Raw genomic sequence first — 49,988 nt, forward strand, 5'->3', positions numbered from 1 at the left:
CCCTGCTTCTTCATGTAGGGCGCGGCGTGCTTCATCCCGAGCATGACGCTGCGCACCAGCGTCGCCATTGCCGCATCGAACCGCTCGGCCTCGAGGCCTTCGATGCCGCCGGTCTGCGCCGGCCCGCCGGCATTGTTGAACAGGCAATCGATCCTGCCGAATTTATCCACTGCGATCGCGATCAGCGCCTGCATCTGCGCTTCGACCGTGACATCGGTCTGACGGAAGATGCAGTTGGCTCCGAGCTGCTTCGCCAGCGCCTCGCCTTCCGGTAGACGCCGCCCAGCGATCACAATTTTGGCACCTTCGGCAACGAAGACTTCCGCAGTGCGCAATCCGATCCCGCTGGTCGCGCCCGTGATCACCGCAACCTTGCCGTCCAGCCTGCCCATGAGATGTTCCTGTTTTGAGCGATTGATGTCGAGTGACGAATGTCGGCCATCGCCAGAGCAACCACTATCCCTGTCCGCGTCCGCCAAGGCAAGCTATGCTTGTGCAGGCGGCATGCGTAACATCCTCACGGGCCGCCCGATTTTCGAACGCCTCTCGCGAGCGGGCTGCGCATGGGGAAGCTGATCGAAGAGTTTCGCAAAGGCTGGCAGGGCGCCGCACCGCCCTCGCTCGGTTTGAGCATCTCCTTTGCGGTGATCTGCCTGTTGGGCGCGACCCTGGTGCGCTGGGGTCTCGCTCATGTACGCCCCGACATCTACTTTACGCCGTACTTCCCGGCCGTCTTCTTTGCCGCTGCGCTAGGCGGATTCCGTATCGGCGTGGTGACGGCGCTGGTCGGCGGCGTGCTCGGAGTCGTCCTGAATTTCGGTGATGCCTTTGCCGATCGTGCGCGGTTCGCTCTGCTCGCGCTTTACTGGGCCGTCTGCGCGATGACCATCTGGGGAGTCGAGCACTATCGCACCATGCTGGCTGAGCAGCGCCGGATCTCCAAACGCCTGATCGAGGAGGAAGAGTATCGCAAGCTGCTGGTCGACGAGCTTCAGCACCGCTTGAAGAACAAGCTGTCGACGGTGCATGCCGTGCTGCATCAGGTCCTGCACGACCAGCCGCAGGTCTGGGCGCGGATCGATCCCCGGCTGCGCTCGCTGGCCGCAACCGACGATTTGATCTCGCGGATCGACAAGGCCGGCTGCGACATCCGCGACCTCCTGATCTCCGAGCTCGGCCCTTACGGCCATGTCCGCTTCACGCTCAACGGCGATCGATTGTTCCTGCCGCCGAAGCTCGCGGTCACGCTGTCATTGATGTTTCACGAACTCGCCACCAATGCGGGCAAGTACGGCGCATTCTCCTCTCCGCGCGGTCTGCTGCAGGTGTCCTGGACCGTCAGCGAGGACCGCCTGACCATCACCTGGGACGAAACAGAGGGGCCGAGCGTGGACAAGGTGTCCGAGCCCGGCTTCGGCACCAAGCTGCTGAAGTCGGCGCTTTCCGCCTTCGAAGGCAGAACAGAGATCTCCTACCTGAAGACCGGGCTCCATTGCATCATGCAATGCCGGATCCCGCGAAGCGGCTAACGCAAGGCCGGTCGACCGGACCACCGGAGTTTCCGCAGCGTCACGGCCAGGCTGCATCCGATCGACCTCTTCAAATGCTACCCACGACGCCAACGAAAACCAAGCGCGCGCACGTCACGCAGTTTCGTTATGCGCGTTGACCCTCTGTTAATGACGATCGTCGGCGCGCATCGCATCGCCGCAAGTTTTCTCCAAAACACCCCCGTATTTCTCCGGACCCCTTAACCAAACTTAAGAGGGAACCGCGGAAGATCGCGCCCATTGCAAAGGCGCGCTGAAACAACAAGATTCATGACTTCTATGAACGACAATAGCTATTCCGGCGCGACCGAAGCCGAACTCGGTTTTCTCAAGGAAATCGTTAGAATGCTGCCGGCCGGCCTCACCGTGCAGGACGCGCAGGGTGAGCTTCTGCTGGTCAACGATGCCGCCGCCGCCCAGCTCGGCATCGACGGCAGCCGTCCCTTGGCCGACCTCGCACCGCGACGCGAAGCCTGCCGGCAGGCACTGAGCGCCGGCCAGGCGGTCGTGACGGAGGAAGCGCTTCACGCCGGCGCCGCGCGGCAGGTGCTGCTCACGACCCATCGTCCCGTTCGCCTCGCCGGGCGCGAGCTCCTGATCTCGGCATCCTCCGACATCACCGAGCAGAAGAATTTCGAAGACCAGCTGTTCCGCTCGGCATATTTCGACGAGTTGACGGGATTGCCCTCGCGGCGCGTGATCGAGCATCGCGCCAACAATCTGCTGGCGAGGGATCGCGGCGGGGAGCGATTCGCGCTGGCCTTTCTCGACGTCGACAATTTCAAGCACATCAACGACTATTACGGTCACGCCGTCGGAGACGCGCTGCTGGTCGAACTGTCGAAGCGGCTCGGGCGCGACCTGCGCGATTCCGACATGCTGTCGCGCATCTCCGGCGACGAATTCCTGCTGCTGCTCTCCCCGATCCAGAGCCAGGAGGAAGTCGCCGAATTCATGCAATCGACACTGGAGCGGCTGACCGCGCCGTTCTTCATCGACAATTCGGAGATCTTCGCCTCGACCTCCGTCGGCATCAGCCTCTATCCGGACCACGGACGCAGCTTCGAGACGTTGCGGCAGAACGCCGACATCGCGATGTACCGCATCAAGAACAACGGCAAGGGGCTGGCGGCCTTCTTCGACGCCAGCATGGAGCGCGAGGCGCAGGCGCGGATGAAGGTCGAGCAGTCGCTGCGGCTCGCCATCCTGGAAAAACGCTTCTGCTGCGCCTTCCAGTCCAAGGTCGACATCCGCACGCAGGCCGTAAAAGGCATCGAGGCCTTGGTGCGCCTGCGCGACGACGAAGGCGTGATCCAGGCGCCCGGCTCGTTCATCAATCTTGCCGGAGAGCTCGGGCTGATCGACGAGCTGACCCATCTCGTGCTCGCCGAGATCGTCAAATCGATCGACCTGATCAACGACACATTCGGCGCGGAAGCGACCATCAGCATCAACGTCGCCGCCAAGCAGGCCGGCAATCCCGAGTTCATGCGCAGCTTTGCGCAGGCGCTGGACGAGACCGGCTTTCCCCAGCGTTTCATGATCGAGGTGACGGAAGACGCCTTCGTCGCCAAGAATCATTTCCAGACCGAGATCCTGCCGATGTTCCGCAAGCTCGGCGTCGGCATCTCCATCGACGATTTCGGCACCGGCTATTCCTCGCTCTCCGCGCTCGCCGACATCACCGCCGACGAGATCAAGATCGACCGCTCCTTCATCACCGACATCCATAAGCGCCCGCGCAGCCAGGGCATCCTGCGCGCGATCGAGTCCTTGAGCGAAGCGCTCGGCATGACGGTGATCGCCGAAGGCCTCGAATCCCACGAGGAGCTCGCCTATCTCCAGGCGGCAACGAAGATCCGCTACGCGCAGGGCTATTACTTCTCCCGGCCGATCTTCCTGGAGGAGCTGAAGCTCGCAACGCCGGCCTCCAGCGAGGCGCGGATCAGCGTGGCGAGCCGGCCGGTGCAACACAATCGCCAGGGCTATTCCCGGGCGAGCGGGTATCGAAGGTAGGACGCGGAGCGGCGCAACACACACCATTGTCGTTCCGTGGCGCGAAGCGAACCCGGGACGACCGCGATTGCGGAGCTGGCTTCAGCGTCATTTCCTCTTTGAAATTGCTGGCATTTTGCTGATACACAGGCGGACGCCGCCTGGGATATGTCATGTCCGCTCCCTCCTCCTCGATCAGCGATCCCGCCTATCTCCGTGCACGCGCGATGGAGACGCTGTTCGAGCGGCTGGAGAAGCTCTGCGAGGGCGCGATTGCGATCGATCGCAGCGGACGCGTCGTCTACGTCAACGAAAAATACCTTGCTGCGCTCGGTCTCAAGCAGACCAGCGAGGCGATCGGACGATCGATCGAGGAGGTCATCCCGAACAGCTTGATGCGGAAGGTGGCCGAGACCGGCGAGCCGATCCTGCTCGACATCATGGAGCTCGGCGGCGAGCAGCTCGTCGTCACGCGCATGCCGATCGAGGACGAGAACGGGACGGTGATCGGCGCGATCGGCTTCGTGCTCTATGATCACCTCGAAAGCCTGAAGCCGCTGCTCGCCCGCGTCACCCAGCTCGAGAGCGATCTGCGGCTGGCGCGGCGGCAATTGTCGAGCGCCCGCGCCGCGCGTTTCACCTTCGCCGATTTCGTCGGCTCAACGCCGGGAATAGCGCGAGCCAAGGAGCTCGCGAGCCGTGCGGCGCGACAGAGCGTCACCGTCCTGCTCACCGGCGAGACCGGAACGGGAAAGGAGATGCTGGCTCAAGCCATTCACAACGCCTCCTCACGTGCAGACAAGCCGTTCGTCAGCGTCAACGTCGCCGCCATCCCTGACACGCTGATCGAGTCGGAGTTCTTCGGCACCGCGCCGGGCGCCTATACCGGCGCCGACCGCAGGGGGCGCGAGGGCAAATTCCGCATCGCCGACGGCGGGACGCTGTTCCTCGACGAGATCGGCGAGATGCCGCTGCAATTGCAGGCCAAGTTGCTGCGCGTCCTCCAGGAGCGCGAGATCGAGCCGCTCGGCTCGGACAAGATCACCAAGGTCGACGTCCGGGTCATCGCCGCGACCAATGTCGACCTGCGCAAGCGCGTCAGCGACGGCGCATTTCGCGCCGATCTCTACTACCGTCTCAACGTGCTCTCGATCGATCTGCCGCCGCTGCGGCACTGCCTCGGCGATCTCCCCGACATCTGCGCCCGGCTGCTCGACGACATCAGCGCGTCGGGCGACTACGTCAAGGCGAAGATCACACCGAGCGCGCTTGCAGCGCTCGCCCGCTACGACTGGCCGGGCAACGTCCGCGAGCTCCGTAACATTCTCGAGCGCGCGCTGATCCTCAGCGACTCCGGGCGACTGACCGGCGAGGATGTCGCCCGCATCCTTCCTGTCGGTGCCGAGGTCAGGCCGGCGGCGCCCGCACGCTCCGCGGCGGCCGTCGTGCCCTATGCCGAAGCCGAGGCTGAGTTCGAGAAGCACACGCTCGAGCAGGCGCTCGCTGCCAGCAACGGACAGATCACCGAGGCCGCCAGGATGCTGCGGATCTCGCGCGCGACCTTTTACAAGAAGCTCGCCAAGTTCGGCCTCGCCTCCGGGTCGGCTCCCGTCTGAGTTTTGAGACATGAAACTGTCCGGAGTCTCGGAATCCGGACACGGTGCCGGGCTACTCTTTGACGCCGGCATGTGGGAATTGCCGCAACTTCGGCCGCTTTCCGCGAACCAGCGGCATCTGGCGCGGACCTTGCTATCTCCGTCTTCTCGCGCGGGAGCAAGCTGTTCCAGGGCAGCTCCCCACGCTAAGATCAACGCACAAGAACAACGGCATACGGTCGAGGGATCGGGAGGAACGCCGTGAGCCATCACCCAGCTCTGCCCTATCTGCGCAATTCCGAGAAGGGCAAGGTCGTCTCGGCGGCCGAGGCCGTCATGCTGATCCGCGACGGTGACACCGTCGCGACCGGCGGCTTCGTCGGCATCGGCTTTGCCGAGGAGATCGCGATCGCGCTGGAGGAGCTCTATCTGTCCCATGAGGGCGATGCGCCCTACACGCAGGGCAAGCCGCGCAATCTGACGCTGGTCTATGCAGCCGGACAGGGCGACGGCGGGCAGCGCGGCCTCAATCATTTCGCGCATGAAGGACTGGTCCGGCGCGTGATCGGCGGGCACTGGGGCCTTGCGCCCAGACTGCAGCAGCTCGCGATCGCGAACCAGATCGAGGCCTACAACCTGCCGCAGGGCGTGATCACGCATCTGTTTCGCGACATCGCCGCGCGCCGGCCCGGCCACATCACCCGCGTCGGCATGGGCACCTTCGTGGATCCCCGGCACGGCGGCGGCAAGCTGAACGCACGCACCACCGAGGACATGGTGGAGCTGATCAAGATCGGCGGCGAAGACTGCTTGCTCTACAAGACGTTTCCGATCCAGGTCGGGATCATCCGCGCCACCACGGGCGATCCCGACGGCAATCTCACCATGGAGAAGGAGGCGCTGACGCTGGAGGCGCTGGCCATTGCCATGGCGGCGCATAATTCCGGCGGCATCGTCATCGCCCAGGTCGAACGCGTGGCGGAGGCCGGCAGCCTCAATCCGCGCCAGGTGAAGATTCCCGGCATCCTCGTCGACTGCGTCGTGGTGTCGAGGCCGGAGAACCACTGGCAGACTTTCGGCACGCAGTACAATCCGGCTTTTTCGAGCGAGATCCGCGTCCGCGCGGCCTCGCTGCCGGTGATGCCGATCAGCGAGCGCAAGATCATCGCCCGGCGCGCCGCGCTGGAGCTGAAGGCCAACAGCGTCGTCAATCTCGGCATCGGCATGCCCGAAGGGATCGCCTCCGTCGCCAATGAAGAGCGGATCATCGATCTCATCACGCTGACGGCGGAGCCGGGCGTGATCGGCGGCATCCCGGCGAGCGGCATCGATTTCGGCGCGGCGATCAACACGCAGGCGGTGATCGACCAGCCCTATCAGTTCGACTTCTACGACGGCGGCGGTCTCGATGCCGCGTTCCTCGGGCTTGCCCAGGTCGATCGCGCCGGCAACCTCAATGTCAGCAAGTTCGGGCCGAAGCTTGCGGGCGCCGGCGGCTTCATCAACATCAGCCAGAACGCCAAGGAGGTCGTCTTCGTCGGAACGTTCGGCGCGGGCAAGCAGCGCATCAAAGTGAATGACGGCAAGCTCGTCATCCTCGACGAAGCCAAGTCGCGCAAGTTCGTCGATCGCGTCGAGCACGTCACCTTCAGCGGTCCGTTTGCCGCCGCGCGCAAGCAGCGCGCGCTGTACGTCACCGAGCGTTGCGTGTTCGAGCTCAGGGCGGACGGGCTCGAGCTCACCGAAGTTGCGCCGGGTATCGACATCGAGCGTGACATTCTGCGGCTGATGGATTTCAAGCCGCTGATCCCGCGCGACCCGGCTATGATGGACGAGCGCATCTTCCGCGAAGGCCTGATGGACCTGCGCGAGCGCCTGCTCACCATCCCGCTCGACCAGCGCTTCACGCTGGACGAGCAGCAGAACCTGTTCTTCGTCAATCTGGAACGCTATCCGCTGCGCAGCAAGGCCGAGATCGACACCATCGCCGCCATCGTCGAGGCCCGCCTGGCGCCGCTCGGACGCCGGGTCTACGCCATCGTCAATTATGACAATTTTTCCATCCTGCCGGAACTGATGGACGATTATTCGGCGATGGTGCGCAGCCTCGTCGATCGCTTCTATTCCGGCGTGTCGCGCTACACGACGTCGGGCTTCCTGCGCATCAAGCTCGGCGAAGCTCTGGAGAAACGCGGCGTCGCGCCGCACATCTTCGAGAGCGCGGAAGAAGCGCAGTCGGACTGGCGCCAAGTCGAGGCTGGCGCAGCGAGGCAGGCCCAAAGATGATGCATGCTAAAAAGCCAGCGCCCGCTCCACCGCAAGGTTCAATTGCAATGTTCGTAAGCTTGTGCAAATCGCTGTTGCCGAGAAACTTTAGATCAGGAGGACCATCGTGCGTCGATCACTCATCTTAACAACAACCATTCTCGCGCTCGCCGCGGGCTCCTCCGCACGGGCCGAGGATCTCAAGATCGGGCTGATCTATGGCAAGACCGGCCCGCTCGAGGCCTATGCCAAACAGACCGAGACCGGCCTGAAGATGGGTTTCGAATACGCCACCAAAGGCAGCATGACGCTCGACGGCCGCAAGATCGTCATCATCACCAAGGACGACCAGAGCAAGCCGGACCTTGCGAAGGCCGCACTCGCCGAAGCCTATCAGGATGACAAGGTCGATATCGCGATCGGCACGACCTCGTCGGCCGCCGCGCTCGCCATTCTCCCCGTCGCCGAGGAGAACAAGAAGATCCTGATCGTCGAGCCCGCGGTCGCGGACCAGATTACCGGCGAGAAGTGGAATCGCTACATCTTCCGCACCGGGCGCAACTCCTCGCAGGACGCGATCTCCAACGCGGTGGCGATCGGCAAGCAGGGCGTCACCGTCGCGACGCTGGCGCAGGATTATGCCTTCGGCCGCGACGGCGTCGCAGCCTTCAAGGAGGCGCTCGCCAAGACCGGCGCAACGCTCGCAGCCGAAGAATATGCCCCGACCTCGACCACCGACTTCACCGCTGTCGGCCAGCGCCTGTTCGACGCGCTGAAGGACAAGCCCGGCCGCAAGGTGATCTGGGTGATATGGGCCGGCGCCGGCAATCCGCTGGCCAAGCTTCAGGACATGGACCCGAAGCGCTACGGCATCGAGCTCTCAACGGGCGGCAACATCCTGCCGGCGCTCGCGGCCTATAAGAGCCTGCCCGGCATGGAAGGGGCGACCTACTACTACTATGAAATCCCGAAGAACCCGGTGAACGACTGGCTGGTCGCCGAGCACCAGAAGCGCTTCAACGCACCGCCGGACTTCTTCACCGCAGGCGGTTTCGCCGCCGCGATGTCCGTCGTCGCCGCCGTCACCAAGGCGAAGTCGACCGACACCGAGAAGCTGATCACCGCGATGGAAGGCCTGGAGTTCGACACGCCCAAGGGCAAGATGGTGTTCCGCAAGGAAGACCATCAGGCGCTGCAGAGCATGTATCACTTCAAGGTCAAGGTCGATCCGAACGTCGCCTGGGCGGTGCTCGAGCCCGTGCGCGAGCTGAAGATCGAGGACATGGACGTTCCGGTCAAGAACAAGCGGTAATTTGGTCACCTCTCCCGCGTGCGGGAGAGGTCGGCGCGAAGCGCCGGGTGAGGGCTTTCTCCTCTCGGGGATAGTCCCATTGCGGAAACACCCTCTCCCTACCCTCCCCCGCAAGCGGGGGAGGGAGCGCACCGCGACTGCGGATAAATCTAGCTTCATCATTTCCAGACACCCATGCCGCTCACCCTCGAAACCCGCGACCTCACCATCCGCTTCGGCGGTCATGTCGCGGTCAACAATGTCTCCTGCACGTTTCGACCGGGCGAGCTCACGGCCATCGTGGGGCCGAACGGCGCCGGCAAGACCACCTATTTCAATCTGATCTCGGGCCAATTGCGCGCCTCGAACGGCAGCATCCTGTTCGACGGCGCCGACATCACCCAGCACTCCGCGCCGATGCGCACGCGCGCGGGCCTCGGCCGCGCCTTCCAGCTCACCAACCTGTTTCCGAACCTGTCGGTGGAAGAGAACGTGCGCCTCGCGGTGCAGGCCGCTAGCGGTACTCACTACGACATGCTGCGACCCTGGATGGTGCGTCGCGACCTGATCGCACGGGCCGACGCCATTCTCGACCAGGTCGCGCTCGGCAGCCGCCGCGGCGGCGCCGCAACCGCACTGTCGCATGGCGACCAGCGCAAGCTCGAGGTGGCACTGATGATCGCGCTGGAGCCGAAAGTGTTCATGTTCGACGAGCCGACCGCCGGCATGAGCATCGACGAGGTGCCCGTCGTTCTCAACCTGATCGCGCAGCTCAAGCAGGACAAGAGCAAGATCATTCTCCTCGTCGAGCACAAGATGGACGTGGTGCGCTCCCTCGCCGACCGCATCATCGTGCTGCATAACGGCCAGCTCGTCGCGGACGGCAAGCCTGCCGAGGTGATCGCCTCGCCGATCGTGCAGGAAGCCTATCTCGGCGTCGCACCCAAGAATGCCACCGAGGGTGCAGCATGAGCGATCTGTTGAAACTCTCCGGGGTGCACACCCATATCGGTCGCTACCACATCCTTCAGGGCATCGATCTTGCAGTGCCACAAGGTCAGGTCACGATGCTGCTCGGCCGCAACGGCGCCGGCAAGACCACGACGCTGCGCACCGTCATGGGTCTCTGGCAGGCATCAAGCGGCGAAATCAGCCTTGCCGGCAAGCGCATCGAGAGCCTTGCCACCCCGGACATCGCGAAGCTCGGCGTCGGCTATGTGCCGGAGAGCATGGCGGTGTTCTCCGACCTCACGGTCAGGGAGAACCTGTTGCTGGCGGCACGCGACGGGCCGCTCGACGATGCCCAGCTCGACTGGATCTTCGGCTTCTTCCCGGCACTGCGCCGGTTCTGGCTGTCGCGCGCCGGAAGCCTCTCCGGCGGGCAGAAGCAGATGCTGTCCATCGCCCGCGCGATCGTCGAGCCGCGCAAGCTCCTGCTGATCGACGAGCCGACCAAGGGGCTGGCGCCGGCGATCGTCATGGCGCTGATCGAGTGCCTGAAGGAGATCAAGCGCAAGGGCGCCACCATCCTGCTGGTCGAGCAGAATTTCTTCGCCGCCCGCGAGCTTGGCGACAATGTGCTGGTCATGGACAACGGCACCATCGTCCATCGCGGCGAGATGGCGGCGCTCGCCGCCGACGTGCCGCTGCAGGAGCGGCTGCTCGGCCTGAGCCTGGAGACGCATCAGTGACTGAACTTGCCGCAACCGATCCGCTGCCGAAACCGAAGCGCGATCTCGCGCCGATCCTGCTGCCGGTGGCGCTCGCGCTTCTCATGATCCCGCTGATCGGATCGCCGAGCTCCTGGCTGACCTTGACCGCCGCCAGCCTTGCCATGGGCATGATGATCTTCATCATGGCCTCGGGCCTGACGCTGGTGTTCGGCCTGATGGACGTGCTCAATTTCGGCCATGGCGCCTTCATCGCCGTCGGCGCCTATATCGCAACCCTGGTGCTGGCCCCGTTCGCGGCTTCCGTGCAGGCCGACTCGCTCTGGATGAACCTCGCGGTGCTGGGGCCGGCCGCGCTGCTCTCGATGGCGGTTTCGGGCGCGCTCGGCCTGGTCGTCGAGCGCGTGTTGATCCTCCCGGTCTACGGCCAGCATCTGAAGCAGATCCTGATGACGACGGGCGGCCTGATCGTCGCCGAGCAGACGCTGTATGCGCTGTGGGGGCCGCAGATCATCCCGATGCCGCTGCCGACGTCGCTGCGCGGCTCCTTCATCATAGGGGACGTCGCCATCGCCAAATACCGGGTGCTGGCGATGCTGATCGGGCTCGCCGTCTTCATCGCCATCCAGCTCGTGCTCAACCGCACCAAGCTCGGCCTCCTGATCCGCGCCGGCGTCGAGAACCGCGAGATGGTCGAGGCGCTGGGCTATCGCATCCGCCGGCTGTTCCTCGGCGTGTTCATGACGGGATCGGCGCTGGCCGGCCTCGGCGGCGTGATGTGGGCGCTCTACCGCGAGCAGGTGCACGCCTCGATGAGCGACGAGCTCACCGTGCTCATCTTCATCGTCGTCATCATCGGGGGGCTGGGCTCGATCGGCGGCTGCTTCATCGGCGCGATCCTGGTGGCGATGGTGGCCAATTACGGCGGCTTCCTGGTGCCGAAACTCGCCCTCGTCTCCAACATCCTGCTGATGGTCGCCATTCTGATGTGGCGGCCGCGCGGCCTCTATGCGGTGACCAGCCGATGATGATCCTCTCAGGCGATCCGCCGCGCAGCCGCGTTCTGACGCTCGTTCTCATTCTCATCATCCTGGCGCTGGCAGCGACGCCGTTCCTGTTTCCGGGGGCCAAGGCCCTGAACGTCGCGGCCAAGATCTGCGTCTTCGCCGCGCTGGTCGCCTCGTACGACCTCCTGCTCGGCTATACCGGCTCGGTGTCGTTCGCCCACACCATGTTCTACGGCATCGGCAGCTACGCCATCGCGATCGCGCTGTACGGAATGGGGCCGAACTGGGCGGCGGTCGCCACCGGCATCGTCACCGGCCTGCCGCTGGCCGCCCTGCTCGCGCTCGCGATCGGGCTGTTCTCGCTGCGGGTGGCCGCGATCTTCTTTGCCATGATCACGCTCGCGGTCGCCTCGGCTTTCCAGGTGCTGGCCTCGCAGCTGTCCTGGCTGACTGGCGGCGAGGACGGGCGCAGCTTCCAGCTGCCCGAGCTGCTTCGCCCCGGCACGATACTGATCTCCAAGAACCTGTTCGGCTTCGAGATCAACGGCCGCATCCTGACCTACTATCTGGTCTTCGCCGTCTCGGCGCTGATGATCCTCGCGCTGCTGCGTGTCGTGAACTCGCCATTCGGGCGCGTGCTCCAGGCCATCCGCGAAAATCGTTTCCGCGCCGAGGCGCTCGGCTTCCGCACCGTGTTCCACCTCACCTACGCCAATTGCATCGCGGCCCTCGTCGCCGCCAGCGCCGGCATCCTGAACGCGCTGTGGCTGCGCTATGCCGGCCCCGATACGTCGCTGAGCTTCTCGATCATGCTGGACATCCTGCTGATGGTCGTGATCGGCGGCATGGGCACGATCTACGGCGCGATCATCGGCGCCACCATCTTCATCCTGGCCCAGAACTATCTTCAGGCGCTGATGGGTGCCGCCTCCACGGCAGCGGGCGAAGCGGGCCTGCCGCTGCTGCCGGGGCTGCTGCATCCAGACCGCTGGCTGCTGTGGCTCGGGCTGCTGTTCATCGCCAGCGTCTATTTCTTCCCGACCGGCGTGGTGGGGCGGCTGCGCAATCCCGCCGGAGACAAGAGCGGCGGCAGATCGCATTAAGCGGGGATTCATGATGCAGCGCGTCGGTTGCCGCGCGCGCCGCACAACCGTGACGCGTCTCCCGCTCCGATGCATGCGGCCAGGCTGCGCAACTGGATTAATCCTTAGGTAACTGGTTTTCCTAAGGTTTGCGCCATTTGTGCGGTGTATTCCTCTCCCTCCAAGGAGAGGGAATGCGCCAGGTCTTTTCCATGGTGACCGCCGGAATGTCTCTAGCCGCGAGGAACGGCTGGGAGGCCTTGACGCGGCGTGGTCCTGTCCTGTGGCTGACCCTGTGCGGCGTATTGCTGGTCGCGGGCATCTTCACCGTCACGGCCATGGCCGTCGGCGAATTCCGAGAACGCACCCTCGCCAACCGCGAACGCGAGCTGGAAAACACGGTGCAGCTGATCGCGCGGCACTTCGATCAGCAGTTCGAGGATTCCGACGTCGTCGCCGCCGATCTGATCGCGCAGATGAACCTTGAGGAGATCACCTCGCCCGCAATGTTCCGCGAGCGCATGTCAGGTCCCGCCACCAGCCAGATGCTGCGCAGCAAGATCAGCTCCGTATCCTATCTCGGTGACATCGCCATCTATGACGCCGATGGCGAGCTGATTAGCTGGTCGCGGGCTCAACCGCTGCCGAAGATCAACGTTTCCTCCCGCGGCTACTTTCAGGCCTTCAAGACCAATCCGCAATCCGAACCGGTCATTCTGGAGTCCGTCCGCAGCTTCATCATAGGCAAATGGACCACCGTCGTCGCACGACGGTTGAACAGCGCCGACGGGTCGTTCCTGGGCGCAATGGTGCGCCGGATCGATCCGGACAGCTACCACAAGTATTTCGCGTCCGTCGCGCTTGCCGAGGGCACGGCAATCTCGCTGTTCGACCGCGAAGGCAAAATGCTGGCGCGCTATCCGCACGTCGAAGAGCTGATCGGGCGCAACTTCAAGGATGGGCCGCTGATGCAGAAGGTGTTGGCCGAGGGCGGCCAGCACACGCTGCGCGGCAACAGTCCGGTCAATGGTGAGCAACGGCTCGGCTCGGCGGCGTCGCTGAAGCACTTCCCTCTCGTCATCATCGCCACCACCACCACCGACGCAGCGCTCGTCGACTGGCGGCAGCAGACCGGCTTCCTGGTCGCGACCGCCGGATTTTCGGCGGCGGTGATCGCACTGATCCTCTATTTCATCATCCGCCAGATCAGCCGTCAGAATCGTGAGGCCCGGGAACGGATCGAAGCAAAGCGGATGCAGCTCGACACGGCGCTCAACAACATGTCGCAAGGGCTGATCCTGTACGACGCCGCCGGCTACATCGTCATCTGTAACCGCCGGTACGCCGAGATGTTCGGCCTGTCCCACGACGTCATCAAGCCTGGCTGCCACATCCGCGAGGCGATGCGCCATCGCAAGGAGCGTGGCGCGTTCGACGGCGACGTCGAGGCATTCTGCGCCGAGGTCATGAGGATCGTCGCGGAGGGCAGGGTCTCCACGAGAGTTCATCAGCTCGCCAATGGCCGCGCCTTCCAGGTCATCAACACCCCGCTCGCACAGGGCGGGTGGGTGGCCACGATCGAAGACATCACCGACCGCCGCAAGCTGGAGCAGGAGCGGGATCGCAACCACACCTTCCTGCGCGAGATCATCGACCATATCCCTTCGCAGATCACCGTGAAGGACGCACGCACGCGCCAATATCTGCTGCTCAACTGCGTCGCCGAGCAGCTCTTCGGCCGGTCTCGCCAGGAAGTCGTAGGCAGGACTGCCTTTGACGTCTTCCCCGAGGCGCCGGCCGCCCGCATCACCGAAGACGACAGCCGCGCGCTAAATTCGGCCAAGGGATTGTTCAAGGACGAGCACGCCTGGCAGATGCCTGGTACGGGTCTGCGCTACATCACCTCGACCAGGATCGGTATTCCCGACGAAACGGGAGAGCCGCGCTACCTCATCCATGTCATCGACGACGTCACCGAGCGTCGACGCGCCGACGAAAAGATCGCGCATATGGCGCATTACGATGCGCTGACCGACCTGCCGAACCGCACGCTGTTCCGGGAGCAGATCGAACGCGAGCTGGCAAAGGTCGCCGACGGGGATCAGTTCGCGCTGCTCTACATCGATGTCGACGAGTTCAAGGGCATCAACGATTCGCTCGGCCACCACGTCGGCGACGAGCTGTTGAAGGCCATCGCAGGCCGCATCCGAAGCTGTCTCAAGCAGGGCGACCTGATCGCGCGGCTCGGCGGCGACGAGTTCGCGGTCATCCAGACCGCGGTCCAGTCACCGGCCGAGGTGGTCTCGTTCGTGAAACGGATCTATGGGGCAATCCGACAGCCCTATCATTGTTCCGGCCATCAGCTCTCCACCGACGCCAGCATCGGCATCGCGCTCGCGCCGCAGGACGGCGACGATCTCGACCAGCTCGTCAAGAACGCCGATCTTGCGATGTACGGCGCCAAGGCCGAGGGGCGACGCACGCACCGCTTCTTCGAGCCCGAGATGGATGCGAGCGCCAAGGCGCGATTGAGCATGGAGCAGGACCTGCGGCAGGCGCTGGTGGACGGCGGCTTCGAGATTCACTACCAGCCGCTGGTCGACCTGCGCTCGGGCGAAGTCTCGGGCTGCGAGGCGCTGCTGCGCTGGCGTCATCCCGAGCGCGGCATGGTTTCGCCGGCGGAGTTCATCCCGGTCGCCGAAGACACCGGCCTGATCACCGAGCTCGGCGACTGGGTGCTGCGCATGGCCTGCAACGAGGCCGCGACCTGGCCGACGCATGTGCGCGTCGCGGTCAACGTCTCGCCGGTGCAGCTCAAATGCGACACGCTGGCGCTGCGGATCGCGGGCGCACTGGCCGCTTCCGGGCTCGACCCGCGCCGGCTGGAGCTCGAGATCACCGAGGCCGTGCTGATCCGCGACGACGAGGCGGCGCTCTCGATCCTGCATCAGCTCCGTTCGATCGGCGTGCGCATCGCGCTGGACGATTTCGGCACCGGCTATTCCTCGCTCAGCTACCTCAAGCGCTTCCCGTTCGACAAGATCAAGATCGACCGCTGCTTCGTCGCCGATATCGCGGAGGCGAGCGGCTCGCCCGTCATCGTGCAGGCCGTGGTGAACATCGCCGCGGCCAGCCGCATGACCACCGTCGCCGAAGGCGTCGAGACCGAAGCGCAGCGCGAGATGCTGCGCACGCTCGGCTGCACCGAGATGCAGGGTTATCTGTTCAGCGCGCCGAAGCCGGCCAGCGAGGTGCGAAAGCTGTTCGGCGGCGATACCGGGCCGGTGGCGGCGGTGGCTTGATGACAAGATCACGCAAAGCGGTCGACGTCGCGGATTCCTACGCGGTGCGGCTGATGCAGCACCTGGTGGTGCCGACTTTCGTGATCGACCCGCAACGTCGCGTCGTGATCTGGAACAGGGCCTGCGAGCGGCTGACCGGCGTCGCCGCGGCCGAAGTGATCGGCACCAGCAAGCACTGGCAGGCCTTCTATGAGACGAAGCGCCCCTGCCTCGCAGACCTCGTCGCGCTCGACCGGCCCGAGCAGCTCCCGGAATACTATTCGGAATACGCTGCGCGCGGCCATAACGGGCTCGGCTTTTCCGCGGAGAATTGGTGCGTGATGCCGAAGCTCGGCAGCCAGCTCTACCTCGCCATCGACGCCGGCCCGATCCACGACGAGGCCGGCAACCTGATCGCGGTGGTGGAGACGCTGCGCGACCTCACCGACCAGAAGCGCGCCGAGATGGCACTGAAGGAGCTCGCCACCAAGGACGGATTGACCGGCCTGTCGAACCGCCGCGCCTTCGACCAGATGCTGACGAGCGAATGGGCCCGCGCCCAGCGCACGCAGAAGCCGCTGGCGCTGCTGTTCGTCGATGTCGACCATTTCAAGCTGTTCAACGACCACCACGGCCACCAGAGCGGCGACGAATGCCTGCGCGCGATCGCCGCGGCCGTGAGCCGGCACGCCATGCGCCCGCTCGACTTCGCCAGCCGATACGGCGGCGAGGAGTTCGCCCTGATCCTGCCGGACATGGATTGCGACGCCGCCTGCAGCGTCGCCGAAGCGATCCGCTGCGCCGTCATGGCCTTGCAGATCGCCCACGGCGCCCTGGGCGCCGGCGACCATGTCACCCTCAGTGTCGGTGTCGCCAGCCACATTCCCGTTAGCGCCGACGGCAGTGCCGACCGGCTGCTGGGCGCCGCCGACGAGGCGCTTTATGTCGCCAAGCGGCTCGGCCGCAACCGCGTCATCTGCGCCGAACAGGTCCTGGCCGAGTTCGCCGCCATCGGCCGGGAGGCCGCAGCGGTTCCGGCGCCCTTCCGGCGCAAGATGGCTTGAGTCCGATCCGGCGAGAAGCGGTTGCCCGCCCCGCGCCAATCGGCTACATGAAGCCTCTCTGCACCCGTAGCTCAGCTGGATAGAGCGTTGCCCTCCGAAGGCAAATGCAAGCTCTTTCTGATGGTCGAGGGTGTCGTAAAAAACGAGTGAAACCAAGCGATTGGCGAAACTCGAAGGAAGCACGAAAATCGCATTCGAGGTCGCGGAAGCACCACGGAAGCAAACCGAAAGGAGGTTGTGGAGTACGAATGGCGATGATCGGCGAGGCTTTAGCCCGCGTCGTTTGAGCCATGTCGATTCTAGAATTCGCGATTGACCGTGGTCGATCTCGGACACTATCTGAATATCGATGCGCCCGTAGCTCAGCTGGATAGAGCGCCACCCTCCGAAGGTGGAGGCCACACGTTCGAATCGTGTCGGGCGCGCCATTTGCGTACAAAACCACGAACATTTCCGTTCTCGATCTGTTTGCCGGCAATGGCGGCTTGGAGAATATCCTTACTGCCCAGAATCCGGATGGCCTTGTCGTCGACTTCGACAGCGTCGATGATCGAATGGATGTAGCCCTTCCGGGCGTTGGTCTCCGCGGTATCAAGCTTCTCGTTCATCAGCCGCGTGAACGCGTCAATCTTCCCGGCATCGATGGCGGCTGCGGCGCCGCATTGGGCGCGGGCTCGGTCCAGCGCCGATTTGGCGCGTTCCCGCTGGGATTTGAGGGTGGCGGTACGTTCCCGCAGAATGTCGTCGAGTTCGACGATGCCGTCCTCGATCGAGCGGTAGAGCCGCTTCAGCCGATCCTCAGCATCGCTCAGCTCCCGCTGCAGGTCAAGCAACCTCTGGTCGGCGGAGGCGCTCTTGGCCGTCTGCCGCTCGATCAGCGATGTCAGGAGGTCTGCGATCCGGTCGGGCGCCAACACGCGCTGCTTGAGGTTGGTCAGGACGATCTCGTCCAGAGTCCCCACGGGAATGTGCCGCCCCTTGCAGACGGTCTTTCCCTTTTGCTGCGCGCCCGCGCAGGAATAGTACGAGTACGACCTGCCCTGTCGGTTGGTCGTACCCGTACGCGTCATTCCGGCGCCGCAGGACGCACAGACTGCGATCCCCGTCAGGAGCGAGGGGCCGTTGATCACGCGCGGCGGGGTCGTCTTCGGATTGCTCTTAGCCAGTTTCGCCTGCACCCGGTCGAAGTCGGCCCGTTCGATCAAGATCGGCACCGGAATTTTGATGACCGTCGAGGGGTCGTGCTTTCGGCCATCGCGCGAGCTGCGCACCCCATACGGCCATTCACCGGTCGCGTAACAGGCATTGGTCAGGATTTTGTGCACCGGCCCGACGCCGAAGGTAGCACCGCGCCGCGTGCGGTAGCCGCGGCCGTTCAACCATTTCGTCGTCTCCTTGACGCCGAGCGGTCCAGTCGTGCCGTCACCATCAAGATAGAGCGCGAAGATGAGACGGACGGTTTCGGCTTCGACGGGATCCGTATCGAGCTTCTTCTTAATCTTCTGGCCGCGGCGCTCCGCTTCGACGATTTTGTAACCGAGCGGTGGAGTCGCTCCGTTCCAAAACCCCTGCCGGGCCGACTCCCGCATCGCCCGGGAAGTGTTCTTGGAGATTTCGCGGGAGGTGTGTTCGTCGAAGGCCCCGATAATCTGGCGCACGAGAATTTGGCTAGGATCATCGCCTGTCGGCTGGGTCACCGAGACCACCTCGACGCCGTTCTTGCGCAGCTTGCGAATGGTCAATTCCATCTCGGCGACGTTGCGGAAGAACCGGTTGAAAGCATAGAAGACGATCGCATCGTACGGATGATCTGGCGCGCAAGCGCGGTCGATCATCTCCTGCAGCACCGGCCTGCGATCGTCGGTCGCGGTCTTTGCCTCGACGAATTCTTCAACAACGATGTAGTTGTTTTGATCGCAGAAGCTTGATGTGATTTTTCGCTGGCTCGGGATGGACGCCTCGTTGGCATACTGTCGTCCCGTGCTCACACGGTAATAGGTTGCAACACGCTTCGTTGCGTCGGGCTGCTTCGAGATCGAGTTGCGAAACATGTGCTTGTTCATGGAAGATATCTTCGATCAGACAATGATCATTGCAACGATTTGAGACTTGATTCGACCGCTGACGAGGCTCTCTGTCAACGTTTACTTTGCTGTAAAATCAATCTTCGCTATTCATGCTATCCGCGAGCAAATCCCGCAATTCGCTTCCGAGCAAGATCTCGACGGCGCGCAACTCCTTGTCTGAGATCGGCGGCAGGTGCGGCAACTCGCATGACACTTGGAAGTCGCCGGCTTCCGGCTGACGACGTCCTCGCTTCTTCGTTGGCGGAAGAGTCGAAGCTACACATCGACGACCATCCGGCGCAGCTCTTCCTGGGTTCCGACCCCGCGAGTCGGGCAATGGAGAAGCGCCTGTTCGCCTAGAGCTCATGGCTGAGCTCCCGCCGCGGTTGGCGCGCCTGCTCGACTTTGCGTTCGAGTGGCTTTGCGCCCTCGATCACGTCCAGTGTAGAGATTTTGGGCACCGCCCGGGAGAGGCGTTCGGCCAGCCAGGAGCGTCGCTCAGCGTCCGCAAACACGAGGCTGTCGCGTTGCCGATCGAACGGCAGCTCACAAGCCAACTGTCGATCGATGGCCTTGGCATCGACCACCAGGATGCTCTGATCTCGCGCCCGGCTCGAGGCGACGAAGGCATCGTAGCGATTGCAATTGCCATCGACGTAGATGACCGCGTTGTCGACGGTCAAGCCTTGTACGCCGTAGACGGTTGAAGCATAGGCCCAGCCGAGACGCGGTCGCCCCTGCGCATCGGCCAACTGCATCGGGTCGAAGGCGACGCAGCGTTGTCCGATCCTAGCCTCGACGCGGATGGAGCTTGCTCCTCCAGAGGAGCAGGTCGCTTCGCTGACCCGCACCACCGTCGCAGCAGTGCCGTTGACGACGCCGAGTTCGTCGTTGCGCACGAGAAACCTGACCTGGTCGCCCGCGGCCAACGAAATCTCCGTTGCATGACCCGATGGCGTGGCCGCTACGAAAGAGACCTCGTGGCCCGAGATGAGACCTGCGGCCTTGCGGCGCTCGCGCGCTCCGCGCGAGATCGCCGTGACGGCCGCGTTGGACTTGGCGACAATCAGGACCGAGGCGCTTGGATCATCCGCCTGGACTCGATCTGCCGCGTCCAGCACTGCGGTAAGCGCGGCTTTGCCGCCGTGCGCCTCGATCAGGAGGCCGCGGTCGGCAAAGGCCTGCAGTGCGGTTGCGGCTTGGCCTTGCCCAAATGCGGCAATCGCTTGGCGGGCCCAGGGTTCTCGCTGGCGAACAATGGTGTCGACCCGCGCGGCTTCGACCGCCCGTGTGACGAGGTCCAGACCGGGTCCGGCGCCGATTGCCTGGAGCTGCCGGCGGTCGCCGACCAGGACGATCTTGGCGCCAGCGCTTTCCACGGCCCCGAGCAGAACGTGCATTTCGCGCGAGGATAGGAGGCCGGCCTCGTCCGCGATCAGTACGGTGCGATCATCGAGGACTTTCTCGCCGGATTTGATTCGCTCGATCCAAGACGCCGTGGCGCGCGCCTCGATACCGAGATCGTCGCGCAACATGTTGGCGATCCGCCACGCCGTAGCGGTCGCGATGACTCGGCACCCAAGGTTCGTGTAGGCGTCGACCACTGGCACCAAGGTGGTGGTTTTGCCCGAGCCAGGGGCACCCGCGACAACGGCGATCGCGGAGCTGGAGGTCGCAGCAAGTACAGCGTCGGTCTGTTCAGCCGTGAGTCCCCTCGACTTGCAGCTATCGACGATCTGCGCGGGGGTGATGGTGAGCCAGGAGCGTGCCGCAAGACGCTGCGACCGATCGACGATCTCGCGCTCAATGGTGAGCATCTCGGGAGTGGAGTAGCAGGGCAGGCCCAGCGGATCGCGTCCGATCTCGACGGCCTGACCCTGGTGCTGGAGGCGATCGACCTCGGTATCGGCGCGTACTGCGGGCAAACCGGTGCCCACCAGAACGGCGGCGACGGCGCGAACGAGCTCTCGGCGCTCGATCACGCTCTCATGCTCGGTGAGAGCTGCGGGCAGGACCGCCAGCCGCTCCGAAAACAACTGCTCAGCGGCCTCGCGATCAAGCGCCCGCGTCGGATCCCTCAGGGTCTCGGTGAACGTCTCGACCTCGATGCCGAGGGCTCGCGCGGACTCACGCCAGATTTCTTCCCGCTGATGCGGTTTGTTCTCCTGCTTCGCGCTCCGCGTCGCCTTCGTGATGGCGGCGGCCAGCGCCGTCGCCTGGCTGCTGACGACACCATGTTCAGCGAGTTCGCCTTCGATCTCCTGGCGCCGCGCGCTGAAATACTTGATGATCGTGTCGTCGACGCCGGCGATCTCGAACACGCCGTTCTTCCCGATGCGATCAATCTGAAAGCCGATCGCCTGCAGTTCATGCGCGAGCGCGGCATGATAGGTGGCGCCCGCCGCCATCTTGAAATCGCGGATGATCTTGGAATGCAGGCCACCTACGGTCAAATCGCTACTGCGAGTTGCGAGGTTCAGACACACACAGTGCGTGTGCAAATTTGGATCGCCGAAGACGCGGCCATCTGCGTGTTCAGCCGGTCGGCTCTCGCCATGCCGAAACGTTGCAGAGGTGAGCGCGACCTTTTCCAGGAAGGCGCCGTTGCGCGAGCGCCGCGCCCAAACCGCTTCGCGCTCCAGCATCGCGAGCGTGCTTCTCGCGGCATTTTCCTGTGCTGCTTCGATCAGGCGCCTTGTATCGTACGATGCAAACGCCCAGACGAGCGACACCGAGCGCGGCGCACTCAGCGTGACGTCGAAACCGGGCGTGCGCTCTTTGTGCCGGCGAACCTGGTCGAGGAGCGGCCGACCATCCTTGTCGACGGCGTGGTACAGCCGCTCGAAGGTCTCAGGTTCGACCGGCGCGCGGTCGACAACGCCGAAGTCCCCCGCCGGGGCGTACCAAACACCGGGCGGCTCGTTGCTGCCGGCGTAATAGCTCGTCTCACGCTGGCGCGTGTAGTACGAGCTTGCCGCCGCCGGATTCCAGGTCGCAACCAAGAGAAAGCCCCCATGAGGAGGCTTTCCAATTAGAACTGCTGGAACTCGCGGTCTCGGAAATGAATGAACTTTTCGCGCTTCACCCGCACTCTGCTTCGGTCAGCGGCTAAGCTCGGTCAGGCTTCAGTCATCCATGCCGCCGGAACGTGCGCTTCCCGGCGGTCCGCCCAGGTCGTCAGCGGGACGTCGATGATGGCGAGCGTCGGAAATCCGGTCACGAGAACCCGGATCATCTTGCCGTCCGAGGTATCGAAGACGCCGAGGCCGTCCGACAGGAAGTCCGGAGTGATCGTGTCTTCCCAAACAATCTCCATGGGTTTTGTAATCCCTCTTGCGAGTTCGTCGGCCGTGGCATCGCGGCGTTTCCGGACCTGACGCCGTCCGACCCAAACCTCGCAGATTCGCCTCGCCGTCTCGCCGGGCTCGAGGCGAAGAACGAGCCGGATTCCGAACCGGCTCTCGACGACGGAGCCTTGCTCCGGTCCGAAGAGCGCTGTGATCTGACCGAGGTCCTGGACGGTGGCAATGGTGGTCACGTGCATCTCGCGGCCGAGCGCGAGGAGGCGGGGCAGACGCTCGATCGGCACCTCCGGAAATTCGTCGAGCAGCATGGTCAGCGGTTCTGTCCTGGCGTTGCGGCGAACGGGGGCGAGTGCGGCGGCTGCCACGCGCTCGGCCAGAAAACTGCCGACCGTCGAGGATAGCTCCGGAAAGTCGCTCGACTTCTGGAACAGCAGCGTGCGCGGCAACTGCGAATGCGTCGCCAGCCAGTCGCGCACGGTGAAGCGCTGCGACGCGTCCACATCCGACCACGCGCGCGCGAGCGGCTCGATGACCGACAACACGGTCACCCACAGCGTAATCAAGATGGACATGACGGTGCGATTCTCCTCGGGATCCTGTCCGAAATTCAAGAGCGAGGCGCTCTTGCCGCCGGTCGCAACCAGCATCTGCCGGACTTCTGCGGCAGAAGAAAGCCCAGCCTCGGCGAGGTCGCCCCAGCCCCACGCCCCGCCCGAGCGCGCGCGCAGCGCCATCACGATGTCGGCGAGCACGCTCCGCGTGCCGTGCGCCCACATCGGGTCTTGCTCGGAGATGGGAACGCACTTCGCGGCGAATTCCATTGCAACGAGCGGGTTCGTGAGTTCGCGGCCGATGTCGATCGCCCAACTGCGCGCATCCTGAGGAGCAACGAGGATCATCGGCTCCCCCGGCCAGCCGGCCAGCATATCGCCCTTCGCGTCAAATACGAACATTCGACCGGAGGAGTTGTTGAGTTGCTGCGCAGCGAAGGCTCTTAGTAAGCCAGTTTTGCCCGAGCCCTGAGTTCCGGCCAGCAAAAGGTTCCGCGCAGTCGAAGCCGCATTCAACTGCACCTCAGGAAGAAGCCACAGATCGTTCTTCTGCGGTTTGCCGAGGCGCCGGATCGCATGTCGCAGGGCGCGGAGCGCGTAGGCTCCGGTCTGGACGCGGCGACCGCGCATGACCGTGAGGGCCTCGACCGTCGGCGTGTCGGCGTAGGCGAAGACAAAGGCAAAGCCGCTTGCAGCCGCAATGCCAAGCCCGATGGTGGCAAGGCGATTCGCTCCCATCGGCGAATCCCAGAGCTGCTCGGCAATCGCCTTCACCCAGTGCAACCGGCACACGACCGGCCAGCTCAAATGCGTGCAGCGGTGACCCCAGAGGTTCTGGAGGATTTCGTGAAGTGCGACGTTGCTCGCAAGGCTGACTTGGCCATGAAACAGCACCTCGACGGTCGGCGGCGCGATCAAGAACAGCGAGAAGAAACCGGCGACGAAGGTCAAGATCCCGGCACCGAGCGCGGCCAGCAGCGCGGGCCGGAACGGCCGAATAGAATCGGTCATTGCTATCTTCCTTGTTGTCAGTGCGTGAACAGGAGCGCGCAGCCGAAGATGACGCCGATCCCGCCCATGGATCCGAGCAGGAATGCGGAGATCTCGAAGGGGAGCGGCACCATCTGCTTCCCGGTCCAGCCACCATCGACGTCGTTGGGATCTCTCGCCTCGACCGGCGGTTCATTCGGCAATTCCAGCCCACGCGTCGGCAGCTTCATGCTGGCGGCAAAGGACGATAACCCCTCGCGGCCAAGTGCGATCAGCTTGCGCGGATCGAACCAGTCCGGGTTCTGCCTGAACTCGATGGCATAGTTGCAGCCGAGCTGTTTGCGGCTGCCAGACGCCTCCGCCGTGGCCGCAGCGACGGCTTCATCAAACTCCTGACTAGCCATTCTTTTCCCCCTCGAACACGATCAGCTTGTCGAATTCGGCGAACATTTCGGCGCACCAAGCTGCGACGTCGCCGCGGACGATCTTGGCCTCCGGCCGCGGCAGGCCCGTCACCTTCATGATCTCGTCGACCGTCATCGTCACCGCATCGACGAGGCGCACGCCGAGCGCCTCGAACGGCCGCCAGCTGCCCGCCTCGATCATCGGCATGCGGATTGTGGTCGCGTTCTTGGCGAGCGGCATGATCAAGCTGCGATAGGCCTCTGCGGCATCGCTCGCGGGATGCAGATCGTTCACGGCGCCATCACGCTGATTCTCGACCAGAACGAGGTGCGCCTTCGGCAACACCTCAAGAAAGCTCTGAGCCGACTTCGCGCCCCGCCGCATCGACTCTGCCTGGGCGGTGAACGGGGTCACGATGAAGACCTCGACCCCAAGGGCATCGAGGTCTTCCTGCAGGTCCACCATTCCCGCCCACAAAGCGCCTCTTGCAGCCTCATTGGCGCCGAACTCGACCACCGCGAGCCCGCCCGCCTTGGCCGTGGTCTCGAGGGTGTCATAGAGCGGCGTCAGGGCGCGCAACGCGGCGCCAGGATCGCGCCGCGCCACCTTGGCGTCGGTCGCGATCGACACCACGTGCGGACCCAGAATCGCCAGCGATTTGCCTTGGGTGTCCACCTCGACGACACCGATCGGGACGCCCGCGACCCGCGCGCGTTCCGACATAGCGTGGCCGATCAGGCTTTTTCCGTCGCCGCCCTTGTCCTGTGTAATGACGGTGGCCGCCGGCAACCTCATCGGCAGCGGCAAGCCGGCGGCGCGATCACGAATCTTCTTCGACATGAGCTCCTCTCGGCAGGGATCACTAGCGATCCCAGCCCAAGGGAGCTCCTGCGAGCGGGCGTGTCTCGGAAATGAATGAACTAATTGCGCGGGAGCTAACTCAGATCATCCGCCTCAGAGCTAGTCGTTGCACTTCCGGTAATAGAATCAAATGGTTATGAGCCGAGTTCGAGCTTCCCTTCCGCAATCCGCTTCCCCAGATTGGGGCAATAGCCCTGGGGAATTTTCGGAGGACATCCTCGGCTAATGGTCGTCAGGTTGCCGGTGCCGAAACGGATCCGCGGCTTCATCGTGACCGGAGCGGCTGCTGAAGAACATCAGCGCCATGAGTCCGCAGCCGATGAGGAGCGAGAAAAAGGTCCCAAGACCCAGCGCGATCCAGCCGTGCTTGCCCATCTCAACGCCGGTGCTGGCGCTCCAGACCGAAAAACCCCAAACGCCCGTCAGGATCAACACGGCGCTTAAAACGACCAGCAGGATGATTTGACCGGTACTGATGCCTCGCATGACTGCTCTCGCTCTCGTACCCGAACTAAGTGAACCGGAAAGGGGGACGGCTGTTCCAGAAATTCGCCTATCTCCGTCGCGATGGAGGGCGCTCCTAAGGGATGTTCCGTTTCATGATCACCGTAGTTCTCCGAAGTAGAACGGAGGCCTCCCCAAACGTGAAAGGAGCCGCTGGCACGGCTCCTTTGACGCTCAAGCCCACTGCCTGCCGACTACGATCCCCCACCTGCCGTTCGCATTAGGTCTCCGCCAATGGGGCTTGTTCATCAAGTTGAGCGCCGCCAATGCATCGTCGTAGCGCGCGAACTTGTACTCTCGTCCTTTGGGCCCGACCCAATAACCTCCCGCTCGGCGGCAGGTGACCGGATCGAAAACACTGCCGTCGGCAGCAACTGGAATCGCCATATCTTACCTCTCGAAAACGAGCAAAATTGCTCACATACCCCAATATAGCGCGAGAGCGCTGGGTTGCGCGAAGAAGGCTGGCGGAACGGCAAATGGCAGAATCGGCGAGCGAGAGGTTAGGGATGGCAGATCTTGTTTTTACGATCAAAGAGGTCAATCGAGGCGGGATGATCGCTTGGGACGCGATCGAAGAGGGTACCGGTCATGAGATCGAGCTTACGAGCGCGACCCTGATCGCAGGAACCTATCCGGAGATTACGGCCCACCTGAAGGCCAAGCATAGCTTGAGTGTGGTCGTCGCTTACGACGCCAGCAAGGGCGATCAGCTCGTAGGCCAGACTTGGACCTATCCGCGTGGTGCGAACACGATCATCATTCGCGACATCCCTCGTACGATATTCCGCCTTTCGGGCCTGACACCCTGAGTCTATTCGACCCCGCCCAGGGCGGCGGGTTCTTACATTCTGTGCGCCTGGTCTGGGGCCAGGCCGGAAGGTCTCAGGCCCAGCTCGACGACCTTAGTCGGTGAATTCGGGCGGGCCAAAGATGTCGGTAAACAACTCGGTTACATCGCCGAAGCCCTTGCCGCCACTCAGATGCGGCACAAGCGCCATCCGCAACCGCGACAGCGCCACCTCATAGGGCATGAAGCCTGTGTCTTTCGACGCCGCCGCATCACGGGCGGCACGGTAATGCTGGTTGAAGATGCTGAGCTGCCCGCTGGCGCGCAGGCCTTCCATCGCCGCGTCGAGGCGCCTGATCGCGTCGGTGGTGCGCTCGATGGCCAGGTCGTGTGGAGTCAGCATCTCGTTCCAATGCGCGGCCGCCCGGCGAAGAGCGCTCATGATGGTCGCAGCATCGGGCCGTTCTCCAGCTTCCCTGCGAGCCTGCCGCGACACAGCGATAGCGTTTGGCTCTCGCAGCCAAACCACCGAGATGGCGTGTGGATCGATTTTGGTGCCTACACGGATTTCGCAAGCGCCGTCGCGCGCCAAGATGCTGATCGCGGTGGCGCCGGTCGCAACCAGATACTTGATTGCCGCTTTCGTCTCCGACGACGTGGTCATCTTCGCGCGGTCGGCATCGACATGCATAGCCATAGCGATGAGATAGCTACGATCGGCGTCGCAGTCCAGTCATCACGCATGACCCTGGATCACGCTGTCACTCGCGCTGTAGAGTTTCCCCTTCCACAGCACGGAGATCTCTTTGAAATACTCGCCATAGCGCATCATCGTCTCGACGATGACCTGCTCGATCTCGCGCTGCCGGACGCCCCATTCGTCGATATTCAGATATACGACGAGCCAGCAGTCAGCGTATCTCGCGCCATACCTGCTGACTTTCTCGCGGATGGCGATGTCCAAATATCCCGGGATCGAGTCCGCGCGGGCATGCCAATCGTCGATCGGGTCGAACCGCATGCCGCGCGGCTTCCTGTATTCCTCCCCGAGCTTACGGTCGCCGTGCGTGCTCGTCACCTCGACGCTGATGGCGCGCTTGTTTATTCGGACAAAACCATCTGGCCACTGGTTGCGACGATCTGCAAGACGGACCTGATCGGCACCGATCTTTGCCCCAAGCTTCGCGATGACATAGGCGTCGTGAAGGAATTTGAGCTGAGGCTGTAGAAAGAAATCAGGGCTTGTGTTACGGAGGCGAAGTGACTTTTCGATGCTCTGGAAGGCATCCACCGACTGCCACCGCGCCAACTCCACGCATGCGGAGTCGATCTCCTCCCGGGTGAGCGGGGGGCCTGCCGCGATTGGTTCGTCGTCGAGGTCCAGGTTGTCCGGGAGCGGCTCGGCCTCGCAGACCTCATTGACCCATTCGTCGGGAAAATTCTCGATCACAGGACGACTCATTAACGATTTGCAGCTGAATTCGAATTGTGAGCCGGTTCGCGCGCATGTTCAACCGATTGCGGTTGCCGGATCATCCAGGTTGTCCACACCCACGAGACGTAGTGGCCTCCAGTCGCCGCAGGACCCGAGGGATCGATAGCTTGCCGCGATTCTGCGGACAGCCTTTGTGCGGCTATGTGTTCTCTCTCGCACCGTCGCGATCGGAACCGTCAGATGAATGCTGGCTGATCTTCCAAGCCAATAAACGTCGTGAAGCAGTTCCATCGTGCTCCCCGGGGCTGTCCAATGCCCCGCCGCAGCGCTATCACCACTGCATTCACGCGACGATCAGGAAGTAGAGCCATGAACGAAGAAAAGAAAATGCCATCGGCAATTCTAAGAGGCAGAGGACTGCGCCTCCTCTTCGCTGAGGGATGGCCGGGCGATCCCAGCGTCGATCAGACCGAGGAGCAGGTCAGGGAATACTACACTAGTGCAAGTGAAGGTGATGTCGCTGTGATTCGGCAGACCTATGCCAATCGCCTGTTTTTCATCGTGAGCAAGGTAACCGGCAAGAATGGCAAGGGTAGAGTCTATCTCGCGAACGAACCGGCGTCCGGCTATGGCGGGAGCGCCTTCTGGATCAAGAGCGGAAAGAATTGCTTCTCGCCGAAGGGGCAGGCGCGGCTCGTGGTTCCGACACCCGAGGTCCTCGTGCACGCGGAACAATACCCGGCCAAGGATTTCGGCATGCGGCTCGAAATCGATGTGGCCGACGTTCCCGGGTTGATCAAGCAACAGCGCGGCGAGAACTGAATCCGCTGGCGCCGCGTGAGAAGGGCGCCCACGCCTATAGAGTCATGGATTGAACGGGAGTTCGAATAGACTGAGGCGTTGCGGTACCACAGTCGTCTTGTCCGGTGAGACGGGTGGCGTGGAAACCACATGGACAACCGTTGCGGCGACCTGCAATGCAGCGGAAGCGCACGCCATCCAGGCCGCGAGCTTGTTCCAATGACTTTGCTTCTTCACGGACCGCTGAAGCTCGGAAGCGACTGCGGAGCGTTATAGTCGATGCCAGCTCGATCGGGTGGCACAAACTCAGCCCCACAGATTGCCCAAAATATCGCGGCGAGAGCAGCAAACCCGGCCACTCCGATTTCTAACCATAGTTGAGCTGTCATTTTTGACACCTTCCAACTGATGGCTCCCTTCTCGGATTAGCCTCGAATGCGGTCAAGCCGATGGTGGGTCGTCGGTCTCTCGATCTCGACTGGGGTTTCCCGGTCGTCAATGGACGGCGACTCGGCCTATCGACGGGAGCACTGAAGTACGCCCCCTGCCGTCCCTACGCCGATTCGGACGCCACCACTCGCACGCTGGTCGACATCGCAAGCGGCATCGAGCCAGTCCCAAATGGACGCATCTGCATCGATCCGGTGAATGCGCCGTTCTTCAGGTCCGGCGCCAGCGGTCCGAAATTCGGCGTGGGGGTTCAACTTCGCCGCCAAGTGCGGCTGGCTCGAACTACGTGAGTCCAGGACTTGCGTGCGGACACCAAGGGAAGCCAGGGCCTCCCGTCAACTTGAAGGCTGTGACCGGTGGTTGCATCGGTGCTATTCTGTGTCAGGATGCTGAACGGACCGAGCTGGGGGTGGGGCATGTTCGCAATCTCGATCACGATTCCGCCTGTTGCAATTGCGTGGGTCGGACTCTCGATCCTGATCGGATTCTTGGCGCTGGCGAAACGGAGGTCGTTCATCGGCTGGATGGCGGCGAGCATACTCTTCACCCCGTTCGCCGCAGTGGGGCTATGCTTTCTTCCGCGTGCTGACGCACCAGCAAAGCCAAAGGCGCCATTTGCGCAGCCGCTATCGCTTCCGCCACCGCTTCCGTCGCGACCTTCGCTATTCCGGAGGGTGGCCCGTGCAGCCAAGTTCCGGATGAAACAAAACCCTGCATCAAATGCGATCGCCGGGGCCGCAAGCGCAGCTCATCGTTCGTTGGAGAACTTTGCCAACCGTGCCGAGCTTGAGCGAGACATCAAACAATCTGTTCGAAATCGGTTCGAGCGCGACGCGACCTGAGATGCCTTAAGCGTTGTTCAGCGCGGGCCGATGTGCCGCGTCACATTGATGACGAAGCCGATAGGGACGCCGAGCAGCAGCCCGATCGTGCCGTAGCCCATACCGGAGAACACGGGCGCCGAAGGTGCCGGAGGCCGTCATCGCGCCGAAGAAGACGCCAAACAACCCATCGCAGGCTCAGTCAATCCAAGTCCGAAGTATCGGGGGACCGGTAGAAAGATCCGTAGCACTTTACGGGTGGGCCGCAGCAACGCAGCCGAAACACGGGCGCCCCCCGCCGGCAAATGCTGCACAAGCAACGATCCTTCCAACCCCCTCTTTCGAATTCTGGAAGATCGTCAGGCCCAATCCGGAAGCGTGAGTTCTTGCTCATGAAGGATGGCGTCGTCCAATCGATCGGACCATTCTGCCAACGGCAACAGCTCGAACGCGCACTCTGCCAGATAGCCGTGGACCTCCCGAAACATCGCGCCCTCGGCATGGCCCTGCTCACCCAAGATGAGCTCTTTCAAATCCCTCATCTCTTCCAAATCGAGGGAGGCCCTATGTCCTCGGCCGATCCGGCCAAGCTTTCGCGCAACGCGGAACTCCGGCGTCGCCAGCACGTGATTGATGGTAACGAGGTTCGGATCGATGTCGGCCGCAACAGCAAGGAAAGTCAGATCGACCGCCGAAAACTCATTTCCGGTGAACAGCGCATGCTGCTGATGAGTCATCGGCTCGGAGCGAAACGGATTGTTGTCCTTGGGCGGGCGGCGCAGCGTCTCGACTTTCTTCGCGCGCTTTGCAAGCTTATGTTTCTCTTCTGCCACCTCCGTTACGTGGGCGCACGCTCTCATCAGCGTGCGGACCCATCTCGCAGACGCCTTGATAGCATTCTCGAACTCCGTCTTCGATCGCGACAAGTAGGCGCGATCGAAGATCTGCGCGACGATAGTCGCCTCCGCTTCACTGGGTTCAGCGAGACCAGGCAGCCATTTCACTGCCAATTTTTCGCCTTCCGACCGAAGTGTCTCGAACAACGCCAGACGCCGGTCCGACTCACTAAGTGTTTCGTCCGCAGGGTGTCCTTTCGTCGGGACGCCCGGCACCCAGGCAAGCTCTGCGAGCGAATCCAGGCCGGTCCCCTTGGTCACCGCCAAGTCAACGCGGTCGAACCGCCCGCGCATGCAGGACAGCAAGGCGCCGATTTCCGGATCGCGCCGAAATACCTCGAACTCTAATGCCTCCCGGATGGCGATTTCAACACCCCGCTTACGTCGACCACCCTGAGAACGAGCGAGTCGTAGATCAATCAGCGACATCATCCGAAGCAGTGGACCATTCCGGAATTGTTGCAATTCCCCGTGCGACAGAGCGAACGGCGTCCCTTGCAACTCCGCTTCCGGAATGACGAGCAACTCCGGCTCCTGTTTCAGACGATGAATCCGCTCCCAAACCTCTGGCCCAACCCTTTGCCACCAGCCCGACGCGTGGTCCGGGTGCACGAAAAAGAACGGCACCACCCGCTGCACGGGGAAAGCGTCCAGCGGGCGGTCCGAAGCCTCAATCTCGGCGCGGCACACGGCGGCCAGTTCTTCGATCTCTTTGAGAAGCCTGGGAAGATTGTGCACTTGGATGCCGTTGCCTGAAAGCCAATTCCTTGGAGGTGCCTTGTTCCCGGTTCTTGTGTGCGCGCGCCGTTACTTGCGGCCGGAGCGCGACTGGACCTCTTCCAGGGTGGGACACGCGACTTCGATGCCGAAATCGGTGAAGAAGTCCGCAGCAAGCTCTGCTTCGGCAAGCCTTTCGCGCATGAACTGCTCGCTGCATCCAAGCTGGCCAAGTGTCTTCTTGCAATTGGCGAGCGCGATCAGGTTTTGAGCGATTTCGCGATGAGCGGGAAAGGCGATCTTGCGCAGAATGAGGATCGTTCCGGTAAGGGCGACGACTTCCTCGCCATAGGAGGCGATCACTTCGTCCGGCTCCGGGCTGCGCGGGAGCCGCTCGAGGAGCCGGACGGTGGAATGGACTGCCTCGTGGACGACGGTGTCGACGAGAGCAGCGTCGCTGTCGTGCTTGAGCAGATTGAGCCAGATCAGCGGCGCGCGTTCCGGGAGAACCAGCGTCAGCCCAAATCTGTCATGGCGGCGGGCCATGTCCCTGGGGAGGACGGCATCGGCGCCGAGGATCACGCCGTTGTCCTCGAGTTGCGCCAGCAGCCCCTGAAATCCAGCGTTCTCGATCGCGGCGAGCCTGCTCAGCGCCTCCGTCACGTCCATGTGGCTCCGGATGTGCTGATACCGCTCTGCGAGATTGCGCTCGCGAGCCTCGGACTGATCGAACCTTCCATGAAGGATCGTCAGTTCACCTTGGTCGGGCGTACCACTACGTTTTGCCATGCTGTCTACTCCTACTGAATTCCGTATCCGTAAAGCGCACCGACGTGGCTCCTGTGCAGGTGCGTAGCTCGCCCGCGCAGTCCCGATCAGTTCACGACACCACGGCGCGACGGAGCGTCTCGAGCCCGTCCGCGAGATGAGAGCGCCCGACCCTGTGAACCTCCAGGGTGAACTGCTCCAGCGCTTGCTTGGACGCCGTCGGCGAGGCCAAGGTCACGCCATCGACAGTGTCGAGCGTGATGATGAACATGTCGTCGTCGACCCACACGACATTCTGAAAAGGCCCGCCCGGCAGGACCGGCCAGCCCTTCACCGCCACCTCGATGCTGGCCACGAGAGATTCGATCGCGATTTCGATCCATTCGGCGCGCGCTTCCGCATAGTCGGCGCTGTGCTTGGGCACGCCGATCTTTGCCATGACGGGGCTGAGGCCGTCCGCCAGCAGATCATACATTTCATCGATGGCGAGGTTCGGATTGCGCTCCCTCGCACGATTGACGTGCGGGATGGGAATCGCCAGCACCTGCGGCTTGCCGGTGACGGTTTCGTTCCCGTTCCGCTCGATGCCGTACCACCAGCGATCATACGGCTTCATGACCGGGTCGTCGAACTCGTGGTCCTCCTCCTCGAGGCTGCGGCCGACCGGCTGCTGCTCGGCGAGGCTCTGGAGCGCTTGCCGGACCTTGATGCACTCGGCGAGAGTTCCGCGATCCACGATGGCGGCGCAACGCAAGTTGACCAGTGCCGCGCGAAGGGCGCCGCCGACGGCCAATTCCTCACGAAACAGCGTCATGTTCATGGCCTCGGGCGCGGCAATACGGATATGCTCGGGCGTCACGATGAGCCAATCCGGCATCGCGGCGTGGATAAGCTTGAGGAGCCCCGATCCGTATGCCAACTCGAAGCAAGCCGGCAGAGAAGGACAGCCCTTCTTCTGGATCGGCCAGAGATCGACGGCCGTAGCATGCAGGATGGTGTGATCGAAGGTCAGATCATTCATTATGGTCGCCCTGTTTAGAAGCCGTGACGCCGCCATTGAGCTCGGATCTAGTGAGCCTTCCGCCTCGGCAGCGTCGGCAGGAGGTGCAGATGGAGCCGCTCCTCGAGAAAGGCGCACGTTGCGTTGATCGTCGCGCGGTCACGTTTCTCGAACACGGCCAAGCCATCGACCTCGAAGCGGACGCTGTCGTGATCTGCGATGGCTTCGATCGTGTAGCGCGTGCGCGCAATGGACAGCGCTTCCATCGCGATCGGACCCTCTGCGCTCCGTCCGGCGCCGATCATCCTGCCGACCAAACGTTCGACCAGGCGGCCGAAGATCGGATCGAGCACCCTCTCGAATTCGGGATGCTCGAGGGCATAACCGCACCCGATCTCCTCGGCCTCTGTGGCGGGCACGCGAGTGATCGGCACGTACTTGATGTCCGGATGAGCAGTCATGCCGCACGCCGCATCCCGATCGGCCTTCGACGCATAAGCCTCGATGGTGTAGTAGTTGAGCGCGATCGCCAGGCTTCCGCCGGGGGTGTCGAGCGTGAACTTAGCGGGGAGGTTCGCCAAGTACGGGAAATCCGGACTGTCTTGCCGGAACAGCGGCTGGGCGAGATACACTTTGCTCATTTGCGTGGCTCCTTGTGACGTGAAGAGAATCTAAAGCTTCAGCAGTGCCCGGGCCTGATCGGCCTCGCTGCCACGCAACCGCCTTACCCGCCGGGCGATCTTCACGAGATCGCGGTCGGCGAGAACGGCAGCAATGTCGCGGCGAACCGCCTTCGATCCGACGGCCTTCGCGACCTGCATGATGAGGGCGCGGGCATCGTTGTCTTCAGGCGCGACGACGTTGATCTGCCTTAGGCCGTCGGCATGCTGACGCCGGCGCTGATCAGCCTTCCTCTCGCCGTCGGTCCGAGCTTCCGGCTTCTCCTTCTTCGTGCTGGCCGCCGGCTCGGTCGGCTCGATGAACGCGCGGACCTCCCGCCAGCCCTCTCGCTTCAACCGGGCCTTCGAAATGCAGGGCTCTGGCTCGCCGGGCTGCTCGATGTGCTCGGAATTGGAGTTGAAGTTCGTGTCCATGTGACTAGCTCGCGTGTCTAGACGGCCGGCGCTGCCGCAACGTTGTCGTCGGCGGTGTTGCGGACCTCGAAGGTGCGCAGCGCCGTCGCGACGATGTGGTCGCGCTGGGCGGTGGAGATGCCGATGCGATAGCGCTCGCTCTGCTGCGGGTAGACCCCCACACGCTTCACCTCGGTCAAGAACCAGTCGCGCGTACCCCTCGTCAGCGTCAGGTAGGTGCGGGTCATCTTGTAGCCGTAAGCCTTGGCCATTGGCCCGGCCGCGTGCCAGACCACCTCGGCGCCGGCGCGCGCCCGCCCGGGAATTCCCGCCGCGATCAGCGACCGTTCGGCTCTGTTCGAGAGAGCCAGGATGTCGGCCACCACTGCTGTGTGCTTCTGCGCCTTGCCGTTAGCGCCGTTCAACGCAGCCCTGAGCCGCATGACGTTGCCGTCGTTCACCCTAATACGCATGTGCTAACTCCTCATGCCGCATCATGGGTGAAGGCCTCGCCGGTCCCAAAAGACTGCTTACGCCATCCGGTGGGGTTCACCTCGTCGAGCACCACCCCAGCGATGGCGGCAAACCCAGCTTCGGCCATCACGCACTCCTGGTGCTGGAAGCGGGCCTCGACAGCCTCGTCATCGGCGTCCTCGTCGAACGTGCTCAACGGACCGTCCAGTACCGTTCTCTTCCACTCCTGAAAGTGCGAAAAGCCGTGCAGCCGCGCCATCAAGTCGAGGCATTTGGTGTACTTCAACTCCTGGCCATGCCGCGCCAAGGACTTCATGAGGCGCTTGGCGTCCCGCTTAATCCTCGTTTCGCTGGTAAAGAAACGCATGATGTCACTCACACTCGTGCGGCACTCGAATGAACGACGGGTCGAACGCCATTGCCCGGGCCCAACGTTACTTCGCTCTGGCCGCGAAACTAAGGAAGTGACTTCGTGAGTTTTGAGGTCTGGCCCTTGTGCCGAGATGCGGATCTCGCCCAGCGCCGGTCAATCAGCGCACCGCGCGCACCTACAGGGGTGCGAACGCTCGTGCGTCAATCGCCAAAGCCACTAGCAAGTCGTGCGTAGCCTTGACCGGCGCGATGCATCTCACCCCCAAAATAGACTTTTATTGATCTGCGCAACGATCGATTGAAATGTCCGCGCTATTGGACTGTATTCAGTCTCGGATGGATCCCGTATGAGCAGGCTCGCTGACGACGCTCTCGCAACCCAAGTACGTGCAGCTCTCCCGGAGACCATCCTCGGAACTCCCTGGGACGTGCGCATTGTCAACCACATCGAGCAGTCGGGCGCTGATTTCTATTCGGGCGTGGTGCGCGTTCATGAAACTTGGCTTCAATCGATCCATAAGACGCGCCTGTCCTACGTAACCAGGCATTATCCATTGGCAATTGGACCTTTCGAGGAGGCTGAGCCTCAACTCGTCCCACACAGTGGTTATACCGAATGTCGATGCCGACCGGTTACGGCCGCGCGAGCCATTACAATCCAGCGCTCATTTGCCGGCGGTCAGTTTACCGGTGCGTTGACAGTAGGCGAAGCCTTCGTCGCCAGAAGCAAGGAAGGGCACGACGTGTTTGCCGACCGAAATTGCGAAATTGCAATCAGGGGTGTCATGACTGCTTATCATTCCAGAGCTTGGAGGCGGCTGGCAGATGTCCGAGCGTTGGCCGACTTGCGAGATCGGGCTTTGGGCATCCTCACCACAATTGGATCGCGTCGTCCTTACGACGCCGACACCTGCATCTCGTTGCTGCCTTACGACGATCTACTGCCGAAAGCGATCTCCGGCAGACTTAGATATTATGAGAAGCTGGGTATCTACCCGCGCGAGGGCGTCCCGTTCCCTGTTCTCAAGCAAGAATGCGCCGACGCGGTCGTTGTCATGCAGCGAGATGAAATCCTGAGCCTCCTGCTGCGGCTGTCCTTTGATATCTCCGAGCTACAGAACTCTTTAGCTGAGAATCGCGCGGCCAGCGGCAACTCGATTAGCAATGGCCTGACTGACGAGGAGTTCGCGCTCTTGGCTTCGGCAGATCTGCTGAGTCAGTGAGCATTCACCAATCGGTCAGGTGATGTTCAACGACTAATCTTTTGTTGAAGAGTATTTGTTAGCGATCGCGCCGTAGGCGCTGCTTTGGGAGAGTACTATGGGATTGTCGGTTCCCCTCTACGGTTACCACTCCGCAAAAGGTGCCGCAAACAAACAGAAGAAGGGTGATGGGAAATACAACGAGGACAACAAGAAGGATATTGAGGCGTTCTTCAACTTACTCCGGCAGCCATTGGTCAAAGACATCGGCGTCAAATGTGGCGCAATTTATCCTCGGAAGGAACACGAAGATCCTCGCGAGATAGACTGGATGGCGAAGATCGCTTACGAGACAGAAACCGAGGGACGGCCCGAACTGGAGGCTCTTCTGAATGAGCTCGAGGATGATCGCGGCACGATCGTCGTTCCGAACCGCTGGCATCTTACGGACAACGGCCTCTACGCCAAAGAGCTGATCAAGCGTCTGAACTACGGATCGATCGCGCCCATCGCGCTCGATTACGAGGCATTGGTGGAGGCCCGGCAACCGCTCGAGAGACACTTTGGGGGGAAAATGCGCATGACCGATATCGAGCAACGCATACGGCAGTTCTTTAAAGTGTTAACGAGCGATCCGGTGCGCGCGCGCGTCGAGATCGCAAATTCTACCCCGCGAAAGCCCTTTGAGGACCCGCCGCCGGCGGAAGTGATCTAACCAGCATCGGACCCGCCTTTCCAAACTCGCGAGGTGACTTGCTTAGTTTTTTCTCGGCTTCGGGCTAGGGCTTCCACGAACCCGGTCGCCAGTCGGTTCGCTAACAAGGGAAGCACATGTCCAACAAGAATTCGAGCCGTGTTAGCGAGAACCAGCATCCGAATCCGTCAGATTTCCGTCAGTCGTCTGCCGCCGACGGGCGCCCCGATCTGATCATCGACCAGGCCGATTTGCCAGCCGCGGCCAGCAAACTGGCTGAGCATTTGGCGAACTCGCCGAGCCTGTTCCAGCGGGGTTCCACCCTCGTGAAGCTGGTGAAGACCGACGATGGCTTTTCGACCCCTCTCCTCAACGTGCATGACGTGGTCACTTACAGCCATGAGGTGTGTCGTCCCGTTCTGCAAAAGATCGTGCGTGGCGAGATCATGCGCGAGCCCGTCACGCTTCCGGAACGTGTCGCCAAGCTCTACCTTAACCGGCACGACGCTTGGGGTGTCCGTCTCTTGGACGGTATTTGCCGCGCCCCGATCCTTTCTGATGGCGGCTCGATCCGCGCGACGCGCGGTTACGACAGCGAGATGCGCTTTTGGTGCACAGGGGTGGAGTTGCCCCGCATTCCTGATCGCCCGACGCGAAGGCAGGCTGAGAAGGCGCTCGATAGTCTTCGCAGGCCCTTCGCAACATTCCCCTTTGCGGACGCGCCCAAGACCGCCGGTTCAGGCGGTAGGCTGACGGTCGACCTCTCGCAGCCGCCGGGGGTCGACGAGGCGAGCTACTTGGTCGCCATCCTGACCGCCATCTGCCGTCCCAGTCTCCCGCTCGCTCCCGGCTTCATCATTCGCTCCCCGCAATACTCTGGTGCGGGGACTGGAAAGGGAAAGCTCATTCGCGCTGCGGCGCGCATCGCATTCAACTTCGCGCCCAAAGCGTTCACGAGTACGGGTGATCGCGCGGAACTCGATAAGCGTTTGACTGCGGCGCTGGTCGCCGCGGACCCTGTCGTCTTTCTCGACAATGTCAACGCTGAGATTGTCCGTTCCAACCTCCTGGCGCAGATCGCAACCGAAAACCCGTGCGCGATCCGACCCTTCCGGGAGAACACGAAGATGGTCTCGATCACCACGAACGCCTTTCTCGCCATCACCGGGAACGCCATTGCCGTGTCCGAGGATCTTGCACGGCGCTTCCTTATCGTTGGGCTCGATGCCGGTTGCGAAGATCCCGAACGGCGCGAGTTCAGCGAGGAGTTTGATGCCCTGATCCAGCGGAAGCGGCTCGACCTTCTCGCCGCGGCACTCACGATCTGGCGGTGGGGTCGCCAGAATCGCCTCAAGCAGGGTCAAGCGCTTGGTAGCTTTGAACAGTGGGCGCGTTGGTGCCGCGATCCGCTGCTGGCGCTCGGCTGCGCCGACCCGGTCCAGCGGATTTCCGATATCAAGCGTGACGACCCTCGCCGCGTTCAGGTCGTCGAGTTCTTTACGACCTGGCATGAGCTTTATGGCGATCGCGCAATCAAGGTCAAAGAGCTCGACATGCGCCTTTCGCTACTGGCTCATCCGCACGGTCGCGGAAGCCGGCAAAGCCTTGCGGGCTTTGTGGCCAATCTGGAGGGAACGCGCGCGGGCGGGTTCGTCATGTTGCGCAACAAGCCGCTCGGAAAATGGGGCACGTCTGCATACGTCCTGCAGAAGACTGATTTGCGCCCCAATGGCGTGTTGATCCGGCATGGCGAAGCTCGCGGACGTCCTGTGCCGACGCCAAAGGCATAGGGAGCATAGGGGGCATAGGGATCATCGTCCGATGCATCGGCATGCTCACCGAACGCGAACTCATAGGAACCATAGGGGGCATAGACCGCTCGGCAAGGGTAGTCACAAAGCCTTGCCAACGAACCGCGAGAACGCGATAGCGTGGCTCGAAATCCGGAGATCGCAGTCGACGACCGCCAGCCTTGATAGTCGTTGAGGTTTGGCCTCCCAGGTATGATCGTGCGCGAGATGTAGTTAGCCCGCCGCGCCTTGGGCGGGACCGTCGTCCACTCCAACGCCGCAACTCACCGCGATGGATGCTCAGGTGCCGCGCGAGCGCGCCTGCGGTTCCTAGAGTTCCTGATCCATGAGATTCCGGAAAACCCGCAGAGACTTAGTCATCTCATCGCAGATCACCCGCAACTTCGGTCTTGCGATGTTTCTGTCTCGTTCCGTCAGCGTCAGAATTGTCTCAAAGACCTCATCTGAATAGTACGCAAGCAGCAGCAGGTGCTCGCCCCTGGGGCCGCAAGTTCCTTCAAGCCAGTTCTTGATGGTGCGTTCGCCAGCCCCCGTCCACTGCCGGATCTTCTTCGTCATATGGGGCGTCGACCTGGACCCCTTCTTCAAGGCCTCGCTCACGGCCCGCGCGTAAACCAGACGGGGCGCATTGTCACCGCTTCCATTGCGAAAAATTCTGCCTGTCTTTGGCAACATTTTTCCAATCCCTTCTAGTTAGATATTCGACACACTCGCGGAGTAGCGATCCTCAGCACCCTTCAGCTCGCACCACGTCCAAGCCCAAGACCGGTTAGTATCGTGGAACGCAAAGACACGCCGAGAACGCCGCCGCTCAGCCAGCGGACGGAGGACCCACATTCCCTTCGATCGCTTCGCGCGGCGCAGTATGTGCGCATGTCCACGGAGCACCAGAAATATTCGACGGAAAACCAGTCTGATGTCATCAAGCGTTATGCGGCACAGCGGGGGTTGGAGATCGCCCACACCTATATCGACGCCGGTCGGAGCGGGCTCAATATCGAAGGGCGGCCCGGTTTGCAAAGATTGCTCGCCGACATCGAGGGCGGAGAGGCCGATTTCTCAATTGTTCTCGTCTATGATGTCAGTCGCTGGGGACGGTTTCCTGATTCCGACGAGGCCGCGTTCTACGAGTACCGCTGTCGCGCCGCCAGCGTGAAGGTCGCCTATTGTGCCGAACAGTTTGAGAATGACGGTAGCATCGGCTCCGACGTCCAGAAGGTCGTCAAGCGTCGCATGGCGGCCGAATACAGCCGCGAACTCTCAGTCAAAGTGTTCGCCGGCCAAAAGCGCCTGATCGAGTTAGGCTTTCGCCAAGGCGGTCCGTCAGGCTTCGGCCTGCGCCGTCAACTCGTGGATGACCGCGGCGAATCGAAAGGAATCTTGCGGCGCCGACAACACAAGAGCATTCAGACCGATCGTGTCATCCTGGTGCCTGGGCCGCAAGAAGAAGCAGAGATTGTTGTCGGGATATATCGCGATTTCGTGGAGCGGCGGCTCAACGAGGCGACGATCGCGGACAACTTGAATAAGCGAGGTATCCGGACTGATCTCGATCGGCCGTGGACCCGCGGTACTGTCCATCAGATCCTCATCAACGAGAAATACATTGGCAACAATGTCTGGAATCGTGGTTCGTTCAAGCTGAAGCAGAACCGCATCCGAAATGATCCGCAGTCTTGGGTGCGAGCCGACAATGTTTTTCAACCAATTGTCGACCGGATGCTTTACGACGCTGCTCAAGCGATCATCGACGCCCGCTCACACCGGATGACCGACGAGGAAATGCTTGTCTGCCTTCGTCAGCTACTACTTTCCAAAGGAGCTCTTTCCGGGCTTCTGATCGATGAGACGGACAGCTGCCCGTCCAGTGGTGCATTCCAGCGACGCTTCGGCAGTTTGATCCGTGCCTATCGTCTGGTTGGTTACACGCCCGAAAGGGACTTCAACTACATCGAGATCAATCGAACGCTTCGAAAGCTCCACCCAGCCGTCATCGAGGAGGTCATCGGGGGACTTGAGCATTTTGGCGGGTGCATCAGCCAGCAGGCATCCTCCGAATTGCTGATCGTGAACGACGAGTTCTCCGTCTCTGTCGTGATCGCGCGCTGTCGCGAGACAGCCGGAGGTGCCTTGCGATGGCGGGTTCGATTGGAGCGGAGCTTGATGCCCGATGTCACCGTCGCGATCCGGATGGACAGTTCAAATATCTCAGCTCGAGACTACCTCATCTTGCCAACCCTAGACATGGACGAGCGAGTGTTGCGGCTGCAAGAGCACAACGGCATCTCGCTCGATGCTTACCTGTTCGATTCCATGGAGCCGCTCTTCGAGATGGCAGAAAGAGTCCCCCTCAGGGAGGTTGCGTGATGGCAGAATCCAGTTCGCTCGCCGTGCAGATCGTTCCTGTCTCCCAGGTATCGGTCGTTAACCCGCGGATACGCAACAAGAAAAGCTTCCGGGAGCTGGTCGAAAACATTGCTGCGTTGGGCCTCAAGAAGCCGATTACGGTCACCAGGCGAGAGGAGCAGCAGGGTGTCAGATACGACCTGGTCTGCGGTCAGGGGCGCTTGGAGGCGTTCATGGAGCTGGGGGCCAGCGAGATCCCGGCGCTTGTCATCGAAGCCAGTGTTGAAGACTGCATGGTCAAGAGCCTGGTAGAGAACTGTGCCAGGCGCCAGCATCACGCCATCGACCTGCTCCATGACATCGGTGGCATGAAACAACGTGGCTATACCGATCCGGAGATCGCAAAGAAGACCGGATTGTCGCTCGAATATGTTCGCGGCGTCGGCCGTTTGCTCGCGCAAGGTGAGCAGCGTCTGCTGAGGGCGGTCGAAGCTGGACATATTCCAGTGAGCGTCGCCGTACAAATCGCGGACGCCGACGATATCGGTATCCAGGAAGCGCTTCATCAGGCCTACGAACGAAATCTCTTGCGGGGCCGAAAATTGATGATCGTGAAGCGCATTGTCGAGAGCAGGCGGCGTCGCGGGCGAGCAATTCGTGGGAGGGGTCCGAAAGAGGCGTCACAGAAGCTATCCTCCCGCACCCTGCTACGTGCCTATAAGGAGGATACGGACCGCAAGCGTCTCCTGATACGCAAGGCGGACGCGACTCGAAACCGACTGCTCTTCATTGCTCATGCGATGCGTGAGCTTTTTGGAGATGAACGATTTGTGTCCCTCCTGAAGGCGGAAAAGCTCGATTCCGTGCCAAAGAAGTTGTTGGGACGGATGGAACGTGGAGACGTCGGATAATGCCCCACAAACCTGATCGGCGTCCCATCACAATGGCGTTCGAGAAAGAGCGCGTGAATCTTCCTATTGGCACCATTCAGCCGCTTCGTCTGATCAACGATGCGGTCAAGAAGACCCCGAAGTATAGCCAGATACAATCCTCCGTAAGAGAGATCGGGCTTGTAGAGCCGCTCGTTGTCGCGCGAGATCGAAGCGAAAAGGGCAAGTATCTCCTCCTCGACGGACATTTGCGGCTCGCCGTCCTCCAGGAGCTGGGGACCACGGAAACGACGTGCCTGGTCGCGACCGACGATGAAGCATTTACATACAACAAGCGAGTTAGCCGGATCGCGACCGTTCAGGAACGCAATATGATCCTGACCGCGATCAAACGAGGCGTCCCGGAAGAACGCATCGCGAAGGTGCTCAATGTGAACGTGGCTCATGTCCGGCTAAAGACGCGCTTGCTGGACGGCATCTGTACGGAAGCGGTCGAATTGCTCAAGGACAAGCACGTCCCGATTGCAACATTTGCGGAGTTGCGGAAGATGCAGCCGATGCGACAGATAGAGGCGGCCCAACTCATGGTCGCCATGAACAAGTTCTCTATCACGTATGCGAAGTCCCTGGTGGGAGCCACTCCGCAGTCGCAATTGGTTGAAACGGCAAGACCAAAGCATGTCGAAGGCCTTACGGATGAACAAGTCGCATTGATGGAGCAGGAATCCGCGAACCTGGATCGCGAATTTCGTCTCATGGAACAGTCGTATGGAGCCGATCATCTCGATCTTGTCGTCGCGACTGGCTATCTTCATCGCCTGCTTGAGAACGCCCGGATTGTGCGTTACCTCGCTCAGAACTTTCCTGAACTCCTCGCCGAATTCCAGAAGATCGCCGAACAGCAGAAATCAGCGGCCTAGGAGCTTTCCCCGTTGCAGGTCGCTTTGCTTACTGGCGGAGCCGCCGTGTCACTGGGCCCCATGCCTTGTCACCGCCGGCTTCTTGATCTCGTTCCATTCTGCCTGGCTCCTTACGCCTGCCGGCAGCAACCGGCGACCTTCACCAAAAGTTTGCCCTTCGATCGCTGCGCGTCCGACAGTCCCCCGCGGCATCACAGAGTTAGAGTTTGGCAGGAATTTCCGTGACGGGTTAAGAGCCGAGAGAAGAGTCTCGCGGCGCCCGTCATGGAGATACCCCATGACCCAACTCAATGTTCTGGATGCCGCGCGCGGCGAGCGCGGCGGCTATCGGGTGGATGTGAGCCGTGGTGAACGCGTCGGCCGCGTCGCTTCGGAGTGGTTTTCCCGGCCGGCGGACGAGCGGTTTTTGTCGCTCTCGGAGCTTCACGCCGCCGTGCGCGGCCGTGCCGAGCGAAGCCGGACTCGGACAGTCGAGAGCCCGGCGATCCGGGTGGAAGCGAATCGTGATGACGCGGAGCGTCTGACGCTGATGCTGCCGGGCGAAGATGTGCCGCTTGCGCCGACTCATTGGAGCTTCGGCCAGCTCTCAACGATGGTCGGAGCGCCGTCGTCCTATTTGCGGCAACTGCCGGCACCACTCGCCGCCATAAATCTTCAGTACGGACTGAGTTCGAATCGTGCCGAACTAATCAAGACGCTACAGGTAGAGGAGGGACGCGTCGAGTTGCGCGCGGTCACCAGCCCCGACTATGGGCGCATCTTTGACCAGGAACTGGTCGCCGCCGTGCAGCGCATCGCCGGCAATGGCACCGGCGACACGCGCTGGAAGGTGCCGGGCGTGCTCGACTGGTCGACCGGCATCTACAACCCGCGGGTTGATATCACGAAAGCCACGACGACGTTGTACGCATCAGATCGTGACGTCTTCCTGTTCCTGGTCGACGACCTCAATCCGATCGAGGCCGGCAAGCTGCCGGACGGCGCGCCCGACCTCTACTTCCGCGGTTTCTATTGCTGGAATTCCGAGGTCGGCGCCAAGACGCTTGGGATCGCGAGCTTCTATCTCCGCGCCGTGTGCCAGAATCGCAATCTCTGGGGTGTGGAGGATTTCGAGGAGATCACCATCCGCCACTCCAAATACGCAGCGTCACGGTTCGCGCACGAGGCGGCGCCGGCGCTCACGCGCTTCGCCAACTCCTCGCCGGCGCCGTTCGTCAATGGCATCAGGGCGGCGCGGGAGCGGATTGTTGCGCGCACGGATGAGGAGCGCACCGAGTTTCTGCGCAAGCGTGGATTCGGCAAGTCGGAGACGGCTAAGATCATCGAGACGGTGCTCGCCGAGGAAGGCCGCAAGCCTGAGAGCATCTTCGACTTCGTCCAAGGCATCACCGCCGTGGCGCGCGACAAGCCGTACCAGGACGCCCGGTTGGATCTCGAGGCGAAGGCCAAAAAGTTGCTCGATCGGGCTAACTGAGGCCGTTCGCGCCGCCCCGATGGAGCGCGCGTGACGAGCCTCAGCTCTCGGTTTCTCCGGCTGGCGCCGCCCTTCAGAGTTAGAGGGCGGCGCTTCGCTTCGTGACGGGCCAGAAGGTCGAGAGAGGTTCTCGACCGCCCGTCGCGGAGAAACTTCAATGGCTAAATCTGTTCGGAAGATCGTCCTGAGCCAGTCACGCGATATTCCTTTCAACCGGCTGGTGTTGAGCCAGTCCAATGTCCGCCGTATCAAGGCGGGCGTCTCGATCGAGGAGCTCGCGCAGGACATCGCGCGGCGCACCCTGCTTCAGAGCCTCACCGTCCGGCCGGTTCTCGACGAGGGGGGCGCCGAAACCGGCGTGTTCGAGGTCCCGGCCGGCGGGCGGCGCTATCGCGCGCTCGAGCTTCTGGTCAAGCAGAAGCGGCTCGCGCGCAACGCACCGGTCCCGTGCGTCATCCGGACCGATGGCCTCGCCGAGGAGGATTCGCTCGCCGAGAACGTCCAACGCGCGCCGCTTCACCCCCTCGACCAGTTCCGCGCGTTCCGCGACATGAGTGAGAAGGGCATGAGCGAGGACGAGATCGCTGCTGCCTTCTTTGTCAGCGTCCAGGTCGTCAAGCAACGGCTCCGGCTCGCCGCCATCTCGCCAGCGCTGCTCGACGTCTATGCCGAAGACGGCATGAGCCTCGACCAATTGATGGCGTTTGCGGTCAATCCAGACCACGAGCGCCAGCAGCAGGTATGGCAGGCGGTGCAGCGCTCGCACAATAAGGAACCGTATTACATCCGGCGTCTGCTCACTGAAGGCGCCGTGCGCGCCTCCGACAAGCGCGCCCAATTCGTCGGAATCGAGGCTTATGAGGCCGCCGGCGGCGACATCATTCGCGATCTTTTTCAGCAGGATGACGGCGGTTGGCTGCAAGAGCCGATGCTGCTCGATCGGCTCGTCGCCGAGAAGCTGGAACGCGAGGCCGGTAACATCCGCGCCGAAGGTTGGAAATGGGTCGAGGTCGCGGTCGATTTTCCCTACGGCCACATCTATGGTCTGCGCCGCATCTCCGGCGAGTCCGTCGTGATGACCGACGAGGAGGAGGCTGCGGCCGTAGCGCTGCGCGCCGAGTACGAGCGTCTCGAGCAGGAGCATTCCGACGTCGACGTCCTTCCCGAAGGGATCGATCAGCGCCTTGGCGAGATCGAGACGGCCCTTTCCGAACTCGATGAGCGACCGGTCCAGTACGATCCTGACGAGGTCGCGCGCGCGGGTGCCTTCGTCAGCATCGATGCGTCAGGCGCGCTTCGGGTCGAGCGCGGCTATGTTCGTCCCGAGGATGAGCCGGCAGTTCCGCAGGCGGAGGGAGAAGCTGACGCCGAGCGGGGTGCCACCTCAGCGGCGACCTCTGCGTCCGGAAATGCGACCGAAGGGCAGACACGCACCTCGGCGAATACCGAGGCGCCCAACGAAGAAGAGGGCATCAAGCCGATTCCTGACCGGCTGATGACCGAACTCACGGCGTATCGCACCCTGGCCTTGCGCAATGCGCTGGCAGGGGATCCGGACGTTGCGTTCCTGGCGGCACTGCACGCGCTTTGCCTGAAACTGTTTTACCGCTACACGCCCGAATCCTGCGTCGATATCGACGCCAAGAGCGTCGTCTTCGGCAGCCAGGCGCCGGGCCTCGGCGATGCCACGATCGCCAAGTCCGTCGACGAGAGGCACCGGCAGTGGTCGGAGCAGTTGCCGCGTGAATCAGCCGAGCTCTGGGATACGCTCGCGACCTTCGACCGGGACAGTCGCGATGGCCTGTTCGCACATTGCATCGCGCTGAGCGTCAATGCGGTGTACGAGCCCTGGAATCGGCGCCCGCGTGCGCTTGGCCATGCCGACCGCCTCGCCGAGGCAGTCGGGCTCGACATTGCTGCCGCAGGCTGGACGCCGACCGTCGACAACTACTTGGGGCGGGTAACCAAGGCGCGCATCCTGCAAGCCGTCCGCGAGGTCAAGGGAGAGACTGCGGCTCAGCTCATCGAGCACCTGAAAAAGGGCGAGATGGCGGAGCGGGCACAAGAACTCCTCGCTGGCTCGGGCTGGCTTCCGGAGCCGCTGCGCACGCCCGGCCAGGCCATCAGCACCACTTCAGTAGACGTGGAATCTGACCAAGTCTCGTGGTCCGATTCGAGCAGTGAGGACACGAACGCCGCCGAACGCGAAGCGACCAAGCTCGGCGCAGAGCATCTCGGCCAAGATGACGCGATTCTCACAGACGAGCCGCTTGCCGCGGCCGAGTAGGCGAGCAGAAGCATCACACTCGAAGGCCCGCCATCACAGGCGGGCCTTCTCTTTGGCGGGGATCAGTTATGTCAGCCCAAGTATCCGATCTCGCCCGCCGGCTGGCCGAGCGAGCCGAACTCGTCTGCCGGCACTATCTTTCAAATGGCCGGCGCGTTGGCCGCTATTGGGTTGTCGGCGACGTTCACAACACGCCTGGTCGATCCATGTTTGTTCGGCTGCGCCGCCACAATGGGGGTAAGGGAGCGGCCGGCAAGTGGACCGATGCTGCGACCGCTGAACACGGCGATCTGCTCGACGTCATCAGGGAAAGCTGCGGCTTTGCTGAATTCCGCGATGTCCTTGCCGAGGCGCGGCGTTTTCTCTGCCTGCCGCAGATCGAGGCGGAATCTAAATCGCCGCTCCCATCCGTTCCCATCGGTTCGCCGGAATCGGCTCGGCGCCTGTTTGCCATGTCCAAGCCCATTCATGGCACGCTCGCAGAAACATACCTCCGGACCCGGGGCATTTTGGGCTTGCATGAGCTTACCAGCCTTCGGTTTCACCCGCGTTGCTACTACAGGCCGGATCATGACCTCCCGACTGAGACCTGGCCGGCCCTGATCGCCGCCGTCACCACGCTCACTGGCATCGTCACCGGCGTCCACCGTACCTGGCTCGACCCCTCCGGTCGCAGCAAGGCGCCGATCGACACACCACGCCGCGCAATGGGCCTCTTGCTCGGCAACGCTGTCCGATTTGGACGGGCCGATGATGTCCTCGCCGCCGGTGAGGGCATCGAGACCATGCTCTCCTTGCGCTGTGCCCTGCCGACCTTGCCAATGGCATCAGCGCTATCGGCCAACCATCTTGCGGCCGTGTCGCTTCCACCCAACCTGCGCCGGCTTTACATCGCCTGTGATGCCGATGCTGCTGGAGAGGCCGTGGCATCCACGTTGACGCAGCGGGCCGAAGCCGCCGGTATCGAGGCGATCGCACTATCGCCCCTGCTTGACGACTTCAACGAGGATCTGCGCACCTTCGGCGTCAATGAGCTCCGGGCAGCGCTGCGCATTCAGCTTGCGCCTGCGGATGTCGTCCGCTTCTTGCCGTCGGCGGTCGCGGTCACGGCATGAGCGCCTGCGCTTCGCAATCGAGGTCGGCAGCCCGATCAAGGCGAGGCGTCGTTGTGAGAGGGCCGCGCCCGGCCTTCTAGAGGGCGATCGGACGGCAAGCGGACCGCACCGGCAATGGCAGGGGCGCGGCTATTTTCCGCCGGCGGTGGTCATCGCAGATCAACAGCGATCAGTCCATCCCGCCTTTGCATCGCGAAGCAAAATAGCCGCGCCCTGCCATCCTCCGCTGTCGCTTCGGCCCTCCGCGTTGCTTCGGGTTCTGGTCCGGTCCGCCCGCCGCCTGAGTGATCGCCACGAAGGCCGCGATGGTCGCGGCCGATCCACGGAGGGCCTCATCCCATGACCGATCGTGACGACACCGCATTCGAACCGCAGCACGGTTCATCCCCGCTTCATCACGTTCTGACCGAACTGCAACTCTACGGCTACCAACCATTCGGCGACGAACCCGATCCGAGGCCGTTTCCCGAAGCCAAGACGATTGCAGCGGCCGTTGCCGACATCTTCGATGCCTTCGTGGCAACCCTGAGCGACAGCCGCATGGAGCCGGACCTGGAGGACCTGCTCTGGTCGACGGTCAATCTGTTCCATCGAGCCGTCAACCGGATCGAGCGACAGCTCGACGACAACGAACAGGCGCAACGCAGGAGCCAACACGAGCAGGATGGCTCCGAGGTGCGGTCGGTCGAACTCGAGCGACTCGTCACGGAAGGGCTTTCGCTGATCGAACGCCGCAACTGCATGGAGCTGTTCCGTGAACAAGCCATCGCACAATTCGAAACTCACACTGGTTCGCTGTGGCGCCCGCGATCCGGGTCGCTCGTCGGCCATCGCTCGGTCACTTCGGCGGTGATCGACTCCCGAGACTTTCTCGCCGCAAAGCGTCGCGCCGAGACTGAGGTGCTTGTTCCGGTCGGACCCAAGGTCGCACTGACCGGAGGCCTCGACTTCGATGACCATCATCTGATCTGGGATCGCCTCGACAAGGTTCACGCCAAGCACAGTGACATGGTCCTGTTGCATGGGGGCTCACCAAAGGGCGCCGAGCTGATTGCGGCCAAATGGGCGACGAACCGCAAAGTTCCACAAGTCGCATTCAAGCCGGATTGGTCGAAGCACGCTAAGTCCGCACCTTTCAAGCGCAACGATCTCATGCTGACGATGATGCCGATCGGCGTCCTCGTGTTCCCGGGAACGGGAATTCAGGACAATCTCGCCGACAAGGCGAGGCGGATGGGAATCCCGGTCTGGAAATTTGGCGACGGCGGCGCATAGCGCCGCGATCGAGTCTCGCGCCTCATGCCGTGTATTACTCAAGATCGCTCCGAGAAGTCAGCGGGCTTTGCGAACTGTGCCGATTGTCGCCGTCACACACGGCCTCCGTCTGTATCCAGCCGGCCTGCATTGACGTCACCGTGCGGTTGTCGATTGCTGTCTCCCCAGAATGCGCCCGACGAGACCGGAGCGGGTTTGAACGAGTCTTCGATTGCGCTCGCAGCCGCAAGCAAAACAGCGTATAACCTTCGCTTCCGTATCGATTGTTGCTTCGATCGTTACGCGCGGTGATGTCCGGTCGATCCGATAGGCGGGACCTTCCTCGCAACACTTCGTAACCGCCATTCGCAACGCTTCGGCGCGCTATGTGCTGGAGCGGAGCCTGCTTGCAGGTGCCCTTATGCTCGGCAAGTGATTCGTCCCTTCTGCATGTGCGCCTCTCTTTTCCCACCTGAAAACGAACCGACCTCTTGTATCGTACGACCGATGGCCGTCACGTCTCCTCTCAATGTTGTTCAGCACGCGAAAACCTCGCCTCTTTGATGGCTTGATCTGGCCGAAGACCGGCTGCGCCTCGACCGTCTGAGACGCAACGCCAGTCTTGCGACTTTCTTCCCCTGGGCAAGCCCATTCCTCGCGCGACAAGAAAGTCTCAGCCTTGGCGTCCTCCGCGGTGCTTCGGCCCGCAAGCGGGTGCGTCGCCGATCGTCATTCGGCCTGGTCATCGCCATCGAGGCCGCGGTGGTCGCGGTCCGAAACAACGCAAGGAGACTTGATATGGCTACCATCGGTTCGTTCAAGAAGGTCGGCAACGATTTAGGTCATGCGCTGAGAAGTGTCCTTTAGCGCCATTGTCTGAGGGCTTGGCACGCAGACGTCCGAGTCAAGCGTTCCC

The 49,988-nt window shown here is 62.4% G+C and carries 40 protein-coding genes, 1 tRNA gene and 1 pseudogene (1 of these 42 only partly in view); 25 read left to right on the forward strand and 17 right to left on the reverse strand.

Going from position 1 to position 49,988, the window contains the following annotated elements; translation table 11 throughout:
* Window positions 1–392 carry the 5' portion of an SDR family NAD(P)-dependent oxidoreductase gene (locus tag ASG57_RS26265; protein ID WP_057198143.1) on the reverse strand. The gene continues 448 nt to the left of window position 1, outside the view, so the window shows 392 of its 840 coding nt (coding positions 1–392); it begins with the start codon at window positions 390–392; the stop codon falls past the left edge of the window.
* Between the two features lie 171 nt (window positions 393–563).
* Here ASG57_RS26265 and ASG57_RS26270 point away from each other — a divergent pair, with 171 nt between their 5' ends.
* The 12 genes from ASG57_RS26270 (at window position 564) to ASG57_RS26325 (ending at window position 17,228) form a co-directional block, all read left to right on the forward strand.
* Window positions 564–1,529, forward strand: a complete 966-nt coding sequence (locus ASG57_RS26270; protein ID WP_024336912.1) for a sensor histidine kinase — start codon at window positions 564–566, stop codon at window positions 1,527–1,529.
* Between the two features lie 300 nt (window positions 1,530–1,829).
* Complete coding sequence (locus ASG57_RS26275) at window positions 1,830–3,566, forward strand: putative bifunctional diguanylate cyclase/phosphodiesterase (protein ID WP_028145801.1); 1,737 nt, start codon at window positions 1,830–1,832, stop codon at window positions 3,564–3,566.
* A gap of 152 nt (window positions 3,567–3,718) precedes the next feature.
* A complete protein-coding gene (locus ASG57_RS26280; RefSeq protein ID WP_057198145.1) occupies window positions 3,719–5,161 on the forward strand; it encodes a sigma-54 interaction domain-containing protein in 1,443 nt (480 codons plus the stop codon).
* Window positions 5,162–5,401: 240 nt separating this feature from the next.
* Window positions 5,402–7,426, forward strand: coding sequence for an acyl CoA:acetate/3-ketoacid CoA transferase (locus ASG57_RS26285; protein ID WP_057198146.1), 2,025 nt, complete (start codon window positions 5,402–5,404; stop codon window positions 7,424–7,426).
* Window positions 7,427–7,532: 106 nt separating this feature from the next.
* Entirely contained in the window at window positions 7,533–8,717 is a 1,185-nt protein-coding gene (locus ASG57_RS26290) for a substrate-binding domain-containing protein (RefSeq protein ID WP_024336908.1), read from the forward strand.
* A gap of 174 nt (window positions 8,718–8,891) precedes the next feature.
* Window positions 8,892–9,668, forward strand: a complete 777-nt coding sequence (locus ASG57_RS26295) for an ABC transporter ATP-binding protein (RefSeq protein ID WP_057198148.1) — start codon at window positions 8,892–8,894, stop codon at window positions 9,666–9,668.
* Window positions 9,665–10,387, forward strand: coding sequence for a branched-chain amino acid ABC transporter ATP-binding protein (locus ASG57_RS26300; RefSeq protein WP_057198150.1), 723 nt, complete (start codon window positions 9,665–9,667; stop codon window positions 10,385–10,387). The genes ASG57_RS26295 and ASG57_RS26300 overlap by 4 nt, the downstream gene beginning before the upstream one ends.
* Window positions 10,384–11,394, forward strand: coding sequence for a branched-chain amino acid ABC transporter permease (locus tag ASG57_RS26305; RefSeq protein ID WP_024336905.1), 1,011 nt, complete (start codon window positions 10,384–10,386; stop codon window positions 11,392–11,394). Before ASG57_RS26300 ends, ASG57_RS26305 begins: the two co-directional genes overlap by 4 nt.
* Window positions 11,391–12,476: a branched-chain amino acid ABC transporter permease gene (locus ASG57_RS26310; protein WP_024336904.1), complete on the forward strand. Its 1,086-nt coding sequence runs from the start codon at window positions 11,391–11,393 to the stop codon at window positions 12,474–12,476. The genes ASG57_RS26305 and ASG57_RS26310 overlap by 4 nt, the downstream gene beginning before the upstream one ends.
* A 173-nt stretch (window positions 12,477–12,649) precedes the next feature.
* Window positions 12,650–15,757: a bifunctional diguanylate cyclase/phosphodiesterase gene (locus tag ASG57_RS26315; protein WP_057198152.1), complete on the forward strand. Its 3,108-nt coding sequence runs from the start codon at window positions 12,650–12,652 to the stop codon at window positions 15,755–15,757.
* On the forward strand, window positions 15,757–16,800 hold the full coding sequence (locus ASG57_RS26320) for a sensor domain-containing diguanylate cyclase (protein ID WP_024336902.1): 1,044 nt from the start codon (window positions 15,757–15,759) through the stop codon (window positions 16,798–16,800). The genes ASG57_RS26315 and ASG57_RS26320 overlap by 1 nt, the downstream gene beginning before the upstream one ends.
* A gap of 351 nt (window positions 16,801–17,151) precedes the next feature.
* Window positions 17,152–17,228 (forward strand) — tRNA-Arg (locus ASG57_RS26325).
* Between the two features lie 558 nt (window positions 17,229–17,786).
* Here the strand turns inward: ASG57_RS26325 and ASG57_RS39445 are convergent.
* From ASG57_RS39445 to ASG57_RS26350, 6 genes and pseudogenes are all read right to left on the reverse strand, one after another.
* Window positions 17,787–18,863, reverse strand: a pseudogene (locus tag ASG57_RS39445) (recombinase family protein); the annotation flags it as partial.
* 359 nt (window positions 18,864–19,222) lie between these two features.
* Entirely contained in the window at window positions 19,223–21,868 is a 2,646-nt protein-coding gene (gene mobF / locus ASG57_RS26330; protein WP_057198154.1) for a MobF family relaxase, read from the reverse strand.
* A 116-nt stretch (window positions 21,869–21,984) separates the two neighbouring features.
* Window positions 21,985–23,733, reverse strand: coding sequence for a type IV secretion system DNA-binding domain-containing protein (locus ASG57_RS26335; RefSeq protein ID WP_057198156.1), 1,749 nt, complete (start codon window positions 23,731–23,733; stop codon window positions 21,985–21,987).
* 17 nt (window positions 23,734–23,750) lie between these two features.
* Window positions 23,751–24,116, reverse strand: a complete 366-nt coding sequence (locus ASG57_RS26340; protein ID WP_057198158.1) for a hypothetical protein — start codon at window positions 24,114–24,116, stop codon at window positions 23,751–23,753.
* Complete coding sequence (locus ASG57_RS26345) at window positions 24,109–24,957, reverse strand: hypothetical protein (protein WP_057198160.1); 849 nt, start codon at window positions 24,955–24,957, stop codon at window positions 24,109–24,111. The genes ASG57_RS26340 and ASG57_RS26345 overlap by 8 nt, the downstream gene beginning before the upstream one ends.
* A 243-nt stretch (window positions 24,958–25,200) precedes the next feature.
* Entirely contained in the window at window positions 25,201–25,464 is a 264-nt protein-coding gene (locus tag ASG57_RS26350; RefSeq protein ID WP_057198162.1) for a hypothetical protein, read from the reverse strand.
* A gap of 527 nt (window positions 25,465–25,991) precedes the next feature.
* Between ASG57_RS26350 and ASG57_RS26355 the strand changes: the two genes are divergently transcribed.
* Window positions 25,992–26,294: a hypothetical protein gene (locus ASG57_RS26355; protein WP_057198164.1), complete on the forward strand. Its 303-nt coding sequence runs from the start codon at window positions 25,992–25,994 to the stop codon at window positions 26,292–26,294.
* A gap of 93 nt (window positions 26,295–26,387) precedes the next feature.
* On the opposite strand, the gene ASG57_RS26360 is transcribed toward ASG57_RS26355, so the two are convergent.
* Complete coding sequence (locus tag ASG57_RS26360; RefSeq protein WP_057198167.1) at window positions 26,388–26,963, reverse strand: hypothetical protein; 576 nt, start codon at window positions 26,961–26,963, stop codon at window positions 26,388–26,390.
* A gap of 45 nt (window positions 26,964–27,008) precedes the next feature.
* Window positions 27,009–27,722, reverse strand: coding sequence for a hypothetical protein (locus tag ASG57_RS26365; protein WP_057198169.1), 714 nt, complete (start codon window positions 27,720–27,722; stop codon window positions 27,009–27,011).
* 297 nt (window positions 27,723–28,019) lie between these two features.
* Here ASG57_RS26365 and ASG57_RS26370 point away from each other — a divergent pair, with 297 nt between their 5' ends.
* The gene (locus tag ASG57_RS26370; protein ID WP_156402824.1) at window positions 28,020–28,529 is read left to right on the forward strand and encodes a hypothetical protein; all 510 of its coding nucleotides are present in this window, start codon (window positions 28,020–28,022) and stop codon (window positions 28,527–28,529) included.
* An 845-nt stretch (window positions 28,530–29,374) separates the two neighbouring features.
* Window positions 29,375–29,800, forward strand: coding sequence for a hypothetical protein (locus ASG57_RS38135; protein WP_156402825.1), 426 nt, complete (start codon window positions 29,375–29,377; stop codon window positions 29,798–29,800).
* A gap of 338 nt (window positions 29,801–30,138) precedes the next feature.
* On the opposite strand, the gene ASG57_RS26380 is transcribed toward ASG57_RS38135, so the two are convergent.
* The 7 genes from ASG57_RS26380 to ASG57_RS26410 form a co-directional block, all read right to left on the reverse strand.
* Window positions 30,139–31,413, reverse strand: a complete 1,275-nt coding sequence (locus tag ASG57_RS26380) for a hypothetical protein (RefSeq protein WP_057198175.1) — start codon at window positions 31,411–31,413, stop codon at window positions 30,139–30,141.
* A 69-nt stretch (window positions 31,414–31,482) separates the two neighbouring features.
* Window positions 31,483–32,181, reverse strand: coding sequence for a hypothetical protein (locus ASG57_RS26385; protein ID WP_230646545.1), 699 nt, complete (start codon window positions 32,179–32,181; stop codon window positions 31,483–31,485).
* Between the two features lie 91 nt (window positions 32,182–32,272).
* A complete protein-coding gene (locus ASG57_RS26390) occupies window positions 32,273–33,181 on the reverse strand; it encodes a hypothetical protein (protein ID WP_057198179.1) in 909 nt (302 codons plus the stop codon).
* 47 nt (window positions 33,182–33,228) lie between these two features.
* The gene (locus tag ASG57_RS26395; protein ID WP_057198181.1) at window positions 33,229–33,801 is read right to left on the reverse strand and encodes a hypothetical protein; all 573 of its coding nucleotides are present in this window, start codon (window positions 33,799–33,801) and stop codon (window positions 33,229–33,231) included.
* Window positions 33,802–33,831: 30 nt separating this feature from the next.
* Window positions 33,832–34,254 (reverse strand): hypothetical protein, encoded by a 423-nt coding sequence (locus ASG57_RS26400; RefSeq protein WP_057198182.1) that lies wholly within the window; start codon window positions 34,252–34,254, stop codon window positions 33,832–33,834.
* 17 nt (window positions 34,255–34,271) lie between these two features.
* Window positions 34,272–34,706: a hypothetical protein gene (locus ASG57_RS26405; RefSeq protein ID WP_156402826.1), complete on the reverse strand. Its 435-nt coding sequence runs from the start codon at window positions 34,704–34,706 to the stop codon at window positions 34,272–34,274.
* Window positions 34,707–34,717: 11 nt separating this feature from the next.
* A complete protein-coding gene (locus ASG57_RS26410) occupies window positions 34,718–35,074 on the reverse strand; it encodes a glyoxalase superfamily protein (protein ID WP_057198186.1) in 357 nt (118 codons plus the stop codon).
* A 352-nt stretch (window positions 35,075–35,426) separates the two neighbouring features.
* Here ASG57_RS26410 and ASG57_RS26415 point away from each other — a divergent pair, with 352 nt between their 5' ends.
* The 3 genes from ASG57_RS26415 to ASG57_RS26425 all read left to right on the forward strand — a co-directional run bounded on the left by ASG57_RS26415 (window position 35,427) and on the right by ASG57_RS26425 (window position 38,765).
* Window positions 35,427–36,302 carry a hypothetical protein gene (locus ASG57_RS26415; protein ID WP_057198188.1) on the forward strand — a complete coding sequence of 292 codons (876 nt, stop codon included), beginning with the start codon at window positions 35,427–35,429 and terminating at the stop codon, window positions 36,300–36,302.
* A gap of 97 nt (window positions 36,303–36,399) precedes the next feature.
* A complete protein-coding gene (locus tag ASG57_RS26420; RefSeq protein ID WP_057198189.1) occupies window positions 36,400–36,996 on the forward strand; it encodes a hypothetical protein in 597 nt (198 codons plus the stop codon).
* A gap of 116 nt (window positions 36,997–37,112) precedes the next feature.
* Window positions 37,113–38,765, forward strand: coding sequence for a hypothetical protein (locus ASG57_RS26425; RefSeq protein WP_057198191.1), 1,653 nt, complete (start codon window positions 37,113–37,115; stop codon window positions 38,763–38,765).
* A gap of 330 nt (window positions 38,766–39,095) precedes the next feature.
* Here ASG57_RS26425 and ASG57_RS26430 read toward each other — a convergent pair whose 3' ends face one another.
* Window positions 39,096–39,344 carry a hypothetical protein gene (locus ASG57_RS26430; RefSeq protein WP_156402827.1) on the reverse strand — a complete coding sequence of 83 codons (249 nt, stop codon included), beginning with the start codon at window positions 39,342–39,344 and terminating at the stop codon, window positions 39,096–39,098.
* A gap of 219 nt (window positions 39,345–39,563) precedes the next feature.
* Between ASG57_RS26430 and ASG57_RS26435 the strand changes: the two genes are divergently transcribed.
* From ASG57_RS26435 to ASG57_RS26465, 7 genes are all read left to right on the forward strand, one after another.
* The gene (locus ASG57_RS26435) at window positions 39,564–41,153 is read left to right on the forward strand and encodes a recombinase family protein (protein ID WP_283806206.1); all 1,590 of its coding nucleotides are present in this window, start codon (window positions 39,564–39,566) and stop codon (window positions 41,151–41,153) included.
* Entirely contained in the window at window positions 41,153–42,043 is an 891-nt protein-coding gene (locus tag ASG57_RS26440; RefSeq protein WP_057198197.1) for a plasmid partitioning protein RepB C-terminal domain-containing protein, read from the forward strand. Before ASG57_RS26435 ends, ASG57_RS26440 begins: the two co-directional genes overlap by 1 nt.
* Window positions 42,043–42,942: a plasmid partitioning protein RepB C-terminal domain-containing protein gene (locus ASG57_RS26445; RefSeq protein WP_057198199.1), complete on the forward strand. Its 900-nt coding sequence runs from the start codon at window positions 42,043–42,045 to the stop codon at window positions 42,940–42,942. Before ASG57_RS26440 ends, ASG57_RS26445 begins: the two co-directional genes overlap by 1 nt.
* 277 nt (window positions 42,943–43,219) lie before the next feature.
* Window positions 43,220–44,416: a hypothetical protein gene (locus ASG57_RS26450; protein ID WP_057198201.1), complete on the forward strand. Its 1,197-nt coding sequence runs from the start codon at window positions 43,220–43,222 to the stop codon at window positions 44,414–44,416.
* 157 nt (window positions 44,417–44,573) lie between these two features.
* Window positions 44,574–46,703 (forward strand): ParB/RepB/Spo0J family partition protein, encoded by a 2,130-nt coding sequence (locus tag ASG57_RS26455; protein ID WP_057198203.1) that lies wholly within the window; start codon window positions 44,574–44,576, stop codon window positions 46,701–46,703.
* 68 nt (window positions 46,704–46,771) lie between these two features.
* Window positions 46,772–47,818 carry a DUF7146 domain-containing protein gene (locus ASG57_RS26460; RefSeq protein WP_057198205.1) on the forward strand — a complete coding sequence of 349 codons (1,047 nt, stop codon included), beginning with the start codon at window positions 46,772–46,774 and terminating at the stop codon, window positions 47,816–47,818.
* 339 nt (window positions 47,819–48,157) lie between these two features.
* Window positions 48,158–49,093, forward strand: a complete 936-nt coding sequence (locus ASG57_RS26465) for a DUF2493 domain-containing protein (RefSeq protein ID WP_057198207.1) — start codon at window positions 48,158–48,160, stop codon at window positions 49,091–49,093.
* The last annotated feature ends 895 nt before the right edge of the window (window positions 49,094–49,988 follow it).

It is taken from the genome of Bradyrhizobium sp. Leaf396 (assembly GCF_001424605.1).
In the GTDB taxonomy this organism is placed as follows: Bacteria; Pseudomonadota; Alphaproteobacteria; order Rhizobiales; family Xanthobacteraceae; genus Bradyrhizobium; species Bradyrhizobium japonicum_C.

What these genes read in the sequence shown, in the direction of transcription:
- ASG57_RS26270 (WP_024336912.1), top strand. Translation starts at nt 564, where the DNA reads ATGGGGAAGCTGATCGAAGAGTTTCGCAAAGGCTGGCAGGGCGCCGCA.
- ASG57_RS26275 (WP_028145801.1), top strand. Translation starts at nt 1,830, where the DNA reads ATGAACGACAATAGCTATTCCGGCGCGACCGAAGCCGAACTCGGTTTT.
- ASG57_RS26280 (WP_057198145.1), top strand. Translation starts at nt 3,719, where the DNA reads ATGTCCGCTCCCTCCTCCTCGATCAGCGATCCCGCCTATCTCCGTGCA.
- ASG57_RS26295 (WP_057198148.1), top strand. Translation starts at nt 8,892, where the DNA reads ATGCCGCTCACCCTCGAAACCCGCGACCTCACCATCCGCTTCGGCGGT.
- ASG57_RS26300 (WP_057198150.1), top strand. Translation starts at nt 9,665, where the DNA reads ATGAGCGATCTGTTGAAACTCTCCGGGGTGCACACCCATATCGGTCGC.
- ASG57_RS26310 (WP_024336904.1), top strand. Translation starts at nt 11,391, where the DNA reads ATGATGATCCTCTCAGGCGATCCGCCGCGCAGCCGCGTTCTGACGCTC.
- ASG57_RS26315 (WP_057198152.1), top strand. Translation starts at nt 12,650, where the DNA reads ATGCGCCAGGTCTTTTCCATGGTGACCGCCGGAATGTCTCTAGCCGCG.
- ASG57_RS26320 (WP_024336902.1), top strand. Translation starts at nt 15,757, where the DNA reads ATGACAAGATCACGCAAAGCGGTCGACGTCGCGGATTCCTACGCGGTG.
- ASG57_RS26335 (WP_057198156.1), bottom strand. Translation starts at nt 23,733, where the DNA reads ATGACCGATTCTATTCGGCCGTTCCGGCCCGCGCTGCTGGCCGCGCTC.
- ASG57_RS26340 (WP_057198158.1), bottom strand. Translation starts at nt 24,116, where the DNA reads ATGGCTAGTCAGGAGTTTGATGAAGCCGTCGCTGCGGCCACGGCGGAG.
- ASG57_RS26345 (WP_057198160.1), bottom strand. Translation starts at nt 24,957, where the DNA reads ATGTCGAAGAAGATTCGTGATCGCGCCGCCGGCTTGCCGCTGCCGATG.
- ASG57_RS26350 (WP_057198162.1), bottom strand. Translation starts at nt 25,464, where the DNA reads ATGCGAGGCATCAGTACCGGTCAAATCATCCTGCTGGTCGTTTTAAGC.
- ASG57_RS26355 (WP_057198164.1), top strand. Translation starts at nt 25,992, where the DNA reads ATGGCAGATCTTGTTTTTACGATCAAAGAGGTCAATCGAGGCGGGATG.
- ASG57_RS26360 (WP_057198167.1), bottom strand. Translation starts at nt 26,963, where the DNA reads ATGCATGTCGATGCCGACCGCGCGAAGATGACCACGTCGTCGGAGACG.
- ASG57_RS26370 (WP_156402824.1), top strand. Translation starts at nt 28,020, where the DNA reads ATGCCCCGCCGCAGCGCTATCACCACTGCATTCACGCGACGATCAGGA.
- ASG57_RS38135 (WP_156402825.1), top strand. Translation starts at nt 29,375, where the DNA reads ATGTTCGCAATCTCGATCACGATTCCGCCTGTTGCAATTGCGTGGGTC.
- ASG57_RS26385 (WP_230646545.1), bottom strand. Translation starts at nt 32,181, where the DNA reads ATGGCAAAACGTAGTGGTACGCCCGACCAAGGTGAACTGACGATCCTT.
- ASG57_RS26390 (WP_057198179.1), bottom strand. Translation starts at nt 33,181, where the DNA reads ATGAATGATCTGACCTTCGATCACACCATCCTGCATGCTACGGCCGTC.
- ASG57_RS26395 (WP_057198181.1), bottom strand. Translation starts at nt 33,801, where the DNA reads ATGAGCAAAGTGTATCTCGCCCAGCCGCTGTTCCGGCAAGACAGTCCG.
- ASG57_RS26400 (WP_057198182.1), bottom strand. Translation starts at nt 34,254, where the DNA reads ATGGACACGAACTTCAACTCCAATTCCGAGCACATCGAGCAGCCCGGC.
- ASG57_RS26405 (WP_156402826.1), bottom strand. Translation starts at nt 34,706, where the DNA reads ATGCGTATTAGGGTGAACGACGGCAACGTCATGCGGCTCAGGGCTGCG.
- ASG57_RS26410 (WP_057198186.1), bottom strand. Translation starts at nt 35,074, where the DNA reads ATGCGTTTCTTTACCAGCGAAACGAGGATTAAGCGGGACGCCAAGCGC.
- ASG57_RS26415 (WP_057198188.1), top strand. Translation starts at nt 35,427, where the DNA reads ATGAGCAGGCTCGCTGACGACGCTCTCGCAACCCAAGTACGTGCAGCT.
- ASG57_RS26420 (WP_057198189.1), top strand. Translation starts at nt 36,400, where the DNA reads ATGGGATTGTCGGTTCCCCTCTACGGTTACCACTCCGCAAAAGGTGCC.
- ASG57_RS26425 (WP_057198191.1), top strand. Translation starts at nt 37,113, where the DNA reads ATGTCCAACAAGAATTCGAGCCGTGTTAGCGAGAACCAGCATCCGAAT.
- ASG57_RS26430 (WP_156402827.1), bottom strand. Translation starts at nt 39,344, where the DNA reads ATGACGAAGAAGATCCGGCAGTGGACGGGGGCTGGCGAACGCACCATC.
- ASG57_RS26440 (WP_057198197.1), top strand. Translation starts at nt 41,153, where the DNA reads ATGGCAGAATCCAGTTCGCTCGCCGTGCAGATCGTTCCTGTCTCCCAG.
- ASG57_RS26445 (WP_057198199.1), top strand. Translation starts at nt 42,043, where the DNA reads ATGCCCCACAAACCTGATCGGCGTCCCATCACAATGGCGTTCGAGAAA.
- ASG57_RS26450 (WP_057198201.1), top strand. Translation starts at nt 43,220, where the DNA reads ATGACCCAACTCAATGTTCTGGATGCCGCGCGCGGCGAGCGCGGCGGC.
- ASG57_RS26455 (WP_057198203.1), top strand. Translation starts at nt 44,574, where the DNA reads ATGGCTAAATCTGTTCGGAAGATCGTCCTGAGCCAGTCACGCGATATT.
- ASG57_RS26460 (WP_057198205.1), top strand. Translation starts at nt 46,772, where the DNA reads ATGTCAGCCCAAGTATCCGATCTCGCCCGCCGGCTGGCCGAGCGAGCC.
- ASG57_RS26465 (WP_057198207.1), top strand. Translation starts at nt 48,158, where the DNA reads ATGACCGATCGTGACGACACCGCATTCGAACCGCAGCACGGTTCATCC.